Raw genomic sequence first — 57,325 nt, 5'->3', positions numbered from 1 at the left:
TTCTAATGCAATTGGATAAGAAAAACCTCTGCCTAAAAACATTGAACCTTTTGCATCTGTAAAAGTGCTCGATACTGTTTGAATTCTACTTTCAGTTAACAATGTTTGTTCAACTAACTTAGGTAATGCTTTTAAATCTTTAACTTTATCGAAATACAAATTTTTATCTAAATTTTTTTTTAAAATTCCTAGTTTTAATACCAAGATATAAAGAACTAGCATTTGACCCATGAAAGCTTTTGTAGAGGCTACACCAATTTCAGGGCCACAATGAATTGGCAAAACAAATTTAGAGTCTCTTGCAATAGAACTTTCTACAACATTAACAACACTGCAAGTTTTCATGTTATTTTTATTGCATAAATCTAAAGCAGCATAAGTGTCTGCTGTTTCACCAGATTGAGAAACAAAAATATATAAATTATCATTCTTAAATCTATTTTTTCGATATCTGAACTCAGATGCAATATCAGTAGTTACATCAAGTGTGGTATTCTCTTCAAACCAATACTTTGCCATTAAACAAGAATGGTAAGCTGTTCCACAGCCAATTAATGTTACTGAAGAAATTTCTTTTATATCCCACGGAAAATTATAAATATTGATGTCGTTATTAATTTTATCAATATATTCATTTATGCAGTTTTTTAGTGTTGTTGGCTGTTCTTCAATTTCTTTAGCCATAAAATGTTTAAAGTCACCTTTGTCATAATCCTGTTCTTTAGAAGATAATTCTAAAACTTTTTTATTAACTTTTAAGCCTTCTTCGTCAAAAAACTCAACCTGGTCTTTTTTTATGATGCAAAATTCTCCATCATCTAAATATGAAATTTTATTAGTCATAGATTTTAAAGCGTAAGAGTCTGACCCTAGATAATTTTCGTTAGGACCATAACCAACTGCAAGTGGTGAGCCTCTTCTTGCACCCACTATAAGATCAGGCTGATCTTTAAAAATTATACCTAGAGCAAAACTTCCATGAAGTTGCTTAAGAGTTTTAATAATTGCATCTTTTAAATTAAGTTCTTTTAAATATTCTGTTATTAAATGAACAATTACCTCCGTATCTGTCTGAGATTTAAATAAATGACCCTTGTTGATTAAATGCTTCTTTAAAATCGTAGAATTTTCAATAATACCATTATGAACTACAGATACACTTTCTGAAGAATGAGGATGTGCATTAATAGTGTTTGGAATTCCATGAGTTGCCCATCTAACGTGACCGATTCCAATTAGACCTGACATTTTTTTAACTGCAAGATTTTTTTCTAAAATATCAACTCTACCTTCTGATTTTGCTTCATTTAGAATTCCCTCTGATAAAGTTGCAATACCTGAAGAGTCATACCCCCTATACTCTAACTTTCTAAGAGAGTTGATGATTGCAGCTGAAACTGGTTTATTGCTAGCTATTCCTATTATCCCACACATATTATTTTAATCTTCTTTTATAGTTTTTAACTTCTATTTGTGAGCTTCTAGTTAAAGCTAAGGACTTTTTTTTAACTTTTTTTGTAATCACTGAGCCAGCTCCAACAGTGCTATCTTTTTCAACAGTAATGGGCGCAACCAATGATGAATTGGAGCCAATAAATACATTGTCTTTAATTTTTGTTTTACTTTTTTTAACACCATCATAATTACAGGTAATTGTACCCGCCCCTACATTTACACTTTTGCCTATTTCACTGTCACCAATATACGACAAATGATTAATTTTTGATTTTTTTCCAATTATACTTTTTTTAACTTCAACAAAATTTCCAATTCTTGATTCATCTTCTAGAATAGTCCCCGGCCTTAATCTTGCATAAGGTCCAACTTCAACTTTATTTTTTATTTTACAATCTTCTAGATGAGAAAATGAGTTTACAATTACATTATTTCCAATTTTAACTTTTGGTCCAATGACAACATAAGGATTAATAGTAACATTTTTTCCAATCTTTGTATCTTTTGAAAAAAAAACAGTTTCTGGTCCAATCATTTTTACACCAGACTTGATAAAAAATTTACGTAGTTTTTCTTGGTCAATATTAGAATTTATTTGTTTCATCTAGAAATATATTTATATTAAGTGTATAGTTAACTTAATTCACAATTTATTTCTTAAAAATACTTTATTAATGACTCAAAATTACACAATTTTATTTGATCTTGATGGAACACTTGTTGATACAGCGCCTGATTTAATGGGGGCACACAACTATGTAATGAAAAAATATGGTTTTCCAACTAAATCAACAGAAGAAATCAGAAAACTAGTAGGTCAAGGTGCTGGTGCATTAATTGGTAGATCTATTTGGGGTCAAGCAAAAAAAGAATATCACAGTGTGACTGATCAAAAAATTAAAGATAAAATGTCTAAAGATTTTGTTGAATATTATGGGAGAAATATTATTAATCAAAGCACTCTCATAAATGGAGTTAAAGAATTTTTAAAATGGTGCAAAGTAAAAAATATTTCTATGGCTGTTTGTACTAACAAACAAGAGCGCCTAGCAATAGATCTTTTAAAAAAAATTGGTATTTATGATTACTTTGAATACGTTGCCGGATCAGATACTTTTGATTATTGCAAACCTGACCCAAGACACATTACAAATATAATTGAAATCTTAGGTGGAGATATTAAAAATTCTTTAATGATTGGAGATAGTGAAACTGATGCAAATGCAGCAAAAGCAGCTTCAATTCCTGTAATCTTGTTGGAAAATGGTTACACAGAAAAAAATACTAATGAAATTTACCATAATCATTTAATAAAAGACTTTATTGGTGTTGAAAAAATAGTTTCTACTTACTTAAAAGATTGATTTAATTTTTTTTCTTATTATTAATAAGTTCATAAAAATTAAGGAGATTTGTGATTTCACATAAAATTAAAGTTTATTCATCTAAAATACATTTACCTAAAAAAAATCAGTTAGCTTGGAAGATTGCTGAGATTGCGTCTGATAATGCAAAATTAAATAAAGATTCAATTGAAATGGTTATCAATAGAATAATTGATAACGCTTCTGTTGCTATTGCCTCTTTAAATAGAAAAGCTGTAACCTCTTCTAGAGAAATGGCATTAAAACACCCAAGAAAAAATGGTGCAACTTTATTTGGAATAGATTCAAAACAAAAATTTGATTGTGAGTGGGCTGCTTGGTCCAATGGAACAGCAGTTAGAGAGCTTGATTTTCATGATACTTTTTTAGCTGCAGATTACAGTCATCCAGGTGACAATATTCCTCCACTGTTAAGTGTTGCACAACAAAATAAAAAAAGTGGTTTAGATCTTTTGAGGGGAATTATTACAGCTTATGAAGTTCAGGTTAACTTGGTAAAAGGTATTTGTCTTCATAAACATAGAATTGATCATATTGCTCATCTAGGACCTAGCGTTGCTGCAGGCTTAGGCACCATGTTAAAATTAAACACTGAAACAATTTATCAGGCTATTCAACAAGCATTACATACAACAATATCAACAAGACAATCTAGAAAAGGTGAAATTTCAAGTTGGAAAGCGTTTGCACCAGCGCATGCAGGTAAGCTTGCCATTGAAGCTGTTGATAGATCTATGAGAGGTGAAGGAGCTCCGAGTCCTATCTATGAAGGTGAGGATAGCGTGATTGCTAGAATTTTAGATGGAAAAAAAGCTTTATACAATGTCCCCCTACCAAAAAAAAAGGAGTCAAAAAAAGCTATCCTTGAGACTTATACTAAAGAGTATTCTGCAGAGTATCAGGCTCAAGCTTTAATCGATATTGCAAAAAAACTAAATACGAAGATAGATAATCTTAATCAGATAAAAAAAATTGACTTATATACAAGTCATCACACTCATTATGTAATTGGTACTGGTGCAAATGATCCTCAAAAAATGGATCCAAATGCAAGTAGAGAAACTTTAGATCATTCAATAATGTATATTTTTGCTGTAGCGCTTGAGGATGCTGATTGGCATCATGTAAAATCTTATACTAAGCAAAGAGCCAATAGAAAAAGTACAATCAAAATATGGAAATCAATTACAACGTATGAAGATAAAAAATGGACTAAAAAATATCACAATCCTAATCCAAAGAATAAATCATTTGGTGCAAAAGTTGTAGTTACTTTAAATAATGGTAAGAAAATTATAGAACAATTAGATAGAGCAGATGCACACCCTTATGGAGCACGTCCATTTAAAAGACAGAATTATATAAATAAGTTCTTAACGTTAACAGATGGTATCTTAGATAAAAAAGAGAGTGCTCGTTTCTTAAAAGTTGTTCAAAATCTTAAAAACTTAAAAGCTGGAGAGTTAAATAAGTTAAATATTCAAGTTAAAAGAAGTCAGATAAAGAAAAATACAAAACAAGGAATTTTTTAGTGCATTTTGTAGATAAAGAGCCCAGTCAAAAAAGAGCTGACTTTGTCAGTAAATTAAAATCAAATAAAATTTTAAGAGTTCCGGGGGCATATAACCCACTAACTGCAAAACTAATTGAAGAAATTGGTTATGACGCTGTTTACGTATCAGGTGGGGTTATGGCTAATGATTTAGGGTTTCCAGATATAGGTTTAACTACCCTTCAAGATGTTAGTACTAGATCTTATTTAATATCTAGAGTTACAAGTTTACCTACAATTGTTGATATTGACACTGGCTTTAAGTCTTGTGCAGAAACTATTAAAACTTTTGAAGAGTTTGGGGTTTCAGCAGTTCACTTAGAAGATCAAGTGGAGAGAAAAAGATGTGGGCACTTAGATAATAAAGAATTAATTTCAACTGAAGCAATGGTTAAAAAAATTAAAGAATGTGTTACAGCTAAGCAAGATAAAAATTTTAAAATTATAGCAAGATCTGATGCTAAAGGTGTTGAAGGAATAGATAAGATGATTGATAGATGTAAGGCATATATTGATGCTGGAGCTGAAATTATCTTTCCAGAAGCTTTACATGATGAGAAAGATTTCGAAAAAGTTAGAAAAGAACTATCATGCTACTTGCTTGCTAATATGACTGAATTTGGAAAATCTAAGTTATTCAATTACAAAGAATTAGAAAATTTTGGATATAATATTGTGATTTATCCAGTAACCACCCAAAGATTAGCCATGAAAAATGTAGAAGATGGTCTTAGAGACATTTTTGTGAGTGGACATCAAAACAACATAATTGATAAAATGCAAACTAGAAAAAGACTTTACGAGTTAGTGGAATATGAAAAATACAATTCGTTAGATGAAAAAATTTATAACTTTAGTACGGAAGGACATGAATAATGAGTGATGATATTAAAAAAGGTTTACTAGGGATAATTGTTGATGAAACTGAAATTTCAAAAGTTATGCCTGAAATTAACTCTCTAACTTATAGGGGTTATGCAGCTCAAGATTTATGTGCAAGATGTGACTTTGAAGAAGTTGCTTACTTGATTTTAAATAAAGAATTACCAAATAAAAAACAGCTAAAAGAATTTAAGAAAGAGTTATCTAAAGAAATAACTTTATCAAAAAACTTAATAGATATTTTAAAAAAAATTCCTAAAAATTCACATCCAATGGATGTTGCAAGAACAGCTGTCAGCGTTATGGGTCTCGAAGACAAAGAAACTAAAGATAACTCACCTAAAGCAAATTTAAGAAAGGCGATTAGAATTCTTGCAAAAACACCTACTGCATTGTCTGCTTTTTATAGACTTAGAAAAGGAAAAAAAACTATATCTCCAAAGAAAAATCTTAGTTTTTCTGAAAACTTTTTCCATATGTGCTTTGGAAAAGTTCCAAATAAAGAAATTGTTAAAGCCTTTGATGTCTCATTAATTTTATACGCTGAACATAGTTTTAACGTGTCCACATTTACAGCAAGAACTATTACGAGTAGCTTGTCTGATATTCATGGGGCAATCACAGGTGCAATAGCAAGTTTAAAAGGTCCTCTTCATGGTGGTGCTAATGAAGAAGTAATGCACATGATGAAGAAAATTAAAAAACCTGAGAATGCTTTAAAATGGATTACTAAAGCTCTTAAAAATAAAGATGTGGTAATGGGATTTGGTCACAGAGTTTACAAAAGTGGTGACTCAAGAGTTCCTACCATGAGAGAATATTTTAAAAGAGTAGCAATCATTAAAAAAGATAAAACATTTGAAAAAATATATGACATTGTTGAAAAAGTAATGATTAAAGAAAAAAATATCTATCCTAATGTAGATTATCCTACTGGTCCTACTTACCATTTGATGGGTTTTGACACTGATTTCTTTACACCAATATTTGTAATTTCAAGAATTACAGGCTGGTCTGCTCATATTATGGAGCAACATGCTGCTAATAAATTAATTAGACCTCTTGCAAGTTATAAAGGCAATAAGCACAGAAAAGTAATACAATTAAATCAAAGATAGTTTAATCTAAATCTAAATCACCACATTGAGTTTTAGTAAAAACACAAGTTGTGTAATGGTGAGTTGTTTTAACATCTTTATAAATACCTCTAACAGTGCCCTCTACAGTTCCTGTTACAGTGTTACAATTTGTTAGAAAAATGAATATAATTAAGATTAAATAATTCGTTTTCACTTTTTAACTAAAGGCTTCGGTCCAAGTTCCTTGAGTTGATGCTTTAGAATATTCAGTAGAACGGCCTTCAAAGAAGTTCATGTGTTCAACTGCATTCAACATAGAATCTAACCAAGTAAGTGGGTTTTTGTCCACATCGTAAATTGGTTCTAAACCAAGTTGAGATAATCTTCTATTAGCAATAAATCTTATGTAAAGTTTCACATCTTGCGCTGTAAGACCTTCCATAGGACCCATTTCAAAAGCTAAATCAATGAAAGCATCTTCATGCTCTATGATTGTTCTACATGCTTTATAAAGTTCTGCTTTTAATTCAGGAGTCCAAATTTCTGGGTTCTCATGAATGAACTCTTTAAACAATCTAATCATAGAATTACAGTGCAACGTTTCATCTCTTACTGACCAAGTAACAATTTGGCCCATCCCTTTCATTTTATTGTGTCTCGGGAAGTTAAGTAAGATTGCAAAACTTGCAAATAATTGTAAACCTTCAGTGAATGCGCTAAATACAGCTACTGTTAATGCAATATCTTTTTTTGAACTCATGTCAAAATTTTGCATGTAGTCATACTTATCTTTCATCTCTTTATATTTCATGAATGCAGAATATTCTGACTCAGGCATTCCAATCGTATCAAGTAAATGAGAGTAAGCAGCTATGTGAACTGTTTCCATTGAAGCAAAAGCAGTCATCATCATTAATACTTCTGTAGGTTTGAATACAGTTGTATAATGTCTTAAATAACAATTTTGCACTTCAACATCAGCTTGAGTAAAAAATCTAAAAATTTGTGTTAATAAATTTTTTTCAGACTGAGTTAAATTTTTCTGCCAATCTCTAACATCATCACCAAGTGGCACTTCTTCTGGTAGCCAATGAATTCTTTGTTGAGTTAACCAAGCATCATAACACCATGGATATCTAAATGGTTTGTAAACTGGGTTTTCAACTAATAGTCCCATTTTTTGTGGTTGAACTATTTTTTCTTTTGGTGGTTGGATAATTTTAGTATTCATTTTCTCTACTGACATGATAGGCACTCCTCGTATTCTGGTTGTTCAGTTGTTTGTGGTTTTGATTTGTAAACGTTCGCAGTAACGTCTGTTGCTTTAGTGTCATTAACATTTTCTGCACGTTGAATTGATTTTGATCTACAGTAGTAAAGACTCTTTAAGCCTTTTTTCCAAGCATCAAAATGAATTTTATGTAGTTCTCTTTTGTGAATATCTGCTGGTACAAAAAGGTTAATTGATTGAGCTTGAGATATATAAGGCGTTCTATCTCCACTTAATTCAATAATCCATTTTTGATCAAGTTCAAATGCTGTTTTAAAAACATCTTTTTCTAAATCAGTCAAAAAATCTAAATGTGAAACAGAGCCCTGGTTTGTAGTGATTTCAGACCAAACTTCATCTGTATTTTTTCTATGTTTTTCTAATAATTCAACCAAATATCTATTTCTAACATTAAAAGATCCTGAAAGAGTTTTATGAGTATAGCTGTTAGCTGCAACTGGCTCTACTCCTGGTGAAGCTCCACCACAGATAATAGAAATAGAAGCTGTTGGTGCAATCGCAGTTTTGTTTGAAAACCTTTCATTATAGCCATAATCAGCAGCATCTGGACAAGCTCCTCTTTCGTCTGCTAAATCTTTTGAGGCTTGATCAACATGTTCTTGAATGTGTTTGAATATCTTTTTATTCCAAGCTTTACTCATAACAGATTCAAGGGGAATACTATGTTTCTGTAAGTAAGAATGGAAACCCATAACACCTAAACCAACACTTCTTTCTTTTTCTGCAGAATATTTTGCATCATCAAATTGTTCTGGAGCTCTTGCAATAAAATCAGTTAATACATTATCTAAAAATCTCATAACATCATTAATCATAACGTTGTCATCTTTCCATTCATCATACTTTTCTAAGTTTAAAGATGATAAACAACAAACAGCAGTTCTATCTCTTCCATTTTTATCTATTCCAGTAGGTAGAGTTATTTCACTACAAAGGTTAGAAGTTTTAACAGTTAAATTAGCAAGTTTGTGATGTTGTGGAATTTGTCTGTTAACTGTATCGATATAAATAATATAAGGTTCACCTGTTTCAATTCTTGCAGTTAACAATCTAATCCATAAATTTCTTGCAGAGATAGTTTGTTGCACAGTTCCATCAGCAGGACTTTTTAGTGCCCATTGTCCATCTGTTTCAACAGCTCTCATAAATGCATCAGATACTAAAACACCATGATGAAGGTTTAGGGCTTTTCTATTTGGATCTCCACCAGTAGGTCTTCTCATTTCAATAAACTCTTCAATTTCAGGATGCTCAATTGGAAGATAACAAGCAGCAGATCCTCTTCTTAATGAACCTTGGCTAATTGCCATTGTTAACGAGTCCATAACTTTAATAAATGGAATTATTCCTGAAGTCTTTCCAACTTTACCAATTTTTTCTCCTATAGATCTAAGGTTTCCCCAGTAACTTCCTATTCCACCACCCTTAGCAGCTAACCAAACGTTCTCACTCCATAGATCAAGTATTCCATTTAAGCTGTCTGATGCTTCATTTAAAAAACATGAAATTGGTAAGCCTCTTTTGGTTCCACCATTTGATAAAACTGGAGTTGCTGGCATAAACCATAAGTTGCTAATGTAGTTATAAATTCTTTGTGCGTGTAAATTGTCATCTGCATATGAACTTGCAACTCGTGCAAATAAATCTTGAAAAGATTCGTTGTGACCTAAGTATCTATCTTTTAAAGTTGCCTTACCAAAGTCTGTTAATTTAGAATCTCTTGATCTATCAATTTTAATAATTATGCCTTTTTCATTTTGAAAAAGTTCTGTGTCATTGCTAAGTGAAAATAAATCTGGTCCTTTATTTTTTGAAAGCTCACTATTATTTGGGCTATATTCGGAGACAGCTTTCTTGAGTGCTTGTGATAGAATTTTGTTCATATTTTAAGTTTTATTATGTTTTTTTTGCAAAACAACTACATGTTGTATGCTAAAAGCATTGATACACCATATAAATCATTAATCAACAGAACATTTATAGAACATATAAAAAAAATATCAATAAAAAAATAAAATGAATGTAAGAAAGGTTAACAATGACAACAAATTTAAAAATAGATCCATATGGCTTCAGAGAGTATGACGCGAGGTGGTTGTATGAGAAGGATATAAATAGAATCGGAATAGAGAATCTGGGCAAAGGTTTGGGTACTCAAATTATAAAACACACAAAAAAAACTAATCCAAGAGTAATTGTCGGTCATGATTATAGATCTTACAGTGAAGAAATAAAAACAGCTCTTAAAAAAGGACTTCTTTCAACAGGATGTAATATTGAAGACATAGGTTTGTCACTATCCCCTACTGTATATTTTGCACAATTTAATTTAAATGCTGATGCTGTTGCAATGGTAACTGCTAGTCACAATGAAAATGGTTGGACTGGAGTTAAAATGGGTATCAAAAAAGGATTAACTCATGCACCAGAAGAGATGAAAGAATTAAAAGAAATTACTTTAAATGAAAATTTTATAAAAGGTAAAGGAAGTGAAAAACAAATAGAAGGTTTTCAACAAATTTATAAAGATGATTTAATAAATAAAAACAAAATCAAAAAGAAAATTAAAGCAGTTGTTGCATGTGGTAATGGTACAGCTGGAATATTTGCACCTGAAATTTTAAAAGGAATTGGTTGTGAGGTAATAGAGTTAGATTGTAATCTTGATTGGACTTTTCCAAAATATAATCCAAATCCAGAAGATTTAGAGATGTTACATGCAATAGCAAAAGCTGTAAAAGATAATAATGCTGATATTGGTTTTGGATTTGATGGAGATGGTGATCGAGTTGGTGTAATTGATAATATGGGGAACGAAATATTTTCAGATAAGATTGGATTATTGATTGCAAGAAATTTATCAGAAACCCATAAAGGTTCAAAGTTTGTTGTAGACGTTAAATCAACAGGTTTGTATGCAACAGATAAGGTTTTAAAAAGTAGTAATTGTAAAACTATTTACTGGAAGACAGGTCACTCACACATCAAAAGAAAAGTTAATACTGAAAAAGCATTAGCAGGATTTGAAAAAAGTGGTCACTTCTTCTTTAATCAACCTTTAGGGTATGGCTATGATGATGGGATTAATTCAGCAATTCATGTTTGTCATCTACTAGATAATAAAGATCAAACAATGAATGAAATTATCAATGAATTACCTAACACATTTCAAACACCTACCATGGCACCTTTTTGCAAAGATGAAGAAAAATATCAAGTTGTTGAAGATCTGGTAAAAAAAGTTTTGGAAATTAAAGATAGTAAAATTAAAATTGACAATCAAGAAATTAAAGAAATACTAACAGTTAATGGAATTAGATTTTCTTTTAAGGATGGTTCGTGGGGATTAATTAGAGCTTCATCTAATAAACCATCTTTAGTCATTGTAACTGAAAGTCCGACTTCAAATGAAAGAAAGAAAAAAATCTTTGATTTTATTGATGATCTACTCCACAAAACTGGGAAAGTAGGTGAGTATGATCAAAAAATATAAATATTTGCTAATAATTATCTTTTTTATAAGCTCTAAAGGTCAAGCTCTAAGCCCAGAATTTGAAAAAGAATTATATATTGGGTGTTACAGTAATTCAAAAGGATACATTGGACCTGATGGAGCAAAAGTCTATTGCAGTTGTACAGTTGACAAATTAAGTGAAAAATTTACGGACGATCAAATAAATGAAATCTTCAAAATGAAACCTGAAGAAATAATGAAGGCTACTGAATTCGCAACAATTGAGTGTGAAAACAATAAATAAAGCTTTAATTAAAACTAGAATTTTAATACAAATTTTATATGCAAGATAAAAAAAATTTTGGTTTTGGAACTCAAATAAGAAAATCTCCTTACTTTAATTCAACTGTTAAATGGGGTGTAACAGGTTTTTCTGTTTATAACCATATGTACATTCCACGGGATTTTGGATGCCCAGAACAAAACTTCTGGAATTTAGTTAATGAAGCAATTTTATGTGATGTTGCTGTTGAACGACAAGTTGAAATTACAGGACCAGATGCAGCAAAATTTGTGCAACTCTTGACACCACGAGATCTTTCAAAACTTTCAGTTGGTCAATGTAAATATGTATTAATTGTAAACAATGAAGGCGGAATTTTAAATGATCCTGTTTTATTAAGATTAAAAGAAAATCATTTTTGGTTATCACTTGCAGATAGTGATATTTTATTATGGGCACAAGGTGTTGCTGTAAATTCCAAATTAGATGTCAAAATTTGTGAACCTGATGTCTCTCCTCTTCAATTGCAAGGGCCTAACTCTGGTAAAATTATGGAAGCTTTATTTGGTAAGAGTATTATTGATCTTAAGTATTATTGGTTTCGTGAATTAGACCTTGATGGAATTCCATTAATTGTATCTCGTACAGGGTGGTCAAGTGAATTAGGTTATGAACTTTATCTTAGAGATGGTTCTATGGGTGATAAACTTTGGGAAAAAATAATGGTAGCTGGTAAAAAATTTGGAATTAAACCAGGACATACATCATCAATAAGACGTATTGAAGGTGGAATGTTATCCTATCATGCAGATGCAGATATCAACACAAATCCTTATGAGGTTGGTCTAGGTCGATTAGTTAATTTAGATATTGATGCAAACTTTGTTGGTAAAAAAGCTTTAAACTTAATTAATGTTAATGGTATCAAACGAAAACAAGTCGGTGTTGTTTTAAATTGTGAACCTTTAACAAGACCTAATACAACTTTTTGGGAAGTTACCAAAAATGAAAATGTTGTTGGTAAAATTACTTCAGCTGTTTATTCACCAAGATTAAAAAAAAATATAGCTCTAGCAATGATCTCAATTGAACAATCAGAGTTAAATAATGAACTTGATGTTAAAATTAATGATAAATTAGTTAAGGCAACCATTGTTGAAAAACCTTTTTATGACCCACAAAAAAAAATAGCTTCTGCTTAGTACAAAATGGATAATAATAATAACTTTAAAGAACTTAAAAGTTTTAATAAGTATTTTTTAATTTATTTGGCCATATTATCTTTTTGTTCTGTCATTCATCTATATATAAAACATGACGTTGGAAATGATTCTACAATATCTGAATGGATAATTAATTACCAAGGAGGCTTAACTCGTAGAGGCTTTCTGGGTGAAATTTGCTTTCAGATTGCCAGTTACTTTAAACTTGACCTAAGATTCGTGATATTTGTTTTTCAATCCACATTTTATATTTTTGTTTTAGCTTTAAACTATTATTTTTTTAAAGCCTTAAAGCATAACGTCTTAACCGTCTTTGCAGTTTTTACTCCAATTTTTATTCTTTATCCAGTTGCTGAAATTGAAGTATTGGCAAGAAAAGAAATCTTCTTATATGCTTACTTTTTAGGTGTAATTTATTTGTGCAATCCAAAAAAAAAATACAATAATTACTTAAATCTTTACATTTTTTTTGTTACACCAATCGTATGCTTAATCTATGAGCAAGTTGTACTTTTTTTTCCATTTGTTCTGACTTGCTTAATTTTTTATAAAAATATTAAAACCTTACAATCTTTTTTAAAAAATTCTTTATTATTTGTTCCTTCATTGCTAATTATTGCTTTCTTTTTTATTTATCCTCCATCAATGGAAGATCATGAAATTATGAAGCAAAGTCTTTTAATAAATTTTAACGAAAAATGCTATATGTCTTGTGAGCTTTTGAGGCATTTCGATCTTAATAAAATAGATTTTATAATTCAATCTACTTTTAATAAATCATCTTTGTTTGAAATAACTTCATGGATATTTAGATATTTCATAATATTTTTAATTGGTTTTTTTCCATTATTTTTCTTATCAATTCACTCGAAAATAAAAATTAATAACCTTTTTTCAACTCTTGGGTTTAGTAATATTTTTATATTATTATCTTTATTATACATACCTATTTTAATACTTTTTATAGTTGGTAGTGATTGGGGAAGGTGGATTGGTATGTTGATATCATTTTCTACTTATTTATATTTTTATCTTTATAAAAATGATCACATCGAAATTGATTTTTCTAAAATGTCCAAAAGACTTCAATTTTTTAAAAATAAAAAAAAAATTGTAATTATTATTTTTATTATTTTTGCTTTTGGCTGGAATCAAAAAACATCTAGAAAAGCTGATATTGCCACAAATCCATTATGGAAAGTACCTTACAATACGAGTAAAAAAATATTTGGGTGGGATAGTTTTAGATTGTTTGAAGACTCTAAATTTTTAATTTGGCATCGCAAATATATAGAATAATATCCTGAAATCTATTAAACGTTATTAAAGCTTTAAAAATTATGCTTAAACCTAGGGATTATGTTTCATTGTATTTATTAGTTATAGTTTTAACAGTTGTTGCAGTTAATTTTATGTATCGTCTATACTTTTAATTTAAATCATTACTAATTATTAGCTATGCATAATTTTTTTTTATTTTTAATTACACTTTTTTGTTGGTCTCCAACTTGGTACGTAATTAAATTTCAGTTAGGTTACGTTGATCCTCTTGTTTCTGTATTTTATAGATTTTTAATTGCTTCAATAGTTATTTTCATTTATCTATTGATAAAAAAGAAAAGTTTAAATTTTTCTTTCAATCATCACATTTGGTTTTTATTTTTTGGAACAAGTATTTATTCCATAAATTATGTTTTCTTTTATATATCAAATACTTATTTAATTAGTGCATTTCCAGCAATTGTTTTTTCAACGGTTGTAATTATGAATATTTTAGGAGAAGGGTTTTATTTTAAAAAAAAACCTTCTTTAAAAACTTTAATTGGTGCATTCATTGGTATGATTGGAATTTTAATAATTTTCAATGATGAGATTTTTAATTTTAACTTTACTAATAGTACTCATGTTGGTTTGTTTTTAGCTTTAATCGGAACACTTAGTGCATCTACAGGAAATATGATTCATCAAAGAAATTTAAATAATAATTTCCCATTAATACAAACAATTGCTTATGCCATGCTATATGGATCCATTGTTACTTTATTAATTACACAAGTAAGAGGCAGTGAATTATTATTTGAATATAGTTTTGAATATATTGCTTCACTAGTATATCTTTCTATTCCAGGTTCGATATTTGCATTTATTTTTTACTTAAAATTACTTGAAAAAGTTGGAGCTGGTCGTGCAGGATATGTTGGTGTTGTTATGCCCGTACTTGCTTTATTAATATCTACAGTATTTGAAAATTTAGAATGGCAAATAGATTTAATTATAGGTTTTCCAATATTAATAGTTGGGGCTGTTCTTGTAATAAATCAAAAAATAAAATCTGTTAAATAAATTAATCAAAACTCTAAATAATTAAATCTTCCAAGACCATTAAAATTAGAATCTTATTTTTTATTTTTTTTATTACAACTTACATGTGCTTGTAATTCTATAGAATATTTAACATTATAACAGCTACTACAAAGTAGTTTTATTTCGGGTGCTGAACTTACTTGTGTTAAAATTTCTGTATCATCTCCACAATCTATACAACTCAATAATTTTTTTTTCATTTTGATTTAATTAGGTTTTGTCCAATAACCATAAACACAGCGTGTGCCACTTCTGGAGCAATCATATGTATCATGTAATACACCATCTTTCACAACTGTTATGTGCTTTGAACAAGATACTATTAAAGTTCCACTTGGCAACTCTTCTTTTTTTAAGTGAACTTTGCAGCCTTGACCAATAAACATTGTAGGCGTCCAATACCACCCTAATTTTTTAAGATACTTTTTTAAAACTACTCTGTGAGTTCCTGATCTTGGACTATCATTTTTTTGCTTCAAACTTCTTGCAAGTTTAGTTTTCGATGATGTTCTGAATTCTTCGTTTGCTCTATAAAGATCATCATAAATTTTTTGATAAGGAAGACCTGAAACAATTGCAATAGATCTAACCACACAATCTCCAGCCTTTCCCTTATAACCAGCAGCTGCCCTACCACCATCATTTATTCTTAATTCTAAATTACTACTTGAAAATAATTTTCTAAAAAAATTCATGATTTTCTTTTATGTTCTAATATTTCGATCATACACTGGGTTGCGTATTCACGCCATTCTTCTGCTGACTTATCTTTCAAATTGTGAAGATGTTTTAAATTGTTATTAATATTTTCCTGATGTTTTATTTTATCAGCCTCATCTAAATTTTTTTTCATATTAGCAAGATTTGTCTCCATGGCTTTTATCCAACTATTTCCTAATTCAACACATTTTTCATCGCTTTTTTCATCGCAGATTTGCTTAAAAAAGTTAAAAATAACATCATCAGATTTAATTTGGTTAGACATCCATTATTAAATAAACGATGAAATGTATAAAGTCTACATTCAATTATTAAGTGTAAAAATTTTAATAAAGAATCATTTATAAGTTAATTGTGGGTGGCGTAGGGAGACTGAAACCACCCCGACCCCATTCTAAAAAACCTTTTTTAATCTTTTTAAAATTTTTAATCTTTCATTTTTTTTGTAACTCTTAGATTTTACCACCCAAACAGACAATGGCCAGGAACTATCATTTTTAGTTCTAGCAATAATATGTAAGTGTAATTGAGGAACTATATTGCCAATTTTTTCAACATTAAGTTTTGATGTTTTAAATAATTTTTTCATTTTATTACTACAGAAAACAATTTCTTTCATAAAAAGGATTTGATCCTTTAAATTAAGTTCAGTAATATCAGTTACTTTTTTTCTATTCGGGATTAATATAATCCATGGAAATTTGCAATTATCAATTAATCTAATACTACATAATTTTAATTCAGTAATAAAATGAGAGCTATTTATAAAGTCTTTATTAACTTTATTCATTAAATAACTATAGATATTTTTTTAATTTATCTGAAAAAATAACTTTTTTGTTATTAATATAATCTTCATGATTTTTTTCTATATTTTTAAGTTCGTAAAGGTAGTTTATCATAACACCGTAAGATCGTTTAAAACCTGTTTCAGAAATATTTGCATTAATAATTATATCATCAACTATAGCTCCGTTTCCTAAGTGGAATCTGCTTACATCATTAATTGGAAGGCCTTTGTTATTTTTTTCGTTAACAATATAGTGACTAACCAATTTTGTAATAGCTTCTTTTTTTTCAATAATTCTACTATCACCTATCTTAAGGTCTTGAGATTTTAAAAATGATAAGTCTTGATCTGATAAATTTCCAAGAATATTTTTTATTTTACTATTCTCTAAATATGAGAACCAATCAACAAAACCAGGTATAGGTGATAAAGTTCCAAATTTCTTAATATTAGGTAATTCTTCTTGTATTTCATACACAACTCTTTTTATTAAAAAATTACCCAGTGTTACTCTGGACAAGCCTTCTTGACAGTTGCTAATTGAGTAAAATGTTGCTGTGTCACATTTTTCTTTATCTCCAGCAGATGGTTTCATTAATTCTTGAATTGATTTACCCAAATCTTTTGTTAAAGCTACTTGAACAAAAATTATTGGCTCATCTTCAAGGGCTGGATGGAAATAAGAAAAAAACCTTCTATCTTCTCCTAATCTTCTCTTAAGTTCATTCATATCTTTTATTTGATGAACTCTTTCATATTGAATTATTTTTTCTAATACTGCAGCTTTTGTATCCCAAGTAATTTGTTCAAGTTTTAGAAAACCTGGATTAAACCATGCCCTAAATAAATGTCTTAGATCGTCGTCTAATGGTCTTAGTTCTCTATTATCATTTAATGTTTTTAATAAATCTTCTCTTAAAGAAACTATACTTGAGGTTCCACTGGGCGCCATATTCATTCTTCTAAAGAGCTCTCTTCTCTTACCCTCTGAAATCTTAAATAGATCAGATAAATTTTTTTCATTTTGTGAATTTTTATAAACATCTATTGCTTCATTAACTTTTGTAAAGCTTGGTTTATATTTTTCATTTATCTTTTTAAAAAATGATAATTTGTTTTCTTGGGAAAGTGTTTGATATAATTCTGTTATATCTCTTGCTACTGTAATACCAAAAGCAGCACCTTTATTTGATAATAAATCATCACATAAATTAATTATTGTCTCTAAATCATTCTTTTTATATTCTTTTTTAGTAAAGAGTTTTTTTCCCGCATCAGCAATAGATGAAATAATTTCTTTTAAATTAAACATAATAAATTTTATCTTTTTTTTATTAAATAAATATTAAGTTATACTTAAATATTCAATAAAAGATCTGATTGAAACCATGAGTAAAAATGCCCCAAAAATCTTACTTAGTAGCTTTTTATCTATTTTATAAACTGCTTTTGCTCCTAATCTTGCCATGACCATTGTCACTGGCACAAAAACTATGAAGCCTAATAAATTTATATATCCAATGCTGTAGGGAGTATTAACATTGTCAATTATTTTTCCCCCAGTAATCATTGTTATAGTTCCACTTACAGCAATTAAAAACCCAACAGCAGCTGCTGTCCCTATTGATTTTCTTATGTCATAACCAAAGGTTCTCATAAATGGTACCATTAAAGAACCTCCACCTATACCTAGTGGCACAGATATAAATCCTATGAGAGTTCCAGAAATATTTTTAATAAAATTTGAAATTTTTTTTGGGTTTTCAACAAGTTTTTCTCTAAGAAAAATGAAGAATAAACCTACCATAAATGCAAATATAGAAAAAAATAAAACTAATGCAGGTGTTTTTAAATTCACAGCTAAGAAGGTACCGGCAATTACGCCTAACAATATAAATATACCAAATGATTTAACCATTTTAAAATCTACAGCATCATATTCCATATGAGTTTTGGTAGAAATTATTGATGTTGGAATAATTATAGCTAAAGAAGTTCCAACTGATAAGTGCATTCTAGTAACTAATTCAAAATCTAATACTGTAAAAGCATAATACAAAGCTGGTACCATTATAATTCCACCTCCAACACCAAGTAAACCAGCCATAAATCCTGCAACTGCTGCCGAAATACCTAATACCACCAGTAGATTAAATAAATCGGCAAAATTTAAATTTTCCATTATGAATTTATTTGATTGGCTTTCTCATTATTTTGAACAATTGTCATTATATGTTTGGATTTTTGAAAATCTGAGTCTCTTGCCATCATGTTATCACTTAAATATCTTTTCCAATCTTTGGAACCAATTTGACCATGGTACAGCCCAACTGTATGTCTCATAATATGGTTTACCTTTGTTCCAAGTTTAACTTCCTTTTCTAAGTACTCTAGGAGTTTTTCGGCCACTTCTTCTCTTGATGGTTGCTCTTTTGTATCAAAAATTTCTTTTTCAATCTCAACTAAAGAATAAGGATTTTGATATATGGATCGACCAATCATAACTCCATCGCATAAAGTTAAGTGATTTTTAATCTCTTCAACTTTTGATATACCTCCGTTAATAATGATTTCTAAATCTGGATTTTCTTCTTTAATTTTATAGACCATTCCATAGTTTAGCTTTGGAATATTCAAATTTTGCTTAGGTGACATTCCTGTTAAAATAGCTTTTCGAGCATGCAATATAAAAGTGCTACAACCAACCCCTTTCATCTTTATTATAAAATTATTTAAGTAATCAAATTCTTCTGTATCATCAAAGCCAATTCTAGTTTTTGCAGTGACTGGAATTTTACAAGCATTAACCATGGAATTAATACACTCTGCAACTAAATCTGGCTCTCTCATCAAACAAGCGCCAAACATATTTTTTTGAACTTTTTTACTGGGGCAACCTAAATTAATATTAATTTCATCATAACCCATGTCTTCTGCAATTTTTGCAACTTCAGCTAATTCTGCTTTATCAGATCCTCCCACTTGTAATGCTAAAGGTTTTTCTTCAGGACTATAAGATAGAATTTTTTTTCGGTCTCCATGAATTGCAGATTTTGTTGCAACCATTTCTGAGTACAGCATAGCATTCTTGCTCATCAACCTTAAAAAGTAACGATCATGACGATCAGTACAATCCATCATTGGTGCTACTGAAATTTTCCTATTAATGTTTTTTTTAATATCCAAGAGGTTTACCCATTAGTTTATCAGGTAACCACGTTACTATCTCAGGGAAGATGCATAATATTATAATAGATAAAACCATCATCATCATAAATGGAAATGATCCCCTTAAGATTGTAGATAGACTAACATCTGGTGTAATACCTTTAATAATATAAAGATTTAATCCAACAGGTGGTGTTATTAAGCCTATTTCCATATTTATTGTAAATACTATTGCAAACCAATATGGGTCAAAACCTAATGTAGTAATGACAGGTAACAATATAGCTGAAGTCATTACAATAACTGCAACTGGTGGTAAAAAGAATCCAGCTACAAGCAAAAACACATTTACCATCAAAAAAATCATCCATTTATTACTACTTAACTCAATCATACTTTGTGCAAGCGATTGGGTTACGTAAAGTTGTGACAATGTAAATGCAAAAAGATAAGAAGCAGCAATAATAAACATTATCATTACACTTTCTTTCATTGAAACTTTAACAATATTCCAAATTTTTTTTGGATGATAAATTTTATAAACTACAGCAATCATAACGAAAACTAAAAATGCACCTACACCTGAGGCTTCTGATGGGGTTGCCACACCACCGTACAATACATATAAAACTCCAACAATAATTGCTAGGAATGGAAAAATTCTTGGAAGAACTTCAAATTTTTCTCTCAATGTTGGTGGTTTTCTGTTTCTTAATAATTTAGCTGCATTTTTATCAATGAAGTAACTATGTATTAATGCCCAAACAGCAAAAAGACTTGCCAACATAAAACCAGGAACAATGCCTGCTAAAAATAATCTTCCAATAGAAGTTCCTGTTGCCATTCCGTAGACAATTAAAACTATACTTGGTGGAATTAAAACCCCAAGCGTTCCTCCGGCTGCGATTGTACCAGTAGCAATTTGATCTGAGTATCCTCTTTTTCTCATTTCAGGAATTCCCATAGTTCCAATAGCAGCACACGTTGCAGGACTTGATCCACTTAAAGCTGCAAAAATTGAACATGCTCCAATATTTGAAATAACTAAACCACCTGGAACTCTCCATAGCCATCTATCCAGTCCAGTGTATAAATCCTTACCTGCAGGAGAGTTAGCCACAGCCATGCCCATAAGAATAAACATTGGAATCGACAATAAAACAAATGAATTTAATCCTGCATAAAAAGTTTCAGCAAAAACATCTAGCATTTGAAATCCTTCAAAAGCAATCAATAAGGCAATTGAAACAAAACTTAAACCAAAAGCTATTGGAATTCCTGAAAATAAAACTATTAAAGTAAAAACAGCAACTACTACAGCTATAATTAGAGGATCCATTATTTAAAATCTCCTTCATCAATTAGTTTAATTATTTCAGCAATATATTGAAGTATCATCAATAATGAACCTATTAACATTGAAGAATAAGGAATCCATAATGGAGGGTCCCAAACGGTTCCAGTAGTATAATTTTTAACAAAAGCTTCTTCGACCATTAAAAAGCCAAAGTAAAATAAAATTAGAAAAAAACCCAAGCTTATAAATGATGTAAAAATTTTAAGTTTAATAATGTTTTTTTTTGATAAAAAGTCATAAATCCACTCCATACTTACGTGTGCTTTTTCACTCAAAACGTAGGCACTACCAATAAAAGTAGATGCAACAAGAAGCATAGTTACAAGCTCTGTTTGCCATGTAATAGCTCGTTGAAAAAAATATCTTTCAAAGACAAGTTCAACAATTACTAAAATAGATAAAATTAATGCTCCTACTGCAAAAGCACCACAGGCTTGAGAGACATAATGGCAAAAATTAAGATATTTATTCTTCATAAAAAAAACCCCTAGATATTTTCATAAATAGGGGTTCTTTATATATTATTTTATTTAACTGCTAAAGCCATTTCCATAAGCTTAGCACCACCAGGTACTTGCTCTGCAAATGCTTTATGAGAAGTTTTCTTTGCAATCTCAATCCATGCTGCATGGTCTTTTTCTGACATATATACTAATTCAACACCAGCATCTCTATAAGCGTCTTCAAATTTCTTATCTAGATTAGCTACTTGTGCTGTCATATATTTTTCAGCTACTTTACCTGCTTTCATAAGAGCTTTTTGTTGCTTTTTACTTAAAGCATCAAAAGATTTCTTAGACATAAGAATTGGTTCATACATAAACCATAGACCAAATTTTCCTGGAGGTGTTGCACATTTAACTTGTTCGTAAATTTTGTAACTAACAAAACTTCCTGAACTAGTATTTGCACCTGTCAATACACCTGTTTGTAGACCAGTATAGATTTCTGAAGATGGCATACTTTGAATACCAGCTCCTGCACCTTCAAGCATTTGGTTAAACGCTTTTCCAGCTGCTCTCATTACTTGTCCCTTAACATCTGATGGGTTTCTAATACATTTAGTTTTTGAAGCAAAACCACCACCTAACCAAGCATCAGATAGAACAACCACACCTGCTCCAGTAATAATTTTTTTGATCTCAGTCATCATTGGAGATTTGTTAAATCTTAAGGCATGGTCATGATTTTTAACTGTTCCTGGCATTAAAGTAGCACTAAATTCTGGATGAAATTTTGATGCATATCCTAATGGGAAAGCAGATATATCCAATTGACCAGTGGTCATTGGTTTCCATTGCTCTTTGGGTTTGTATAAAGATTTTGCTGGGTAAATTCTAATATCAATATCGACATTAGCTTTTTTAACCTCATCAGCAATAATTTGAACCATCTCATGACGTGGGTCAAAAGATCCATCAGCTCTTGGCGTTCCTGGCCATTGGTGACTTGCTTTTAACGTTACCGCATAAGCAGAACCAACAGTTGATAAAACCAAAACTAATGCTGTGAAATATAAAGATATTTTTTTAAACATTATTGTTCTCTCCTCTATTGTTATTTAAGTGATGCATTAAATTGAAGATCTTGATAAGAGTCAATACTACAAAATTACAGTAAAAATATGGATGGACCTTTAAAAAACCTGTTAGTTCTTGACTTAACTAGAGTTTTAGTTGGTCCGTATTGCACAATGATGCTCTCAGATTTAGGAGCACGTGTAATAAAAGTAGAAGCACCTGATGTTGGAGATGACTCTAGAAAATTTGGTCCTTTTATTGAAGATTATTCAGCTTATTTTATGTCACTTAATAGAGGCAAAGAAAGTATTGCTCTGAATTTAAAAAATGAAGATGATAAAAAAGTATTTGATAAAATTTTAGCTAAAGCAGATATTTTAGTTGAAAATTTTAAACCAGGAACTTTAGAGAAATGGGGTTATGGATGGAAAGATGTTTGTAAAAAATATCCAAAATTAATTTATGCATCAGCTTCTGGTTTTGGACAAACAGGTCCTTTAAAAGAATTACCTGCTTATGATATGGTTGTACAAGGTATGGGAGGGTTAATGAGTGTTACCGGTCAACCAAACTCAGAACCTACAAGAGTTGGTACATCTATCGGAGATATTACTGCAGGATTATTTACTACAGTTGGAATTAATGCAGCACTTTATGATAGAGAAAAAACTGGCAAAGGAACTTTTATTGATGTTTCAATGCTAGACTGTCAAATTGCAATTTTAGAAAATGCTATCGCAAGATATCTTGCTAAAAATGAAATACCAAAACCCATGGGATCTCGTCACCCATCTATTGCTCCTTTTGAAGCATTTAAGACAAAAGATAGTCACATCATAATTGCAGCTGGTAATGAAAAACTTTTTGAAAAATTATGTAATGTTTTAAATATTCCTGAAATATCTAAGGATCCAAAATACAATACGAACTCATTACGATCAGAAAATATTGATGATCTCAAAAAAATCTTAGAAGACAAACTATTGATTAAAAATACTAATGACTGGGTAAATGAAATGGAAAAAGAAAAAATTCCATGTGGTCCAATTTTTAATATAAAAGAAGCTGTTGAAAACCCTCAAGTTGAAGCAAGAAACATGATTGTTAAAGCACATCACAAGGTTATTGGTGATTTTAAATTGGCAGGTAATCCAATTAAAATGTCTAATTATAAAGATGAAACAACACGTGGTGACATTCCTGATTTAGACGAACACAGAGAAAAAATCATAAAGGAATTTAATAATTAACTATTAGAGTCAGTTTCTTCTGATTTATCTTCAGTAGTTTCTGTTTCGGCGATTTCATCTAAAGAAACCTCTACCTCTTCATTATTAATATCTGTTTCTAAGCCAGCTTCAATTTCAGGTTCTGCTTTTGCATTTAATTCCTCTAAATCTTCTGGGGCTACTTGAATTTTTTCTGGAATCTTTCTAGCTCTTTTTGACGGCAGAATGGGCGTTCCACTTTTAGAGATTTCACCTTTATACATATTTTCAAAATCATCACCTACTACTTCATCATCATCTGAACCATCATCAACTTGCTCAACATGCTTTCTAAGTTTTAAAATTGCACTTTCAGTTAGGTCAGTTACTTTTATTTTTTCTGAAGCAATTTCTCTTAATGATATAACTGTATTTTTATCGTTATCTCTATCAAGTGTTGGCTCTAATCCCGAATTTAGTTGAACAGCTCTCTCTTTTGCTACCATTACTAACTCGTAAGGACTATCTACTTTATCTATACAATCTTCAACTGTTACTCTTGCCATGCGCAGTATCTATACAGTGGTTAAAAAAAAATCAAGGTTAATTTTATAAATATTGAGGGTTTAGCTTATTTTTTATTAAGAATAACAGTGATATTGCAATTAATATGTAAGAACCTGAAACTAGAGCAATTTGTTCAACAGAAAAGCTTTTATCTATAAGAAATCCAAATAAAGCTGTTCCAAAAGCAGTTGAAAACACCATAAGCGCAGTTGTTAAAGCTTTAATTGAACCAATATATTTAACTCCATAAATTTCTGCCCAGGTAGAAGATCCTAGAATATTAGCAAGACCATTTGAAATTCCAATTAAACCTAAAAATGCAAAAGAAGAAATAGGTGAATTAAAATAGTGAAGTACAAAAGTTGAAAGTAGTAAAGGAATATTCATATAAATTAATAATCTTCGGCTACTAAATTTATCAATCAAAAAACCAGATAAAAATAAAGTTAATACAGATAAAACTGAATACACCATAAAGGACTGTGCAATTACATATGGGCCCCAATTTTTTGATGACACTATAAAAGATTGATAGACAAACGTACCTGTTGCAATCCAGGGCATTGCTAGCATGCTTAAACATATAATATAAAAACGATAATCTTTTAAAACTTCAACTCTCGTCCATTGTTTTATATCTTTGGTTTTAATATTTAAAACACTAGACTTTTCTCTTGAATCTAATTTAACATTTTTAACTAATGTAATGATGACTATTGGTAAAATGATAATAACTGAAATCGAAATTGCTATCCAAATATTTCTCCAATCAATAAAGGTTAATAAAAAGATAATTAATAATGGCAAAATAAATTCAGCTAACGATAAACCAAGCCAAGTTGTACTTAGTGCTCTTCCCCTACTTTTTTCAAAAAACCTTGCAATAGTTGTGGTTGCTGTATGAGACATTAAACCCTGCCCTGATAGTCTCATTAGAAATATTGATATAAATAAAAAAACTATCGATGAAATTTTAGAAAATAAAAAACAAGAAATAGATAATAGAATAATTACATATGATGAAAATTTTAAAATATTAAAGTCATCAATTTTTTTACCAACCCAAACAAGTATAAAACTACTTAATAAAGTTGCAGACGCATATATTGATCCAAATTGACCATGCGTGATAGAAAGTGCGTCCCTTATGCTTGAATTGAACAGTCCTAAAAAAAAACTCTGTCCAAAACTTGAAAAAAATGTAAATATGAAACCAAATAAAATTACTTTAAAATTCAAACTTTTAAACATAGGAAATAAAATTTATGTCTTGTAATGTTGCTTTCATTGGTCTTGGTGTCATGGGTTATCCAATGGCTGGTTATATATCAAAAGCTGGTCACAATGTAACTGTTTATAATAGAACTTCTTCAAAAGCAGATAAGTGGGTCAAAGAATTCAAAGGATCTAAAGCCAATACTCCTGCTGAAGCAGCTGATGGTGCAGAATATATATTCACATGCGTTGGAAATGATAACGATCTTCGTGAGGTAACTTTTGGTGACAATGGTATTTTTAAAACAATTAAAAAAGGTGCTATCTATGTTGATAACACTACAGCTTCCGCAACAATCGCAAGAGAGATTTATGAATTTGCAAAAAAAAATGGATTTGGATCATTAGATGCACCAGTATCAGGTGGTCAAGCTGGTGCAGAAAATGGTGCACTAACTGTTATGATTGGTGGTGATCAAGCTGATTTTGATAAAGTTAAAGATAAAATTGATTGTTACAGCAAAAAAATGAAATTATTAGGTGGCGCAGGTAATGGTCAATTAGCAAAAATGGTTAACCAAATTTGTATTGCAGGTCTTGTTCAAGGTTTATCTGAAGCAATTAATTTTGGGAAAAAAGCTGGTTTAAATATGGAAGATGTAATTGAAGTTATATCTAAAGGTGCTGCTCAATCTTGGCAAATGGAAAATAGGTACAAAACTATGATTGATGATAAGTTTGAATTTGGTTTTGCAGTTGATTGGATGAGAAAAGATTTAAAAATTGCAATGGATGAAGCTAAAAATAATGGTTCTCTTTTACCAGTAACTGAAGTTATTGATAAATATTATGGTGAAGTTCAAGAGATGGGTGGAAACCGTTGGGACACTTCTAGTTTGATTAAAAGACTTAGTAAATAATCTATAATGCAACCAGCATACTACGAAGATTTTGAGGAGATCAAAAATAAAATTTGGTCAATGTTCGATAATGCTATCAAGGATAGAAACTCTCAATTTAGAATTCCTGTGTTTATCTGTGGAGATCAGAAAGACTTTGATGGAAGAATTGTAGTTCTTAGAAAGTCAGATCGAGAAAATGAACTTCTTCAATACCATAGTGATATCAGATCACATAAAATTGCTAAATTAAAAGCAAATAAAAATGCATCAATGTTATTTTACGATAAAGATGACAAGATCCAAGTTAGACTTAAAGTTGAGTGCATTGTTAATCATAAAAATGATATTACAAAACACTCTTGGTTAAAAACAGGTCATATGAGTAGAAAATGTTATCTAGTTGATAATGGACCAGGTACAGAATCCAATAACCCAACATCAGGATTAAAACCTGAGTTAGATAATTTTGAATTTACTATGGATGATAGTGAGATAGGATATAAAAATTTTACTGTTATTCAGTGTAAAGTAAAAAGTATTGAGTGGCTTTATCTTGCTGCTAAAGGTCATAGAAGAGCAAGATTTAATTTAGAAACAAATAAAAATACTTGGTTAGTTCCATAAAATAACATTTTAGATTTTATAATAAAGTATATTGGATTTTTTCAGTATTTTGTACTACTGCAGTTTTTTTACCTCAAGCAATTAGGTTTATAAATCAAAAAATACAAAAGATATTTCACTTAGCATGTTTTTAATTTTTTACTATTGGAGCTTTATCTAGGTTGATTTTTGGATTAATAATGCGTGATTTACCAGTAATATTAGCAAATGTTATTAGTTTGATACTTAGTTCAATAATACCTTTTTATAAAATTGGGTTTAAATAATTGAAATTGCAACAATAATTGTTGTGATAAAACAGACCATTCCAACTAAAATTAAGTTTTCTTTTTTTTTATTTTTTTTTTCTAATTTTACTCGATTTAGTAATTTATTAATATCAACAATTTTTTTTGGGCTTATTATGCTAGTATGAGGTGATACTTTTTTTTCTATTGTTTCTTTTGTTAATTTTCCATTATGAAAATAGCTTTTATACATAATACAATATAATCATAATAATTTTTCTGGGCAACTATAATTATAAAAGTCTAGTCTGCTTATCTTTTAAAGGAACAGCTTCTACCATAACTGGGTATTTTATTTTGGCCACCTCAACATATAGATCCATTTTTCCTAATTCTTCATTTGAATATTCTGACTTAACATATCCAAAAGAAAGATTTTTTTTATAATTAAAAGAATAATTTCCAGAAGTTGTTCTACCTATAATTTTATCTTTTAGATAAATAGGCTCTTCATGAAGCAATAGTGGAGCACCTGGTTTACTGTTTACTATTGATAACATAATAAATCTTCTTGTATGTATTTTTTCTTTAAGTTTTAATAGGCTCTCTTTTCCAATAAAATTTATTTCTTTTTTGAAACTAATTGCAAAATTTAATCCTGCTTCATATTGATTTTCTTCTGGTGAAATATCATGACCCCAGTGTAAGAAACCACTTTCCATTCTCATTGTATCCATTGCATGAGATCCACAGTGTGATAAATTATGATTTTTACCCTCCTTAACAATTAATTGATAAACTTCTTTTGCATCTTTATTATCTATATAGATTTCAAAACCTAATTCCCCTACATAAGATAATCTTTGCACCCAAACTTTTTTTGAGTCAATATTTACAAATTTACCATCACCGAACTTAAATTTTTCATTTTTAAAATCATCTTTTGAAATTTTTGAAATTAAATCTCTGCTTTTAGGTCCAAAAATTCCTAAACAAACAAGTTCATCAGTAATGTCCTCAAAATTTAAAGTTGGGGATAGATGTTTTAAAATATGAGCTTTGTCATGTGTTCTTGTTGCAGCTGAACTTATTATTCTAAAATGATCTTTTTTAATACAAATAACTGTTAAGTCCGTTTCAATACCTCCGGCTACATTTAGCATTTGAGTATAAGTTGATCTACCTATTTCATTTTTAATGTTTGCTGTACATAATCTTTGTAATTCAATATGCGCTAACTCTCCTTTTATTTCATATTTTGAAAATGGAGATAATTCATATAAACCAACATTGGTAATAGTATTATTGGTTTCATATTCAACTGATGGATACCAATTTTGATAATCAAAACTATATTCATATTTAGCTTTTTCATTATTTCTTGCATACCACATAGGTCTTTCATATTCACCCGATACACCAAAGCATGCTCCTTCCTTTTTTAATTCATCGTGATAGGGTAATATTCTTTGATTTCTTGAGGTGTGATGCTGTTTATAAGGCCAATGCATTCCATACAAATCTCCTAGCGTTTCTGTTACTCTCTCCATGATAAATTTTTTTGATGAATGAAATTTTTGAAATCTTTTTATATCAAGCGAATATAAATCTTCATTCATATATCCATTTATCATCCACTCAGCCGTAACACGCCCTGCACCACCAGAACTTGCAATTCCAATGCTATTAAAACCACAACAAGTGAATAAATTTTTTACTTCAGCGGTCTCTCCTAAAAGATATTGAGTATCTGGTGTAAATGACTCAGGGCCTGAAAAAAATTTTCTAATTCCTGCGGTTTCTAACATTGGCAATCTTTTAAAGGACTTTTCTAGATAAGGTTCAAAATGATCAAAGTCGTCTGGAAACTCACCAAAAGAAAAATCATTTGGTACTTTGCCTTTTTCCTTAAAAGCATTTTTGGCATTAGGTTCAAATATCCCAACAAGCATTTTGCCAGCATCTTCTTTTAAATAAAGACAATTATTATAATCCCTTAAAACAGGAAGGTTTTTTGGTAAATCTTTCATTGGTTCAGTTATGATATAAAAATGTTCATTGGGATATAATGGAATACTTACACCAATATCTTCACCAATTTGTCTTGACCACATTCCAGTTGCAAGAACTACATATTCACAATCAATTTTACCAAACTGTGTTTGAACTCCAGCAATTTTACCATCTTTTATTAAAATTTTTTCAACTGGTGTTTTTTCAATTATTTTTACACCTTCCATTTTTGCAGCTTTTGCTAAAACATTGGTTACTCCTACGGGATCTGCTTGACCATCTTCTGGCATGTAAACACCACCATAAATATCCTCATCATGAATTACAGGGTACAAATCTTTGACTTTTTTTTTATCTAAAACTTCAACATTTACGTCGAATAACTGTGCAGCAGTTGCTTGTCTTAATAATTCTTGTAATCTTTCTTTTGTGCTTGCAATTGTGATTGCACCGTTTTGCTTTAATCCAGTTGAAAGTTCAGTTTTTTTTTCTAAATCTTTATATAAATTTAAAGAGTATTTTCTAAGTTTTGTAATAGAAGCTGTAGCTCCTAATTGACCAACTAGACCAGCAGCATGCCAAGTAGTACCCGAGGTTAACTGGTCTCTTTCTAAAAGAATTGTATCTTTCCAGCCAAATTTTGCTAAATGATAAGCAACTGAGCAACCTGCAACACCACCTCCAATCACAACAACTTTTGCGTTGGTTGGAAGTTTTCTATCCATAAATAATTTTAACTTGTTATTGCTTTCTCTGGTGCAATAAATTCATGTCCAAATATATCTGCAACTGCCTTATAAGTTACCATGCTCTTGTGAACATTTAATCCAGCTAGAAAATTTTTATCTTCTCTTAATGCTTTTTCATAACCTTTATTTGCAAGTTTAACTAAGTAAGGTAGTGTAGCATTATTTAATGCAATTGTTGAAGTTCTTGGAACTCCACCTGGCATATTTGCTACACAGTAATGAACTACACCATCAATAATATATGTCGGATCGCCATGAGTTGTGGGTCTACTTGTTTCAACACAACCACCTTGATCAATTGCAACATCGACAATTACAGATCCTCTTTTCATTAATTTTAACATTGGTTTAGTAACAAGTTTTGGAGCTTCAGCACCAGGAATTAAAACACCTCCAACTAAAAGATCAGCTTGTGCTACTAATTTATTTAAATCAATTTTATTACTTTGTTCAGGAATTATTTTGTCACCAAATATTTCAACTAATTGTTTTAGCCTTGCTTCAGATTTATCAACAATATGAACTTTAGCTCTCATACCTGTTGCAATCACTGCAGCATTTTCACCAACTACGCCACCACCTAAAATAACAACTGTTCCACCTTCAACACCTGGTGCCCCACCTAGTAAAAGTCCTCTACCATTTTGATTTTTTTCTAAACAATGTGCTCCTGCTTGAACTGACATACGTCCAGCAACTGCACTCATTGGTGCAAGAAGTGGTAATCTACCATTATCATCTGTTACTGTTTCGTAAGCTATGCAAACACCTTTAGACTTAATTAAACCCTCAGTTAATTCTTTTGCTGCAGCTAAGTGTAAATATGTATAGACGACCTGGTTTTCTCTAATCATCTTAACTTCAGCTGATTGGGGCTCTTTAACTTTAACTATTATGTCAGCGTCGTTAAAAATATCCTCAGCTTTATCAACTATTTTTGCACCAATGCTGGTGTACTGTTCATTGTCAAAACCAGCTTCAAAACCACCATTGTTTTCAACTAAAACCTCGTGTCCTTCTGATATTAAAGTTTTAACACTTTCGGGGGTTAAGCCAATACGATGTTCTTGTGGTTTGATTTCTTTAGGAACGCCTATTTTCATAACTTATTTTCTTTTTTACAAACACTTTAATTTAATAAAGATTTTAGTTTTTTTGATTTTTTTGGTAGTTCGTAATACCAGTTCTTAACTTTTCAATAATTTCATCTATATGTTTTTCTTCACAGATAAACTGAGGAGCTATAATTAAACAATCCCCTGTAGCTTTAAAGTTAACTCCAGCTTCATAACAAGCTTTAAAACACTCATACCCAGCTTTACCTGGTTTAGTATTTAATTTCATATCTATACCACCCATCATTCCGTATCCTCTAATATTATCCACTGACTCCAAATCCTGAAGAGAAAATAATCCTTTTTGAAAGTATGGTGCTAAGTTTTTGGCTCTATTAAAAATATCATCTTTTTCAAAAATATCTTGTACAGCTAATGCTGCAGCTACTGCAACTGGAATTCCCGAATAAGTGTAACCATGAAATAATTCAACAGCACCTTTTGGTGAAGCATCCATTACAGCGTCATAAATAAAATCATTACAAGCAACCACACCCATTGGAACAACTCCATTAGTTGTAGCTTTTGCCATTGTCATAATATCAGGAGTTACTCCAAATTCTTGTGCTGCAAATTTAGATCCTGTTCTACCCCAACCTGTAATAACTTCATCAAAAATTAAAAGTATTCCATGTTTATCACAAATTTCTCTTAACTTTTGTAAATATCCTTTTGGCGGAACGAGTGTTCCTGTTGATCCTGCAATTGGTTCAACAATACATGCAGCAATATTTTCTCCACCGAAGTTTGCACAAATTGTTTCTAAATCATTTGCCAAGTAATCTCCTGTTTCTGGTTGACCACTAACAAACTTATGCTCTGGTAAATGTGTATGACTTATGTGTTGAACTCCTGGCATTAAAACACTTGCAAATGTTTTTATATTATTTACCATTCCTCCAACTGAAATACATCCAATATTCATTCCATGATAACCACGTTCACGTCCTACAAATCTAAATCTCTCCGCATGACCTTTTGCTCTGTGGTAAGCGATAGCAATCTTAAGAGCTGTTTCTACTGCTGTTGATCCACAAATAGTATAAAACATTTTGTTTAAATCACCTGGAGTATGTTTTGAAATTTTTGTTGCAAGTTCAAATGAACCACCAAAACCTTGTTGAAAAGGTTGAGCATAGTCTAATGTTTCTAATTGTTTTGTTACAGCTTCAGTAATTTCTTTTCTACCGTGGCCTAATGGATTACAAAATAATCCTGAGCTTGCATCAATTTGTGTTTTTCCATGATGAGTTTTTAAATAAACTCCTTTAGCTTCAGTAATCAATCTAGGGTTAGCTTTAAAATCTTTGTTAGATGTAAATGGCATCCAATGTTCATTTAAGGAATTTGGTACTGAAGTTCTATTTTCTGAGCTCATAATAATTTATTTAAGTTAATAATTTAAAATTTTTAGACTAAATTTAATTGTTTGCTAGAACTATTTTGTCCTTAGAATCTATCTAAAACAACAATATGAAATGATTTAAATACTAACACAACCTTTGATTGTATTGTTTATTTTGTTTTACATCTACTTCAAATTGAATTTAAATATCGATAATTTAATTAAATTAACAGAGGAATAAAAATGAAAAAAATAATTAGTTTTATTCTAGGAACTCTTGTAGCTCTAAATTTATCTATATCAGTCGCAAACGCTGCTGCTAAAGAAGTTAGAATTGCTTACTTTCTAGAGTGGCCAAGTCCTAATTTAGAAGACATGCAGAAAAAAGCTTTTTCAAAAGCTTTAGGTGTGCCAGTTAAATGGACAAACTTTACAAATGGTGGAGCTATGACTGATGCTATGTTAGCAGGAGATATTGATATTTCTTACTCACAAGGATTAGTACCCTTTATCAATGCTGTAAAATCAAAAGCACCTATCAAACTTGTTGATATTGCTATGGAATACGGAATGGGAGGAACAACATGTGTTACTTCTAAAGCTTCTGGAATTACAAAAGCAAACGCTACTGAATTAGAAGGTAAAAAAGTTGCTGTACCACTTGGAACAATGGCTGAGTATGTTTTTGATGAAAGTATGAAACTTGTTGGAGCTGACAGAGGCAAAATGGATATTATTCAAATGGATCCTGAAGAAGGAGCTGCTGCTTTAGTAAGTGGTGATGTTGTAATGGCATGTTTATTTGGTGGTAACTCTATTAAAGCTGCAACTGCTGTAGGATCAAGATTACTTACTGTAGATGAAGCTAGAGCTGCAGGTATCTTAGGAATAGATATCACTTCAGTAACTACAAAGTTCATGAAGGAAAATCCAGGAATGCTTAGAACTTTTATAGAAGTAACTCATGAAGCTAATGCTAGATACAAAGCTGGTAAAGCAGATATGAATGTTATGGCTAAAGCTTCTGAAATGAAAGTTGGAGATATGAAGGACACTTTAAGTGGCTTTAAATTTTTAACTCCTGCAGAAACTGAAAAATCTATGAAAAGTGGAAACCTTGATGCGTTCTTAAAAGGAATGGGAACACCAAGAGGAAACGTAGATACTAGTTTCTTACCTCTATAATTTTTATAGAATAAAAAAAATTTAATAGGCGCCAATTTAATAAATTGGTGCCTATTTTTTTAACAAGAATTTAAATATTAAAATATCTTATGAGTGATTTGATTTCTCAAAATTTAAACATGATTTTCAAAACTCCTAAAGGAGAAACAGTTCATGCATTAAAAGATGTTAATTTTACTCTTAAAAGAGGAGAGCTCTTAACAGTGCTTGGTCCATCAGGTTGTGGAAAAACAACATTATTAAATATTACCGCAGGATTCATTAGACCAACATCTGGAAATATCACTTTAAATAATAACGAGATTGATGGCCCAGGTGTTGAGAGAGGCATGGTTTTTCAACAAGGAGCTTTGTTTGAATGGTTAACAGTTGCAGAAAATGTAAACTTTGGATTAAGAATGAAAAAAGAAGATCCAATTAAGACAGCAAAAAAAGTTGATGAATGGTTAGATATTGTTGGATTACAAGGTTTTGGAAATACTCCAACTTATCAATTATCAGGTGGAATGCAGCAAAGAGTTGCTCTAGCAAGATGTCTTATCAATGATCCAGATTTAATTTTAATGGATGAGCCATTAGGAGCTCTTGATGCTTTAACCCGAGAAAAAATGCAGTCTCTTGTTCTAAAAATTTGGAAAGAAACTGGAAAAACAATTATTTTAATAACTCACTCTGTTGAAGAAGCTTTGTTGCTTGGTGAAAGATTATACGTAATGGCTCCTCGGCCAGGTCGTATACATAAAGAATACAATCTTCCATTTGCATCAATGGGTTTGAAACAAGATTTAAGAGAAATAAAAAAGAATAAGGATTTTTCTTCAAAACGAGAAGAGATATTAGAAATGATTTGGAATATGGAAGAAGAAATTATGGGAAAAGATATTTAAATGTTAACTCAAATAGTAACTTTCTTAATATTTTTTGCTGTTATTGGCTGTATTCTTTATGGAAGACGTTTAATTAAAACAGAAAAAGTTGATGCAGTATTTGGAAATCCAGAAAGAGCATTGGGTGGTACGCATTGGGTTATTGTTGGAAGTAGTTTTCTTCTTTTGGTTTGGCTCTATTATTCTTGGGATATTGCAAAAGGATTTTATCCAAAATCTGCTAACGAACTTTGTCAGGTTGCAAAAGTAAACGACTCATTGCTAGGATTAAAATATCAATTCCCTATAAATGAGAGAGAATTAAAGAGTACCTCTCAAATTAAACAAGAAAATAGGAATCTTGCTTTAATTTCAAATGAAATACAAAATTCTGGTGATCTCAATGATCAACAAAAAACTATTCTTGTTGATTTTGTAAATAGAACTAATCAATTAATCCCATTATTGACTAACGAGGATTTACTTGAAAATGAAACCAAGCAAGAAATCAATAACATCACCGGTAAAATCAATCTTTTGACTGAAAACTTTCAAAAACCTGATTATCCATTTGAAACTAAACAAGAATTAAATGAAAGACTAAAAGCAGCAAACGAAGAAGGTGGCTGGGGGATTACAAAAGTAAATGCAGGATCGGGCTCTATCGAAAATACAATAGAAGTACCTCTAATCCCAGCAACAAATAGAGGTTTAAAATTTCATACTGCAGCACAAGAGTTAAATTTAATAAGCGATGAATTTTTTAAATTAAGAAACCATAACCCAGAATTTAAAAATAGAATAAAAGAGATCAAAGATGAAATTAAGGTTTATAGAAAAGACCTAAATGACAGTGAAGAAGTAGCTTCTACTTACGCTAAAAATATTGTTAAAATAGCAAGAAGAATAGAGTTTGCAAGTATCTACCCACCAAATGCATTAGATGCAATGCAAAATGCTATTGTTAAATTTGATAATGCACAAATAAAAATTCAAGGTGGATTAAGGTTCATTGATATTTTTTTATTTCCTGCCGGGACAATTGTTGCAAGTGGGCCAAGTTGTTCAGAGCAAGGTTCTGGTAGATGGCTTCCAAAACCGTCAGATACTTTTAATAAATTCATCCTAATGTCAAAACCAAGTGTTGGTTATAAAGATATTCCACTTCTATGGATAAAAATGGTCGATATAAGTTACATGGTTGGTTTTATTTTACCTGATTGGATTGCAGATATTCTACCAGGTGAATATCCTGTTCATAATAAAGATGGAACAGTTAAACAAAACTTTAAAGGTGCAGTTCTTAAATTTGTAACTGGTGAATTTAAATTATTAAAGTTACCTGTTCCTTATGGACATATCTGGGACTCTTTTATGAGAGTTTTTTTAGGACTAATTTTAGGAATAATTATTGGAGTTCCATTGGGATTATTTATGGGGCTAAATAGATTTGCTAAAGGGTTTTTTGACCCTTTAATTGAACTCTATAGACCAGTTCCTCCTTTAGCTTGGGCACCATTAATCATTTCAGTGTTAGGGATTGATAACACTGGAAAAATATTTTTGTTATTTATGGTTTCACTTTCAATTATGATAATTTCAGCTAGAGCTGGGGCTTCTGGGACTCAACTTTCTAAAATTCATGCTGCTCACTCATTAGGTGCATCAAAAAAACAAATACTTAGACACGTAATTTTCCCTAATTCATTACCAGAAATTCTTACTGGTATAAGAGTTGCAGTAGGTATGTGCTGGGGAACACTGGTTGCTGCTGAATTTTTAGCAGGAACTACTGGTATTGGGTTTGTTGAAAACGTTGCAAAAAAATATTTTCAGTACGAAGTAATTTGGATCACAATTTTTATAATGGGAATGCTTGGTTTGTTATTTGATGTTACCTTGAGAAAGCTTATAGATAAATACATTCCTTGGCGTGGAAAAGGTTAAATTGAAAACAAACACTCTTAAAAAAGAAATTATTAATATTTTCAAAAAGTTTGGTTTAAATAATAATCATGCTTCAATCTCTGCTAATGCTTTAATAAATGCTGAATTGGTTGGTGCATATGGCCATGGATTATCTAGATTAAAAATGTACTGTGATCGTATTTCTAAAAAAGTGATTAATGCAAAAGCTAAAATAAAGATTAGAAATATTTCTCAATCAATTACTCATGTGGATGGTAATAACGCTATAGGTTTTGTTGCAGCAGATACTGCAATCAAGATAGCTATAAAAAATGCAAAGAAAACTGGTATTGCCTTGGTTGCTGTTAAAAATAGTGGTCATTACGGTTTGTCAGGTTATTATGCAGAACAAGCTGTTAAAAAGGGTTTAATGGTCATGGTATTTACCAATGCTCCTCCTGCAGTAGCACCTTACGGTGCTCTAAAAAGTTTATTTGGTACAAATCCAATTTGTTTTGGAACTCCAACTGGATCTAAAATCCCTTTTATTTTAGATACATCGATTTCAATGATTAATAGAGGAAAAATAAGAGTAGCAGCAAGAGAAGGAAAGAGAATTCCAGAAGGTGTTGCTCTTGATAAATCTGGTAAACCAACCACAGATCCAAAAAAAGCATTAGAGGGAGTTCAGCTTCCAATTGCAGGTTTTAGAGGTTCTGGTCTTGCTTGGATGGTAGACATTTTAAGTGGTGTGATAACTGGTGGAAATCATGCGGGTCGTGTAAAAGATCCATTTGCTGATTTTAGTGGTCCTCAAAATATTGGTCACTTATTTTTTGTACTAAAGCCTAATTTATTTGTAGGAAATTCTTTTAACAAAAGAATAAAAGATAATATCAAAACTATAAAAAAACTACCTAAGATTAAAGGTGTAAAAGAAATTCTTTACCCAGGACAAAATAAATTTAATAGATTCAAAAATAACCTTAAGAAAGAAATCAATATTTCGAAAGCTGTTTTAAAAGATTTGGAATATTTAAGAAGTATCTAATTAACGTACTGTTCTAGAAAATTTAACAAGATCATTAACTAGAAGATCTGGTTTTTCTAATGCTGCAAAATGTCCACCACTATGCATTTCTGTCCAATGAGTAATATTAAATATTCTTTCTACATAAGATCTTGGGGGCCATTCGGACATTTCAGCAGGAAAAACTGCAGCTGCTGTTGGGACTTCTATTCTTTTAAAGTCTTTAGGGAAGAAGCGTCCTCCCTCTTCTCTTCTTCCATAGTAAATCCAAGAGGCGGTGTTAAAAGTTTTTGTAACCACATAAACCATAATGTTTGCTAGTAATGTGTCTTTTGAATAAACACTTTCAATATTATTGTTCTTTAAATCAGACCAAGAATACATCTTTTCAATAATCCATGCAGCAATACCAACTGGACTATCCATCATTGCATAACTTAATGTTTGTGGTTTAGTTGCTTGTTGAGTTCTGTATCCATCTTGCATAACTTGATCATTATTAAATCTTTCTTGCCACTCTTCTTCTTCCTTTGATTGAGGGCCATCTGGATGACGCATTGTTAAACAATTAATATGAATTGCTTTACATGATTTTGAGTGATCATAACTAATCCAATTAGCTATAGTTGCACCCCAGTCACCACCTTGAGCTAAATAACTTTTATATCCAAGTTTTTCTGTCATTAATTTATTTAAAATATCAGCCATCTTTCTTGGACCCATCGGTTTAGATGGTCTACCTGAAAATCCAAAGCCAGGTAAAGAGGGAGCAATAACATCAAACGCATCTTCAATGTTTCCACCAAACTTTTCAGGGTGAGCAAGTTTTTCAATTATATTTAAAAACTCTACAACCGATCCAGGCCATCCATGCATAAGAAGTAATGGAGTTGGGTTAGAGCCACTACCTTTTTCATGAATAAAATGCATTTCAATATCGTCTACAACAGTTGTAAAATTTGAAAATTTATTTATTTCTGCCTCATGTTTTCTCCAATCAAAATCTCTGACCCAATAACTTGATATCTCTTTCATATAATCAAGGTCACTCCCATATTTCCAGCCACCATCATCAGGCATTTCATGCCATGGGTAATTTTTTACCTTTGTATAAATTTCTTGAAGTGTTTTATCCGGAATATTTAGCTTAAAAGGCTTAATCATTATCAATTTACAGTATATACTTTTTATAAATTCATACTAAATATACCTCATGCTTTCAGATAAAGAAATTGTTTGTCCTAATAACCTACTAGACCATGCACATAAGAAAAAAGGTGTTAATGCTGCTATTGTTAATGCGGGTTTACCCTTACCTATGCTTTCAGTTCAAGATGCTGTTAATGAAAACTTAATTACACCTATTTTTATAGGGGATAAAAAAGAAATTCTTAAGTGTGCTGAGGATTTAAAATGGGACATCTCTTCGTATGAGATAATTCATGAACCTATCGAAAATAATACAGCAGCAATAGCTGCAAAACTTGCTAGCAAAGATAAAGTAAAGATTATTGTTAAAGGTCATATTCATACTGATGTTTTAATGAAAGAAGTTTTAAAAAGAGATTATAATTTACTTGGAAAAACTAGACTTAGCCATATATGGCATATGACAAATACGAAAGAAGATAAACCTCTTATAATTACCGATGGTGCTTTAAATGTTTTACCTAATATAAAAACAAAAATGCATATCTTAAGAAATGTAATTGATTTTTCAAATCGTATAGGAATTGAAAGACCAAAAGTTGCGGTTCTATCAGCGACAGAAGAAATTTTAGATAGTGTACCAAGCTCTATTGATGCAGATGAGATTACAAAGCTTGCAAAACAAGATGATTTAAATGCTGATGTTTTTGGCCCCTTAGCATTTGATAATAGTATTTCAAAAAAATCTGCTGCTATTAAAGGCGTTAAAAATATTGTAGCTGGTGAAGCTGATGTATTATTAGTTCCAAGTGTTGAAACTGGAAATAGTTTAGTTAAAATGATGATATATTTTATGGGAGCTTGTGCAGCTGGTGTTGTAGTAGGTGGTAAAGTTCCAATAGTTATTACTAGTAGATCTGATGAAGCCCAAGCTAGATTAGCTTCTATTGCTGCTGCCGTTGTTGCATTAGACTAATTCATCATTGAAATTAATTCATTAAAGTTTATAAGTGAATTTCAAAAAAACTAGAGAGAGTAATTATGGCTATAACTTATTTAAAAAAATCACCTAAAACTTCATCAACAGATGACACAAAAACAACTGGAATTGTTCAAGATTTACTAAAAGATATCGAAACTACAAAAGAACAAGGTTGTGTCGAACTTACAAAAAAATTTGATAAATATGATGGTGATATTATTGTATCCAAAGAAAGAATTGAAGAAATTAAAAAAACATTAGACCAAAAAACAAAAGATGATGTTCAGTTTTCATACGAAAGAGTTAAAAAGTTTGCTGAAGCACAATTAAAAAACTATGGTCAGGACTTTGAGGTTGAACTTTCAGATGGATTGTTTGCTGGTCAAAAGTTAATACCAGTTAATACTGCTGGATGTTATGTACCAGGAGGTCGATATGCACATATTGCATCAGCTGTTATGAGTGTAACTACTGCAAAAGTTGCAGGTGTAAAGAATGTTATTGCCTGTAGCCCTCCAAAAGAAGGTGTGGGTGCTCATCCAACAATTATTTATACAGCTGACCTATGTGGTGCTGATGTCATTTTAAATTTAGGTGGTGTTCCAGCGATTGCTGCGATGACTAATGGTTTGTTTAATAACCCTGCAGCAGACATTATTGTTGGTCCTGGAAACCAATTTGTAGCAGAAGCTAAAAGAATTTTATTTGGAAAAGTAGGTATTGATTTATTTGCAGGTCCTACAGAAATTGGAATTATTGCAGATGCAAAAGCTGATCCTGAGATAGTAGCAGTAGATTTAGTTGGTCAAGCTGAACATGGTTATAACTCACCTTGTTGGTTGTACACAACCAGTAAAGAGCTAGCTGAAAAAGTAATGAAAAGAGTTCCAGAGTTAATTGCTGAACTACCTGAAGTTCCAAGAACAAATGCTGATGCTGCTTGGAGAGATTATGGTGAAGTTATTCTTTGTGATACAGATGAAGAAATGGCAACTATTAGTGATGATTATGCTCCAGAACACTTAGAAGTACAGACAGAAAATTTAGAGTGGTTTCATAAAAGACTTACGAACTATGGTTCTTTATTTATTGGTGAAGAAACTACCGTTGCTTATGGAGATAAATGCTCAGGAACAAATCACATTCTTCCAACCAAAGGTGCAGGAAGATACACGGGTGGATTATTTGTTGGTAAGTTTGTTAAAACTTTAAGTTTCCAAAGAATGACCAAAGAATCTACTGAGTTAGTTGGTGCTGCAGCTGCAAGAATTTCTAGATACGAGGGAATGGAAGCTCATGCTAGAACAGGTGATGTAAGATTAAAGAAATACGGTTATACTCAGTAATTAATTAAAGGAGAATAATATGGCAACTTATGAATGTCCAAAATGTGGAATGTCTGTTAATGCAAATTGTGGAAAGTGTAATGAACCACTAGTTAATGATATACTAAAACTTGAAGATGGAAATGAAGTGCAAATATCTAAATGTCCTAATGAACATGGAAAAATAAAGTCACCATTGTGCTGTGGACAAGATATGTCTTGTGAAATTTAAATAATTTCTAAAAGAATATAAAAAATTAACACACTCATAAAAGTAATAATAAATATATTTATTACTTTCCAAACTTTTTGGTTTTCAGCATATTGAGATAAAAATTTTGATAAATATCCAAGTGAAAAGAAAAATAAAAAAGAAGCTATGGAAGCACCTATTCCAAATAAAATTTTTTCATTGTTTAAAAAATTTTTTGAAAAATTACCCAGAAAAAAAACAGTGTCAGAGTAAACGTGTGGATTAAGATAGGTAAAACCAATAGTTTTAAATAAAATACTGATTTTTGAAATATTCTTTTTTTCACTATTAAAAATGACACTAGAATTATAGTTCTTTATTTTTGAATAAATAAAATGAAGTAAAAAAAGTATTAAAAGAATATTAAATATTAATTCAATAGTTGAGTTAAAATACTGAATAAAGTAATGAAATAGGAATATTCCTAAAAATATTAAAATAAAATCAGATATAGAGCAGATTAAACAAACTAAAAAAATATGTTGTTTTTTTAAGCCCTGTTCAATAACAAATATGTTCTGAGCCCCAATTGCTAGAATTAAACTTATACTAGTTAAAAAACCTAAAAACAGATACTCCATGAAGATTGATTAAACTCTTTTCTTGCCTTGCACAACTCTATCCAGAATTAATGCAACAAATAAAATAGCTATACCCGCAAGAATTCCTTGACCAACATTAGCGTATTGTAATGCTTCAAGAACATCTTGGCCTAAACCTTTTGCGCCAATTAGTGATGCTACAACCACCATTGCTAAACTTAACATTACTGTTTGATTAACGCCTGCTAAAATTGATGGTGTTGCTAAAGGTAAGTCGACTTTTCTAAGTAAATACCATTTAGATGCCCCATAAGCTATTGCAGCCTCTCTGATTGTTTCTGGTACACCTCTTAAACCAAGAACTGTTAACCTTACAACCGGTGTGCCACCAAAAATCATTGTAATTATTACTGCTGCAACTTTTCCTGTTCCAAAAAAGGCTATCACTGGTATCATAAATACGAACGCTGGCATTGTTTGCATAAAATCCATTATAGGCCTAATTAATGAATAAAATCTTTGTCGTCTTGCACAATAAATTCCAAGTGGTATGCCAATTGCTATACTTAAAACTGCTGCCGTTCCTAATAAAGCAAGTGTCGTCATTGCTTTTACCCAGAAACCTAAAAAACCCATGTAACACAAAAAACCTGTTGAATAAATTGCAGCTCTTGGTCCCGCAGACAGCCCAGTAAGAGTTACAATTGCAGTTATTATTACAATCCATGGAGTTTTAACAAACAATAATTCTAAGAAATCTAATACAGACCTAATACCAATTGTTATTGCAGTAAAAATTAAATCCCCTTTAACAACGGCATAATCAAAAATAACCTCTATCCATTTAATTGAAAACAATCTTATTTCCGGATGAGTTGGAAAAGTATCCATTATTTGTAAAAGACCTGGAAAACTATAATGGATAACAGAAAAAAACATTATAATAGAAGTAAAAATACTACTTAAAATATAATTCTTTAATTGCATACCTGGGTTAATTGATTTGTCAGATAGCCACTCAGAATATTTCTTTTCTAAAATTGAATTTGCCAAAACACCTTGGGTAATCTTAACAGCTATCAATAAAATAAAACCAAAAAAAGCGATCCATATTGCAGATGCTTCTACTCTAGTGATTTCATCAAGATAACCTTGCATAGCATCCTCTAAAGATTTTATGTTTCTTTTAAACACATCAATTTTGTCTGGATTATTTTCTATCGCAGCTTCTAATTGTTTATTTCTAAAAGCTATTGTACCTTTAACTTGCTCTACTTTAGCAATGGCGTCTGCGGTAATATTGCCAAATAAACCTCTGATGATTTGTACTACTGAAAAAGTTTCAATAATTAAAAAAGCTAAAGTCCAATTCCAAACATTACGCATTCCAAACCAAATTGGTCCAAGAATAAATGCAAATAAATTAAATGAAAATGAATAAGTAGGTTTACTACCAATTTTTTTAAACTCTTTTATATAATAATCTGGATTACTTTTTACAAAATTAGTAATCAATTCATCTCTAGAAGGGTTTCTAAGTGCTTTATTCTCCATCACTACCCTCTACGACAGCCTTAAGTAAATCTGCTTGTGTTATTATACCAATATTTTTGTTTTCTTTGTTAATTACTAATATTGGTTCATCTTTAATTGAAGATTTTTCTATTAGTTTATTTAGTAAATCATTTTCGTTAACACTTTCTAAATTTTTACCTATTGATCCAAATTCCTTTTCAAATTTTTCAACAGACTGCATAATGGATTTTGCTTGAACAATTTTTAGTCTAGAAATTCCTTTAACAAAGTCTGCTACATAACCATCTACTGGCTTCATAACTATTTCTTCTGGTGTCCCTATTTGGATAACTTTTCCATCCCTCATGATTGCAATTCTATGACCTACCCTTACTGCTTCATCTAAGTCATGAGTTATAAATACTGTTGTCTTTTTCATTTGTTTTGAAAGTTTGATAAACTCCGCTTGAAGCTGTCTTCTAATTAATGGGTCTAGTGCACTAAATGGTTCATCCATTAATAAAACATCAGGATCCGCTGCTAAAGCTCTTGCTAATCCTACTCTTTGTTGCATTCCACCTGATAGTTCATGAGCAAATTTATTTCCCCACCCTTGAAGCTCTACGATATCTAAAATTTTATTTGCAGCATCCAATCTATCATTTTTACTGATACCTCTTATTTCAAGTGGCATTGCTATATTATCTAATACTGATCTATGGGGCATCAGAGCAAAGTTCTGAAAAACCATACCTATCTTTTTATTCCGTAGATCTTGTAAACTTTTTGAGTCAAACTTCATTACATCTTCATTATCAATTAAAATTTGACCTGAGGTTGGTTCTAATAATCTATTGATATGTCTAACTAAAGTAGATTTACCACTGCCAGAAAGACCCATTACACAAAAAATCTCTCCTTTTTTAACGTCAAAAGAGACATCAGATACACCAATTACTGAATTATATTTTTCTAAAGCTTCCTGTTTTGAAATACGTTGATTTTGAATTGCATTTAATGCTTCTTTAGAATTATTACCGAATATCTTCCAAACATTTTTTATTTCAATAGCTGAGTCCATCAGATCCATTCGAAAATTTAATAATTTTTTTAAGAGAAATACCCGGCAACAAGTAAAGTTGCCGAGTAAAAATTTTATTTAACTTAAAGTCCTAACCAACCATCAACTTTAGATTTATTATTTTTCATCCAAGTTCTAGCAACATCTGCTGGTTGTTTTTTTTCAACAGAAATTGCATATGCCATTGCTGACACATCATCTCCTGTTAACTGAAAGTTCTTAAAAAACTCAACTATAGCTGGAGATTTACTCTCTAAAGAGGTACCCCAACCAATTTGGATTTTTTTAAGTGCATCTTTTGATGCAACATAAGATTTTTTGTACCAGTCAGCGTCTTCTTTAGGCTGAACCATTTTGTATTTAGCTGGATCATGTTTTGGTTCTGTCAACATAACTACGTCAGCCATTCCCCAAATTGCATGCGGCTTGTAACAATAAAATGCATAACCTTCACCTTTTTTTATAGAGTCAAGTACTCTTGCATTTTTTACAGCTTCAGCGGCTCTGATTGGTTCAATACCTGCATCATATAAACCATAATCTCTAAGTTTAACTTGGTTTACATTTGCAGAAGCCCATCCATCAGCACCAATCCAAAACTCACCTTTACCATTACCATCACTATCCATTGCTTTAACAACTTCTGGTCTAGCTAAGTCTTCAATTGCTGTAATATTCATTTTTTTAGCAAATTGTTGAGATACACAATATCCTTGGTTTCCTTCATAAGGTTTTGAACTTAACTTAAGAGTTCCTTTAGGAACTAGATCGTTAGTATAAGCCTGTTGATTAGGTAACCAGATATCAGGGTGAACTTCTATTTCACCTTTGCTTCTATCAATTGCACCATAGATTGCAGTATTATTTCCTGGAACCAATTCTGCTTCTCCACCCATTTTGTCATTAACAACTGCTGCTAATAAATTTGCAATAGCTGTTGCACCTGTCCAACCTGGATCTCCTATTTTAACTTTTTCAGCAAATGTTGAAAAAGTAGCAAATAAAGAAATTAAACCAGCTACAAATGTAGTTTTTATTATTTTCATTATATCCCTCTCGATTAATTTAAAAATGAAGATTAACTTAAAACTTTTAAGTGAGTCAAAGACTAAAATAGGTCTTTTGTCCCTTTATTATGTATTGTTATTGGTGGCTAATCCAAAAGAATTAGACCTTTTTCACAAAACTAATAGCAGCACCAATGGTCGTCAAAAATCCAGCTAACGGCAAGATTGCTACTGCGTATTTCTTTGGCATATAATTCTCTTTGAACTCAATACCTTGGAAACTAATATCAAAATACCACATTTCCCAATACTTCCCACGCATACCCTCTACAAGTTCAAATCCATAAATTATCAGGACTATACCAATTGCCATAATCATAAGTTTCCAGAACTGGCGTATATATAGTGACAGACTATTTGGTAATTTTTCATAAATTAAATTTAAAGCTATGTGTTCATTATCTCTGGCTGTTAAAGAAAGTGCTATAAACATCAACCAAATATTACTTAATACTGTTAGCAGATCACCCCAAACAGGAGGGTTGTTAAAAACATATCGCATGGTAACATTATAAAGTGTAAAACCAACCATCGCAGCTAAAAGGAGTGAGCACATAGCTTCCAATGTACGATGAATAAAACGGTCTATGTTGTTAAAAAATTTTAACATATCTTTAATTACTCAATAGGTTTGGAAGAAACATGGTTAACTCTGGAATAACGAGGATAAAGAATAAAAGTAAAAACAGCCCAACTAGATAAGGAATTAACGCAACAGCAACCTTTTCTAAACGCACTTGTGCTATTGTTGCAGCGGTAAAGAACGCAACACCAACAGGTGGTGTTACTGATCCTATTAAGAAGCCAACTATAACAACGATAGCCGCTTGTATCTCAGGAAAGCCAGCTTGAGCCATAACATTAACTAATACTGGGCCAACTATGATAATGTTTACCGCAGAGTCCATTACTGTTCCAAGAAGAAAAATGAATAGAATCACGGCTAAAATAAAAATAATTGGGGATCCCGTAAGGCTTAGAAGCCAGTTTTCAAGTTCACCAATTGCACCTAGAGAGGTAAGTAACCAACTGAAGGGTCCCGACGCAGCTATGATAATAAAAACCATTGCCGAATTACGGAATGCTCGACGAAAAGCACCAGTGCAATCTTTCCATTTAATAGTTCGATACACGAATACACCTGTAAATAACGCAACCATTGCTGTGATAGCACCAGCCTCTACAACCGATGCAACACCACCCATTACTGAACCCACTAAAACCACGGGTATTAGAAGGGCGAACGAGGATCGATATAATTCTTTACCAGCTCGACGTATCGAAAATTTTTCATCACTGCGCTCGAAGTTATGTTTGATTGCGAAGTAATGATTGATTATCATGATCACAACGCCTATCAACACGCCTGGAATAATTCCGGCTGCAAATAGTGATGCAATTGAAAGCTCTGTCGAATTAGCAAGTACAATCATCATGATACTAGGTGGAATTATGCCTCCTATGGTGGAGCTTACGCCTGTGACTGCAGCCGAAAACGCAGGAGGATAGCCAGCTTTTTTCATAGCTGGTAACACTAATGCTCCAACTGTAGCTGTATCTGCAACCACAGAACCATTCATCCCTGCAAAAAACATGCTCACAAGAACATTGACTTGGGCCAACCCCCCTCGTACACGTCCAATTAATGATTTGCTCAAGGCTACTAACCTGTCAGTAATCGTGGCACTTGTCATTAACTCACCTGTCAACATAAAGAACGCAATTGCAGTTAATGGAACTGAATCAATAGCATTAAACATTTGACTAGGAATTAAAATAAGGGGTACAACGTCGGTAAATAGAATATAAACAAATGGTATCAGTATTAATATGAAGCCAATGGGAGCTCCTAATAGGATTAGAAAAAGGAGTATTCCGAGTAGAATGATACTTTCCATAGTTACTTATTTGTTATGAATTGTTTTAGGTAAAGATCATCTAGTTCTAAAAATTGAGCAAAATGATCTTTACACAGTTTTTTGTTGAACGATTTAAAGAGCCCCAGCTTTCTCTAACTGAGCTACAAATCCATCCATTCCTTGTTCTAGAAGTACTCTTTTAGCTACCTCTGGTTCAAAAGTACCCTTGGCTTTTACCCAAGCACCAATTGCACCTGCTCTCCATTTAGTCATTTCCGCATCAGATGGAACATACCATTCTTTCACAGACGCTTTAATTGCATCTTCTCCATTCTTAATCCAAGCGTTATCTAACTGGTTTACTTTTTCTCCATACGCATCAGCAGCTTTGTGTAACCATTTCTTCTCTTGAGAAGATAGAGCATTATACTGCTTTGCATCCATTGCTAGAATATTTCCAGACCACATGCCTCCAATCTCAGTGAAGTATTTTGCAACTTCATGAAGTTTTGCTACATGTTGCCAAGGACTAGCAACATACTGACCTTCGACTACACCCGACTGTAGGCCTGAGTATAACTGGCTCCAATCATAAGGTGTTGGAGTTGCACCCCAATTTTTAACTAGCATGAACTCAATCGGACTCTTAGTAGTACGCCACTTTAGACCTTTCATATCATTAGGAACGTGAACTGGTTTAGTTGCATTTCCAAGCTGTCTGAATCCACCGCTTGAATACACAGAAAGGCAAATGTGGCCTGAATTTTCAAGCGCTAGTTTGCACTGTCTTTCTGCAAGCCATTCGTTTGATATTCTTTTTGCATCTTCAAGTGATTTGAAAATGAAAGGTAAATCAAAAATTGCTAACTCTGATCCGAAATTACCATAGTTTGCAGTAGAGCTAGTCCAAAGGGATATAAGTCCTTGATTGGCTTGTTCACCACATTTCTGTTCAGCACATAAGCTTTTTTGGTAGAAAGGTTCAATTTTCATCTTGCCACCTGAGGCTTTTGCTAAGGCCGGCATCAATGCTTGATCAATAGCGTCACCGATTGGCATACCCAATCTTCCAGTAGTTCCTAGCTTAAGAGTTGTCTCTGCAACAGCGGCTAAGGCAAACAAAGCCATAGCAAATCCTGCTAGTAGTGTCTTTATAGTTTTAATTGTACTCATTTTATCTCTTTCTATTTGTTTAAAAATGAAGCTTAACTTAAAACTTTTGAGTGAGTCAAAGACTAAATGGGCCTTTTTTTTATGTATTCTTATTGGTGGCTAATCCAAATAGTTTTAGTCTGAAGAAAGGAATTAAGTGCTTCAGTACCTTGATCTCTACTTAAAGAGCCAGATTGCTTATACCCTCCAAATGGAGTTTTAATGTCTCCTTCTGAAAAAGTATTCACTGAAACTGTGCCACAAGGAAGGCTTTTAGCCATATGAAATGCTCTATCAATATCTTGAGTAAATACACTCGCATGTAACCCATACTTTGAATTACTTGCAATCTTTAAAGCTTCTTCAGTATCATTTACTGTAATAACACCTAATACAGGCCCAAAAATTTCTTCTTGAGCAATTACCATATTTTCTTTTAAATTATCAAATAACGTTGGCTTAGCAAAAAAACCTTTTTCTGATTTTTCAGATATACCGCCAAATAAAAGTTTAGCCCCTTCATCAATTCCTTTTTGAATAAATCCATCAACTGTTGCTAAATGTTTTTTAGAAATCATTGATCCCATATTTGAACTTGGGTCTAATGGATCACCTACTTTAAGAGCTTTAACTTTTTTTGAAACTTTATCTAAAAATTCATCCTTAACTTTACTATGAATTATTTGTCTCATGTTTGCAGAACAATTTTGTCCACCATTCCAAAAAGCAGAATTAATTGCATCATCAATTAAATTATCAGAAATTTTTGCATCCTCTAAAACTATAAATGGGCTTTTTCCACCCATCTCTAGACCAATAGTTTTTAAATTACTTTCACCAGAATATTTCATAAACAATGCACCAACCTCTGTTGAACCTGTAAATGAAACTGCATCAACATCATTGTGTCTACCGAGTGCTTCACCCACATCTCCAAAACCTGGAATAACATTTAATACTCCATCTGGAATTCCAGCTTCTTTGGCAATTTGAGCAACTCTTATTGCTGTAAGTGGAGTATCTTCTGCTGGTTTAATTATAACTGAACATCCAGCAGCTAATGATGGTGCCATTTTCCAAACTGCCATCATTAATGGAAAGTTCCAAGGAACAACTCCTGCAACAACACCAATTGGCTCTTTAACAATTAAACTCGTTAATGATGGTTCTGTTGGTCCAACTTTACCGAATACTTTATCTATTAATTCACCATACCACTGAAAATGCATTGGAGCATCATTTGCTACTTCATTAATACAGTCTCCAATTAATTTTCCTGTATCCACACATTCAAGAACTGAATTTTCCTCACCAGTTTTTCTCAGTAATTCTGCAAACTTAAGCAAAACATCTTTTCTAAACTCTGGAGATTTTCTAGACCAAACTCCGCTATTAAAAGCTTTTCTTGAAACTTTTACTGCTAAATCAACATCTTTATGATTACATTTTGAAACTGAACAAAGAGTTTCACCTGTTGCAGGATTTATATTTTCAAACTTTTCACCATCAATAGCTTCAACATACTTGCCATCAATAAAAGCTCTACCTTCAAATTTTATTTTGCCTGCTATAGATTTATAATCAGAAGCCATTAATCTGCATTCGCAGTTAATGTTTTAATCTCTAAAACATTTTCATTTGGATCTTTTACAAAGAAAGTTTCTTGTTCGTACTTAGTGCCTTTAAATCTTAAATAAGGTTCATCATAATATTTAGTACCATTATCTTTTAATCTTTGTTTAAGAGTATCAAAATCTTTTCTCGACAAATGAACACCAAAGTGTGGAACTGATACATTTCCCATATCGACATCATGTCTTTCATTTTCCATCTTATGTTCACTTGCGTGAAGAGTTAATTCATTTCCCCAAAAGTCAACATCAGCCCATTCCTGAGCAGAATTATCTAATCTGCAGCCTAATGCTTCATTGTAAAATTTTTTTGCTACTTCTAGATCTCCACATGGTACAGCTAGATGAAAGCAATTTGTGTTTTTGTACATAAGTTTCTCCTCTTTAAATTCGTTGTATAATGACTATATAGTTCAATATAAAATTTTAATCAATAAATGCTAAATTCATGAATGATTTTTTACAATCTATAATTGATAGAGATCCTGCGGCAAAATCTAAGTTAAGTTTAATTTTAACTTATCCTGGTGTTAAAGCTGTTTTTTTTCATAGAATTGCTAACTTTTTTTACTTAGCAAAGTTTGATCTTATTGCGAGATTTATTTCTCAACTATCAAGATTTTTAACAGGTATAGAAATTCATCCAGGTGCAAAAATTGGAAAAAATTTATTTATTGATCATGGTATGGGTGTTGTAATCGGTGAAACTTCTGAAATAGGAAATAACGTAACTATTTATCATATGGCAACACTAGGTGGGATTGCGCCAAGTATTAATTCAAATCAACAAAGAATGGTTAAAAGACATCCAACACTAAATGATTGTGTAGTTGTTGGTTCGGGTGCTCAAATATTAGGACCAGTAATAATTGGAGCTAATGCTAAAGTTGGAGCTAATGCTGTAGTTACTAAAGACGTTCCAGAAAATGCTGTAATGGTTGGGATACCTGCTAAAAATGTTGGAACAGCTACAAAAGAATTTAAACCTTACGCTGTTGAAGAAACAGATAAAGATACTTCTGATTAATGAAAAATTTTCATGACAATTTTATTTCAGGCATTGGCAATACGCCACTCATTAAACTAAGAGCTGCTTCAGAAATTACTGGTTGCAATATTTATGGTAAAGCTGAGTTTATGAATCCAGGTGGTTCTGTAAAAGATAGAGCAGCACTTGCTTTAATTAAAGATGCTGAAAGCAAAAAACTAATTTCAAAAGGTGGAACTATTGTTGAAGGTACAGCTGGTAATACCGGTATAGGTTTATGTCTTCTTGGTAATTCACTTGGTTATAAAACAATAATTGTAATGAACGACAATCAAACTCAAGAAAAAAAAGACCTACTTAGAAATATTGGTGCTGACTTACGTCTAGTTCCAGCTAAACCTTATAAAGATGATGCAAACTTTGTAAAAGTTGCAGCAAAACTTGCTAATGAACTAAGACCATCAAATAACAGTGGTGTTGTTTGGGCTAATCAGTTTGACAACGTTGCAAATGCTAAAGGTCATTACGATGGAACTGGAAAAGAAATTTGGGATCAAACTGAAGGTAAAGTTGATGGTTTTGTGTGTTCATCTGGAACTGGTGGAACAATTTCAGGAGTAAGTAATGCACTTAAAGAAAAGAATAAAGATATCAAGATTTATTTATCTGATCCAAAAGGATCTGCTCTTTATAACTATATAAAGAATGGTGAACTAAAATCTGAAGGAGGATCAATTACTGAAGGGATTGGATCAAGTAGAGTAACTAAAAACTTTGCGGATGCCAAAATAGATGACGCTTACTCTATTGATGATCATGAGGCTCTTCCTATTCTTTATGATTTAATTCAAAATGAAGGATTAAGCCTTGGCACTAGTTGTGGAATTAATATTGCTGGTGCGATTAGAATGGGTAAAGAATTAGGTCCTGGAAAAACCATTGTTACCATTCTTTGTGATAAAAGTGAAAAGTACGCAACTAAAATGTTTAATAAAAAATTTCTAGAAGAAAAAGGATTGCCTTTTCCTGACTGGCTTTAATAAATATAAATTTTATCAGCTAATCCGTAACAAAGAGCTGCACTAATGATTGTAAAAATTAGTGGCGCGACTACAGCCTCGTTTGATGGTAATCTTACGCCGATTTTATTAATCTTAATTGAGTAAGTATTAACAATTAATACACAAAGGTTTTGAACAAAAACTAAATTGAAAAATGCCCATGTATCCTCAACACCATTGGGTCTTACAAACATAATATAAATTGCCATCAGGAAAGTACCTAAAAATATAGCGCCAATCATTCTCATTGTTGCTGTAGCAGTTTCATCTATATTAAATTTATTTCTAAATCTTTGGTTTCCAATAATCATTTGATAAGCATAAGCTCCAACACCTAAAAAATGTATTACAAATAAAATTAAATAAAAAACTCCGTTAAATTTTTCAATCATACATAAATAATAACAAAATTAACCTTAAATAGCTAACTACCTTGTTGAGGCATTTTGCACATGCCAAGTGACAATAATGGTTTTGTCTTTAGTGTTTAATATTCTTATTATCTTATTAAGTTTAATCAATAACAACAGGAAAAATATGAAAAAAATAGTAATGACTTTATTCTTAGTACTTTTTACAAGTTCAGTTTATGCTGGTTCATGCCCAATGATGTCAAAAAGCATAGATGATAAAATTGCAGAAGCACAAATGCTAAGAGATCAAGGAATGGAAGCTCATAATGCTGGTGATCACGCAAAATCAGAAGAATTATTAGGTAAAGCTATGGAGCTTTTTAAAAGCTAATAAATAATTATATATATTTAGCGAGATTTCATTTAATGTTAATGAATGAGTCTCGCTACTTCATATGGATTTCTAATTCTAGCAGTTGTTCTAGGAGTAACATCAAATAGTTTCGCAAAAAGTGCAGAAGGTTTTACCCTTCTCCTTCCAAGTATTATTACAGGAATTACAATAGTTTTATGCATGTATGCATTGTCTATGGTAATGAAAAATATCCCAATGGGAATTACTTATGCATCGTTTGCTGGATTAACAATTATTTCAACTGTAGTTGTGGGTATTATTAGATTTAACCAAATACCAAATATTTATTCTATAATAGGTTTAATTTTAATTATCACTGGTGTTTTAATGGTAAACTTACTTGAAAATAAATAAAATTATGTTACCTAAAAATTTTTCTCAACCTATGTTTCTAATCATAATGTCTTTTGGTATGAGTATAATTATGAGTTGTATTGTTACTTTGGTTAATACAGGTTTTAATGATGGATTTTTTGATAGGTATTTTAATGCATTTACTTTTGCTTTTCCTGTGGCAATAGTTGCAGCATTTATTATGGGGCCAGTTGCTAAGGCAATTGTTAATAGAATTGCAACTAAGGATTAATTATGAAACCTTTATTTGGATATTTGTTTTTAGCAGTTGGTATTTTTGCTGGAATAGCTGCTAATAGTTTTGCAAAAATATCTGAAGGTTTCACAAAGACTCTACCAATAATTTACATGTATCTACTGATGATGGTTTGCTTATTTTGCATTGCAAAAGCTATGCATGCACTTCCAGTGGGGTTTGCCTATTCTACTTACAGCGGATTAACAGTTGTGGGTGTTGTGGCATTTGCTATGATTAAATATAATCAAATTCCAAATTTATACGGATTAATTGGAATTATCTTAATAATAACTGGAGTTGTTATGGTTAACTATTTAGGAAAATTGAATTAAAGCTTTTTGATAAAGGTTTGATAAATTATCGAGATATTACTACTTAGCTAGGTTGTATTCAACAAGCTTATTTAAATAAACATTTTGAATGAAGTTTTCAAAAATGTTATATTTATTTTATCAACAAAGGAGGCGCGATTATGAATTTATCACCGCCTGACACATAACTGGTGTGATTTAGTAATCAAAGTTAAGAAAAACAAAAACATAACAATCCATTATTATGGATTTTGCGTATATCGCTAAATTATAGGGGAACTCTTTTGGAGTTTTCTGAAAGGGTGTCCCCCTTAAAAGTTACTTGGTAATACGTGTGAACCATCATCTCTTAAAGTAATTTCAATTTCATTAACTACGTTAGTCATATCTAGTGGAGAGTATAAGTGAGGAAACATATTTCCATCTGATGCTTGTTCCCAAAGTAAATGATCAAGCTTTAAAGTATCTACTTTTAATAGAATTAAACCTTTTTGATTTAAATAAAATTTTTTAAGTGTACTTTTAACCTGATCTTCTCCTGAGAAATGAATAAAGCCATCTTCCAAATCTTTTTTGGAACCTAAAAATTGATTTTTATTTTTTGCATCATCTAATTCTGATTTTAAGCAAATTTTATAAATAAATTTTAAATTCATTAAATCTTACCAAGATGAATTTGGTTCTTTAAGAAACTCAATTTCTTCTAGGGTAGATTTTCTATTTAACACTTGATTTCGATGGGGGTATCTATGAAATTTTTTTATAGCTTTGGTATGATCTTGCCAAAACTTCTTAATCTCAATAATTCCAGAATGATCTTTCAAATATTTATCCATCAAGTAATAAGCCATTTCATGATCGGTTATCTCTTCACTATGGATTAAGGGTAAAAGCATAAATAATCTTTGACTTTCATCCATCTCTTCCAAAAAACCTGCATACACTGCATCATTTACAATCAGTCTTGTTTTATGATCTTGCTCATAAGCTTTTTTATTATCTCTAAAAATGTTTCTTGAAAATTGATCAAAAAGAATAACTAATGCTAAGCATCCTAGAGCACTATCTTGCCAGTCATCATATTCATTCTTGCTAGCTGATTCATAGTCTTTTAAAAATTTTTCTTTAATTAACAAATCAAAATCTTTATGTTTTTGAAATCTTTTTTTAGGTGGTGTCTCTTTAAACCAAAAATCTAAAACATTTTGAGCTTTATCAGGTAATTTTTGCATCTATTTTGAAATAGGTTTTAAAAGTTTAAGCATTTTGTTGTGAAGAGACTGATTTGCTGAAACTAAAATACTTCCAGCATTAACCGCATCTTTATTCTCCCAAGTAGTAACCACACCTCCTGCAGCTCTTATAATTGGTATTAATGGATGTATATCCCAAATTTTATTTGTTGCTTGAAATACAACATCAATTTTTCCTTCACATAAATGGGAATAACTTAATGCATCTGCTGTAGGAAATTGCATTAATTTTAGAACCTTAGGAATTTTCATTTGTTGTTTAAGAGAGATTGCACCATGAAATGCCCCTGATACTTTAATTTGATTAAATGATATATTTTTTGAAACAGAAATTTTTCTTTTTTTACTATTTTCAAAAACAAATGAGCTTTTACTATTAAAATTTAAATAATATTTATTTAAAATTGGAAAGTTTGCCAATCCTACAACAGGATTACCTTTAAAATTTAAAGATATTAAATTACTCCACGTTGGATTACCTATTACAAATGATCTTGTACCATCAATCGGATCTATGATCCATGTATAGTCACTAGTTGATTTTTTATATCCAAATTCTTCACCTATCACTTGATGATTTGGAAATTTTTTTTTTATCTTCAATCTAATGAATTTTTCAAATGCAATATCAGATGTAGTAACAGGATCATATCCTTTGCTTTTTAGTTTATTAGATACCTTGAAAGCTTTGTTAAGTTTTGAATAATAAAATTTATTTAGATCCTTAGCTAAAGTATTTAAAAAACTAGAGTATATCTTATATTCTTTTGTATTTAATAAGTTCATCAGAAAAATACTTACTATCTAATTTAAATTGATTAAAGCTTAATTTTAAACAATCTCAAATTTATATTACAATTAATACTAAATTTTTTTATAAAGCTTTATATAGACCATGAAACAAGAAAAAAACTTGAATATATAAAAATAAAATTTAAGCTGGAAAATGCAGCCAGCCAGTAATTATGTATTTAGAACCACTTTTTAAAACTGAGCCAGTATGTGCATGCGTCCATTCTGCTGGCCAAATTAAAGTTTTACCTTTTTCTGGCTTTATCTTTAATTTATAAAACTCGAAATCAGTTGTTCCTCCATCGCTAACATCGTTTAAGTATGTCATAAATGCAAAAACTCTGTGTAAAGCTGAAATATGTGTTCTTTCTGAGTGTAATTTTGAAAAGTGATCTCCAGGTAAATATTTTTGTACGTTAAATGATCCGATGTTCACTTTACTGATAAATTTATCTACAAAAGGCCATTGATCTTTGTAATCTTCGTAACACTCATGAAGTTTTTCAAAATAGACTTTGAAGATTTCATAATTCGGTTCAGCTAATTTATTTGGATTAATTGTAATATCTGTTGTTTTTTTATACTTAGTATTAACACCGGTGCCTGTAGCTCCTTGATGTTGGAGATCTTTATTGTTTTCAAAAAATTCAATTATTTTATCAGAAATAATATCTTCATTTAAAGACCAACACCCTATAAAATTAGGAGCTTCGCTACTTGATATTTTTAACCTTTTCATGAAAGATAATCTATGCGTTCGTTATTAAATTCTATCATACCTGTACTTTTTTGAAGATATTTTATTCCTTCTTTATGTAAATTTAAATGCAAAAGTGTTTTACCTAAAAGACCATTTAAGATATTATTATTTGGAAATTTAATTATAGCCATTTCAATAAAGTTTTTTGTATCTTTTTTGTTTTTTTCATTAAATAAGCAAGTAGCAAATTTTTCATAGTTTGCCTCTTTTTGATAATCTGAATTAATAATGATTTTTAATAAAGGTATTGCATCCTTAAACCTTTCTAACCTACAATACATCGTTGCAAGATTGTGCATAAGAATGGTTTGATTTGGAAGTATTTCATTGCATTTTTCATAATAATTAATGGCTTCATCATATTGTCTTAACTTTTCATAATTTAATCCAATATTATTTAATACAGATATATGTTTTGGATTTAAAGTAAGCAATTCTTTGTATTTTTTTAAAGATTGTAAGAATTTTTTTTCTTTATATAATTTTTCTGCCTTATAAAAATTATCAGTGAAAATTTGATTACTATCTTTATTCATCGATATTAATATCTAATATTTTTTTTTCAGCTTTGCTAATTGATTTTTCATAATCAATAGCCATTTGATCAGCAGCTATAATATCTATGTTTTTTATACCAAAAAAATTTAAAACATGAACTAACCATGGTGTTAAAAAATCTTCGCTACTATTAACTTTTGTACCTCCAGAAGTAATTATAAGATAAACCTTTTTGTCCTGAAGCAATCCCACTCTACTTCCATCTTCAT

At 31.0% G+C, this 57,325-nt stretch carries 63 protein-coding genes (2 of these 63 only partly in view); 25 read left to right on the top strand and 38 right to left on the bottom strand.

Going from position 1 to position 57,325, the window contains the following annotated elements; all coding sequences use genetic code 11:
• Positions 1 to 1,434 carry the 5' portion of a glutamine--fructose-6-phosphate transaminase (isomerizing) gene (glmS, locus tag VP91_RS04925; protein WP_169036345.1) on the bottom strand. 387 nt of this gene lie to the left of the window's left edge, so 1,434 of the gene's 1,821 nt are visible here — the first part of the coding sequence; it begins with the start codon at positions 1,432 to 1,434; the stop codon falls past the left edge of the window.
• A 1-nt stretch (position 1,435) separates the two neighbouring features.
• Entirely contained in the window at positions 1,436 to 2,059 is a 624-nt protein-coding gene (locus tag VP91_RS04920; protein WP_169036344.1) for a DapH/DapD/GlmU-related protein, read from the bottom strand.
• A 70-nt stretch (positions 2,060 to 2,129) separates the two neighbouring features.
• Here VP91_RS04920 and VP91_RS04915 point away from each other — a divergent pair, with 70 nt between their 5' ends.
• The 4 genes from VP91_RS04915 to VP91_RS04900 are packed head-to-tail and all read left to right on the top strand — an operon-like array spanning position 2,130 to position 6,392.
• Entirely contained in the window at positions 2,130 to 2,819 is a 690-nt protein-coding gene (locus VP91_RS04915) for an HAD-IA family hydrolase (RefSeq protein WP_169036343.1), read from the top strand.
• A gap of 50 nt (positions 2,820 to 2,869) precedes the next feature.
• On the top strand, positions 2,870 to 4,372 hold the full coding sequence (locus tag VP91_RS06965) for an MmgE/PrpD family protein (protein ID WP_169036342.1): 1,503 nt from the start codon (positions 2,870 to 2,872) through the stop codon (positions 4,370 to 4,372).
• Complete coding sequence (gene prpB / locus VP91_RS04905; protein ID WP_169036341.1) at positions 4,372 to 5,268, top strand: methylisocitrate lyase; 897 nt, start codon at positions 4,372 to 4,374, stop codon at positions 5,266 to 5,268. Before VP91_RS06965 ends, prpB begins: the two co-directional genes overlap by 1 nt.
• Positions 5,268 to 6,392: a bifunctional 2-methylcitrate synthase/citrate synthase gene (locus VP91_RS04900; protein WP_169036340.1), complete on the top strand. Its 1,125-nt coding sequence runs from the start codon at positions 5,268 to 5,270 to the stop codon at positions 6,390 to 6,392. The genes prpB and VP91_RS04900 overlap by 1 nt, the downstream gene beginning before the upstream one ends.
• Before the next feature lies 1 nt (position 6,393).
• Here VP91_RS04900 and VP91_RS04895 read toward each other — a convergent pair whose 3' ends face one another.
• From VP91_RS04895 to VP91_RS04885, 3 genes are read right to left on the bottom strand one after another with little or no spacing between them, the layout of a single operon-like run.
• On the bottom strand, positions 6,394 to 6,567 hold the full coding sequence (locus VP91_RS04895) for a hypothetical protein (protein WP_169036339.1): 174 nt from the start codon (positions 6,565 to 6,567) through the stop codon (positions 6,394 to 6,396).
• Positions 6,568 to 6,570: 3 nt separating this feature from the next.
• Complete coding sequence (locus VP91_RS04890) at positions 6,571 to 7,584, bottom strand: ribonucleotide-diphosphate reductase subunit beta (protein WP_425305184.1); 1,014 nt, start codon at positions 7,582 to 7,584, stop codon at positions 6,571 to 6,573.
• A 5-nt stretch (positions 7,585 to 7,589) separates the two neighbouring features.
• Positions 7,590 to 9,527 carry a ribonucleoside-diphosphate reductase subunit alpha gene (locus VP91_RS04885; RefSeq protein WP_169036337.1) on the bottom strand — a complete coding sequence of 646 codons (1,938 nt, stop codon included), beginning with the start codon at positions 9,525 to 9,527 and terminating at the stop codon, positions 7,590 to 7,592.
• A 155-nt stretch (positions 9,528 to 9,682) separates the two neighbouring features.
• Between VP91_RS04885 and VP91_RS04880 the strand changes: the two genes are divergently transcribed.
• The 5 genes from VP91_RS04880 (at position 9,683) to VP91_RS04860 (ending at position 14,947) form a co-directional block, all read left to right on the top strand.
• The gene (locus tag VP91_RS04880; protein ID WP_169036336.1) at positions 9,683 to 11,137 is read left to right on the top strand and encodes a phosphomannomutase/phosphoglucomutase; all 1,455 of its coding nucleotides are present in this window, start codon (positions 9,683 to 9,685) and stop codon (positions 11,135 to 11,137) included.
• Positions 11,121 to 11,402: a hypothetical protein gene (locus VP91_RS04875; RefSeq protein ID WP_169036335.1), complete on the top strand. Its 282-nt coding sequence runs from the start codon at positions 11,121 to 11,123 to the stop codon at positions 11,400 to 11,402. Before VP91_RS04880 ends, VP91_RS04875 begins: the two co-directional genes overlap by 17 nt.
• Before the next feature lie 38 nt (positions 11,403 to 11,440).
• Positions 11,441 to 12,583, top strand: a complete 1,143-nt coding sequence (locus VP91_RS04870; protein WP_169036334.1) for a glycine cleavage T C-terminal barrel domain-containing protein — start codon at positions 11,441 to 11,443, stop codon at positions 12,581 to 12,583.
• 6 nt (positions 12,584 to 12,589) lie between these two features.
• Entirely contained in the window at positions 12,590 to 13,903 is a 1,314-nt protein-coding gene (locus VP91_RS04865; protein ID WP_169036333.1) for a hypothetical protein, read from the top strand.
• A 159-nt stretch (positions 13,904 to 14,062) separates the two neighbouring features.
• Complete coding sequence (locus tag VP91_RS04860; protein WP_169036332.1) at positions 14,063 to 14,947, top strand: DMT family transporter; 885 nt, start codon at positions 14,063 to 14,065, stop codon at positions 14,945 to 14,947.
• Positions 14,948 to 15,000: 53 nt separating this feature from the next.
• Here the strand turns inward: VP91_RS04860 and VP91_RS04855 are convergent, their stop codons facing one another.
• The 10 genes from VP91_RS04855 to dctP all read right to left on the bottom strand — a co-directional run bounded on the left by VP91_RS04855 (position 15,001) and on the right by dctP (position 22,540).
• Positions 15,001 to 15,168 carry a hypothetical protein gene (locus tag VP91_RS04855; RefSeq protein ID WP_169036331.1) on the bottom strand — a complete coding sequence of 56 codons (168 nt, stop codon included), beginning with the start codon at positions 15,166 to 15,168 and terminating at the stop codon, positions 15,001 to 15,003.
• 6 nt (positions 15,169 to 15,174) lie between these two features.
• Positions 15,175 to 15,663 (bottom strand): hypothetical protein, encoded by a 489-nt coding sequence (locus VP91_RS04850; RefSeq protein ID WP_169036330.1) that lies wholly within the window; start codon positions 15,661 to 15,663, stop codon positions 15,175 to 15,177.
• Positions 15,660 to 15,953, bottom strand: coding sequence for a hypothetical protein (locus tag VP91_RS04845; RefSeq protein WP_169036329.1), 294 nt, complete (start codon positions 15,951 to 15,953; stop codon positions 15,660 to 15,662). The genes VP91_RS04850 and VP91_RS04845 overlap by 4 nt, the downstream gene beginning before the upstream one ends.
• A gap of 129 nt (positions 15,954 to 16,082) precedes the next feature.
• Positions 16,083 to 16,478 carry an HIT family protein gene (locus tag VP91_RS04840; protein ID WP_169036328.1) on the bottom strand — a complete coding sequence of 132 codons (396 nt, stop codon included), beginning with the start codon at positions 16,476 to 16,478 and terminating at the stop codon, positions 16,083 to 16,085.
• Between the two features lie 7 nt (positions 16,479 to 16,485).
• A complete protein-coding gene (locus VP91_RS04835; RefSeq protein ID WP_169036327.1) occupies positions 16,486 to 17,790 on the bottom strand; it encodes a malonyl-CoA decarboxylase domain-containing protein in 1,305 nt (434 codons plus the stop codon).
• 33 nt (positions 17,791 to 17,823) lie between these two features.
• The gene (locus VP91_RS04830; RefSeq protein ID WP_169036326.1) at positions 17,824 to 18,660 is read right to left on the bottom strand and encodes a sulfite exporter TauE/SafE family protein; all 837 of its coding nucleotides are present in this window, start codon (positions 18,658 to 18,660) and stop codon (positions 17,824 to 17,826) included.
• Positions 18,660 to 19,664 (bottom strand): tRNA dihydrouridine(20/20a) synthase DusA, encoded by a 1,005-nt coding sequence (dusA, locus tag VP91_RS04825; protein ID WP_282434681.1) that lies wholly within the window; start codon positions 19,662 to 19,664, stop codon positions 18,660 to 18,662. Before dusA ends, VP91_RS04830 begins: the two co-directional genes overlap by 1 nt.
• On the bottom strand, positions 19,654 to 20,985 hold the full coding sequence (locus VP91_RS04820) for a TRAP transporter large permease (RefSeq protein ID WP_169036325.1): 1,332 nt from the start codon (positions 20,983 to 20,985) through the stop codon (positions 19,654 to 19,656). The genes dusA and VP91_RS04820 overlap by 11 nt, the downstream gene beginning before the upstream one ends.
• Positions 20,985 to 21,479, bottom strand: a complete 495-nt coding sequence (locus VP91_RS04815; RefSeq protein ID WP_169036324.1) for a TRAP transporter small permease subunit — start codon at positions 21,477 to 21,479, stop codon at positions 20,985 to 20,987. The genes VP91_RS04820 and VP91_RS04815 overlap by 1 nt, the downstream gene beginning before the upstream one ends.
• A gap of 50 nt (positions 21,480 to 21,529) precedes the next feature.
• The gene (dctP, locus tag VP91_RS04810) at positions 21,530 to 22,540 is read right to left on the bottom strand and encodes a TRAP transporter substrate-binding protein DctP (RefSeq protein ID WP_169036323.1); all 1,011 of its coding nucleotides are present in this window, start codon (positions 22,538 to 22,540) and stop codon (positions 21,530 to 21,532) included.
• 87 nt (positions 22,541 to 22,627) lie between these two features.
• Between dctP and VP91_RS04805 the strand changes: the two genes are divergently transcribed.
• Positions 22,628 to 23,773, top strand: coding sequence for a CaiB/BaiF CoA transferase family protein (locus VP91_RS04805; RefSeq protein WP_169036322.1), 1,146 nt, complete (start codon positions 22,628 to 22,630; stop codon positions 23,771 to 23,773).
• On the opposite strand, the gene rpoZ is transcribed toward VP91_RS04805, so the two are convergent.
• Together rpoZ and VP91_RS04795 are read right to left on the bottom strand one after the other, a co-directional pair.
• Positions 23,770 to 24,297 (bottom strand): DNA-directed RNA polymerase subunit omega, encoded by a 528-nt coding sequence (gene rpoZ / locus VP91_RS07010; RefSeq protein WP_169036321.1) that lies wholly within the window; start codon positions 24,295 to 24,297, stop codon positions 23,770 to 23,772. The two genes, VP91_RS04805 and rpoZ, sit on opposite strands and share 4 nt — an antisense overlap.
• A gap of 43 nt (positions 24,298 to 24,340) precedes the next feature.
• On the bottom strand, positions 24,341 to 25,549 hold the full coding sequence (locus VP91_RS04795; protein ID WP_169036320.1) for an MFS transporter: 1,209 nt from the start codon (positions 25,547 to 25,549) through the stop codon (positions 24,341 to 24,343).
• Between the two features lie 14 nt (positions 25,550 to 25,563).
• Between VP91_RS04795 and VP91_RS04790 the strand changes: the two genes are divergently transcribed.
• Entirely contained in the window at positions 25,564 to 26,433 is an 870-nt protein-coding gene (locus VP91_RS04790) for an NAD(P)-dependent oxidoreductase (RefSeq protein WP_169036319.1), read from the top strand.
• A gap of 6 nt (positions 26,434 to 26,439) precedes the next feature.
• The gene (locus VP91_RS04785; RefSeq protein WP_169036318.1) at positions 26,440 to 27,039 is read left to right on the top strand and encodes a pyridoxamine 5'-phosphate oxidase family protein; all 600 of its coding nucleotides are present in this window, start codon (positions 26,440 to 26,442) and stop codon (positions 27,037 to 27,039) included.
• 258 nt (positions 27,040 to 27,297) lie between these two features.
• On the opposite strand, the gene VP91_RS04780 is transcribed toward VP91_RS04785, so the two are convergent.
• The 4 genes from VP91_RS04780 to VP91_RS04765 are packed head-to-tail and all read right to left on the bottom strand — an operon-like array spanning position 27,298 to position 32,521.
• A complete protein-coding gene (locus VP91_RS04780) occupies positions 27,298 to 27,519 on the bottom strand; it encodes a hypothetical protein (protein WP_169036317.1) in 222 nt (73 codons plus the stop codon).
• 40 nt (positions 27,520 to 27,559) lie between these two features.
• Positions 27,560 to 30,004, bottom strand: a complete 2,445-nt coding sequence (locus VP91_RS04775; protein ID WP_169036316.1) for a GcvT family protein — start codon at positions 30,002 to 30,004, stop codon at positions 27,560 to 27,562.
• 8 nt (positions 30,005 to 30,012) lie between these two features.
• On the bottom strand, positions 30,013 to 31,131 hold the full coding sequence (gene ald, locus VP91_RS04770; protein ID WP_169036315.1) for an alanine dehydrogenase: 1,119 nt from the start codon (positions 31,129 to 31,131) through the stop codon (positions 30,013 to 30,015).
• Positions 31,132 to 31,174: 43 nt separating this feature from the next.
• Positions 31,175 to 32,521, bottom strand: a complete 1,347-nt coding sequence (locus VP91_RS04765) for an aspartate aminotransferase family protein (protein WP_169036314.1) — start codon at positions 32,519 to 32,521, stop codon at positions 31,175 to 31,177.
• A 210-nt stretch (positions 32,522 to 32,731) separates the two neighbouring features.
• Between VP91_RS04765 and VP91_RS04760 the strand changes: the two genes are divergently transcribed.
• The 4 genes from VP91_RS04760 (at position 32,732) to VP91_RS04745 (ending at position 37,498) form a co-directional block, all read left to right on the top strand.
• Positions 32,732 to 33,673, top strand: a complete 942-nt coding sequence (locus VP91_RS04760; RefSeq protein WP_169036313.1) for an ABC transporter substrate-binding protein — start codon at positions 32,732 to 32,734, stop codon at positions 33,671 to 33,673.
• 89 nt (positions 33,674 to 33,762) lie between these two features.
• Entirely contained in the window at positions 33,763 to 34,560 is a 798-nt protein-coding gene (locus VP91_RS04755; RefSeq protein ID WP_169036312.1) for an ABC transporter ATP-binding protein, read from the top strand.
• Positions 34,561 to 36,486 (top strand): ABC transporter permease subunit, encoded by a 1,926-nt coding sequence (locus VP91_RS04750; protein WP_169036311.1) that lies wholly within the window; start codon positions 34,561 to 34,563, stop codon positions 36,484 to 36,486.
• A 1-nt stretch (position 36,487) separates the two neighbouring features.
• Complete coding sequence (locus VP91_RS04745; RefSeq protein WP_169036310.1) at positions 36,488 to 37,498, top strand: Ldh family oxidoreductase; 1,011 nt, start codon at positions 36,488 to 36,490, stop codon at positions 37,496 to 37,498.
• On the opposite strand, the gene VP91_RS04740 is transcribed toward VP91_RS04745, so the two are convergent.
• Entirely contained in the window at positions 37,499 to 38,641 is a 1,143-nt protein-coding gene (locus tag VP91_RS04740; RefSeq protein ID WP_169036309.1) for an epoxide hydrolase family protein, read from the bottom strand. It lies immediately after the preceding gene.
• A gap of 49 nt (positions 38,642 to 38,690) precedes the next feature.
• On the opposite strand from VP91_RS04740, the gene VP91_RS04735 reads away from it, so the two are divergent.
• The 3 genes from VP91_RS04735 to VP91_RS04725 all read left to right on the top strand — a co-directional run bounded on the left by VP91_RS04735 (position 38,691) and on the right by VP91_RS04725 (position 41,165).
• Positions 38,691 to 39,602, top strand: coding sequence for a bifunctional enoyl-CoA hydratase/phosphate acetyltransferase (locus VP91_RS04735; RefSeq protein ID WP_169036308.1), 912 nt, complete (start codon positions 38,691 to 38,693; stop codon positions 39,600 to 39,602).
• Between the two features lie 65 nt (positions 39,603 to 39,667).
• Positions 39,668 to 40,954 carry a histidinol dehydrogenase gene (gene hisD, locus VP91_RS04730; protein ID WP_169036307.1) on the top strand — a complete coding sequence of 429 codons (1,287 nt, stop codon included), beginning with the start codon at positions 39,668 to 39,670 and terminating at the stop codon, positions 40,952 to 40,954.
• Between the two features lie 19 nt (positions 40,955 to 40,973).
• Positions 40,974 to 41,165, top strand: coding sequence for a hypothetical protein (locus VP91_RS04725; protein ID WP_169036306.1), 192 nt, complete (start codon positions 40,974 to 40,976; stop codon positions 41,163 to 41,165).
• Here VP91_RS04725 and VP91_RS04720 read toward each other — a convergent pair.
• The 9 genes from VP91_RS04720 to VP91_RS04680 all read right to left on the bottom strand — a co-directional run bounded on the left by VP91_RS04720 (position 41,162) and on the right by VP91_RS04680 (position 50,404).
• The gene (locus VP91_RS04720) at positions 41,162 to 41,767 is read right to left on the bottom strand and encodes a LysE/ArgO family amino acid transporter (protein WP_169036305.1); all 606 of its coding nucleotides are present in this window, start codon (positions 41,765 to 41,767) and stop codon (positions 41,162 to 41,164) included. The genes VP91_RS04725 and VP91_RS04720 overlap by 4 nt on opposite strands.
• Positions 41,768 to 41,776: 9 nt before the next feature.
• A complete protein-coding gene (locus VP91_RS04715; RefSeq protein ID WP_169036304.1) occupies positions 41,777 to 43,282 on the bottom strand; it encodes an ABC transporter permease in 1,506 nt (501 codons plus the stop codon).
• A complete protein-coding gene (locus tag VP91_RS04710) occupies positions 43,272 to 44,324 on the bottom strand; it encodes a quaternary amine ABC transporter ATP-binding protein (RefSeq protein WP_169036303.1) in 1,053 nt (350 codons plus the stop codon). Before VP91_RS04710 ends, VP91_RS04715 begins: the two co-directional genes overlap by 11 nt.
• Before the next feature lie 83 nt (positions 44,325 to 44,407).
• Positions 44,408 to 45,370, bottom strand: coding sequence for a glycine betaine ABC transporter substrate-binding protein (locus tag VP91_RS04705; protein WP_169036302.1), 963 nt, complete (start codon positions 45,368 to 45,370; stop codon positions 44,408 to 44,410).
• A 121-nt stretch (positions 45,371 to 45,491) separates the two neighbouring features.
• On the bottom strand, positions 45,492 to 46,001 hold the full coding sequence (locus VP91_RS04700) for a TRAP transporter small permease (protein WP_169036301.1): 510 nt from the start codon (positions 45,999 to 46,001) through the stop codon (positions 45,492 to 45,494).
• A 4-nt stretch (positions 46,002 to 46,005) separates the two neighbouring features.
• Complete coding sequence (locus tag VP91_RS04695; RefSeq protein WP_169036300.1) at positions 46,006 to 47,289, bottom strand: TRAP transporter large permease; 1,284 nt, start codon at positions 47,287 to 47,289, stop codon at positions 46,006 to 46,008.
• Positions 47,290 to 47,382: 93 nt separating this feature from the next.
• On the bottom strand, positions 47,383 to 48,378 hold the full coding sequence (locus VP91_RS04690) for a TRAP transporter substrate-binding protein (protein WP_169036704.1): 996 nt from the start codon (positions 48,376 to 48,378) through the stop codon (positions 47,383 to 47,385).
• 134 nt (positions 48,379 to 48,512) lie between these two features.
• On the bottom strand, positions 48,513 to 49,994 hold the full coding sequence (locus tag VP91_RS04685) for an aldehyde dehydrogenase (protein WP_169036299.1): 1,482 nt from the start codon (positions 49,992 to 49,994) through the stop codon (positions 48,513 to 48,515).
• Entirely contained in the window at positions 49,994 to 50,404 is a 411-nt protein-coding gene (locus VP91_RS04680) for a VOC family protein (RefSeq protein WP_169036298.1), read from the bottom strand. Before VP91_RS04680 ends, VP91_RS04685 begins: the two co-directional genes overlap by 1 nt.
• A 77-nt stretch (positions 50,405 to 50,481) precedes the next feature.
• Here VP91_RS04680 and epsC point away from each other — a divergent pair, with 77 nt between their 5' ends.
• Together epsC and VP91_RS04670 are read left to right on the top strand one after the other, a co-directional pair.
• Positions 50,482 to 51,060: a serine O-acetyltransferase EpsC gene (epsC, locus tag VP91_RS04675; RefSeq protein WP_168606456.1), complete on the top strand. Its 579-nt coding sequence runs from the start codon at positions 50,482 to 50,484 to the stop codon at positions 51,058 to 51,060.
• Complete coding sequence (locus tag VP91_RS04670; RefSeq protein WP_169036297.1) at positions 51,060 to 52,061, top strand: cysteine synthase A; 1,002 nt, start codon at positions 51,060 to 51,062, stop codon at positions 52,059 to 52,061. The genes epsC and VP91_RS04670 overlap by 1 nt, the downstream gene beginning before the upstream one ends.
• Here VP91_RS04670 and VP91_RS04665 read toward each other — a convergent pair.
• Positions 52,058 to 52,474 (bottom strand): hypothetical protein, encoded by a 417-nt coding sequence (locus VP91_RS04665; RefSeq protein ID WP_169036296.1) that lies wholly within the window; start codon positions 52,472 to 52,474, stop codon positions 52,058 to 52,060. The genes VP91_RS04670 and VP91_RS04665 overlap by 4 nt on opposite strands.
• 145 nt (positions 52,475 to 52,619) lie before the next feature.
• Here VP91_RS04665 and VP91_RS04660 point away from each other — a divergent pair, with 145 nt between their 5' ends.
• From VP91_RS04660 to VP91_RS04645, 4 genes are read left to right on the top strand one after another with little or no spacing between them, the layout of a single operon-like run.
• Positions 52,620 to 52,826: a hypothetical protein gene (locus tag VP91_RS04660; RefSeq protein WP_169036295.1), complete on the top strand. Its 207-nt coding sequence runs from the start codon at positions 52,620 to 52,622 to the stop codon at positions 52,824 to 52,826.
• Between the two features lie 45 nt (positions 52,827 to 52,871).
• Positions 52,872 to 53,204, top strand: a complete 333-nt coding sequence (locus tag VP91_RS04655; protein ID WP_169036294.1) for a DMT family transporter — start codon at positions 52,872 to 52,874, stop codon at positions 53,202 to 53,204.
• A gap of 4 nt (positions 53,205 to 53,208) precedes the next feature.
• On the top strand, positions 53,209 to 53,436 hold the full coding sequence (locus VP91_RS04650; protein ID WP_211181514.1) for a DUF2798 domain-containing protein: 228 nt from the start codon (positions 53,209 to 53,211) through the stop codon (positions 53,434 to 53,436).
• Between the two features lie 2 nt (positions 53,437 to 53,438).
• Positions 53,439 to 53,774, top strand: a complete 336-nt coding sequence (locus VP91_RS04645; protein ID WP_169036293.1) for a DMT family transporter — start codon at positions 53,439 to 53,441, stop codon at positions 53,772 to 53,774.
• A 290-nt stretch (positions 53,775 to 54,064) separates the two neighbouring features.
• On the opposite strand, the gene VP91_RS04640 is transcribed toward VP91_RS04645, so the two are convergent.
• The 6 genes from VP91_RS04640 to VP91_RS04615 all read right to left on the bottom strand — a co-directional run.
• A complete protein-coding gene (locus VP91_RS04640) occupies positions 54,065 to 54,409 on the bottom strand; it encodes a DUF952 domain-containing protein (RefSeq protein WP_169036292.1) in 345 nt (114 codons plus the stop codon).
• A gap of 6 nt (positions 54,410 to 54,415) precedes the next feature.
• On the bottom strand, positions 54,416 to 54,985 hold the full coding sequence (locus VP91_RS04635; protein ID WP_169036291.1) for a DUF924 family protein: 570 nt from the start codon (positions 54,983 to 54,985) through the stop codon (positions 54,416 to 54,418).
• The gene (locus tag VP91_RS04630; protein ID WP_169036290.1) at positions 54,986 to 55,792 is read right to left on the bottom strand and encodes an inositol monophosphatase family protein; all 807 of its coding nucleotides are present in this window, start codon (positions 55,790 to 55,792) and stop codon (positions 54,986 to 54,988) included. It abuts the gene before it with no gap.
• A 148-nt stretch (positions 55,793 to 55,940) separates the two neighbouring features.
• On the bottom strand, positions 55,941 to 56,537 hold the full coding sequence (locus VP91_RS04625) for a 2OG-Fe(II) oxygenase (RefSeq protein WP_169036289.1): 597 nt from the start codon (positions 56,535 to 56,537) through the stop codon (positions 55,941 to 55,943).
• Positions 56,534 to 57,094, bottom strand: a complete 561-nt coding sequence (locus VP91_RS04620; RefSeq protein ID WP_169036288.1) for a tetratricopeptide repeat protein — start codon at positions 57,092 to 57,094, stop codon at positions 56,534 to 56,536. Before VP91_RS04620 ends, VP91_RS04625 begins: the two co-directional genes overlap by 4 nt.
• On the bottom strand, positions 57,087 to 57,325 hold the final stretch of the coding sequence (locus tag VP91_RS04615) for an FMN-dependent NADH-azoreductase (RefSeq protein ID WP_169036287.1). The gene runs 352 nt beyond the window's last position; only the last 239 of its 591 coding nucleotides appear in the window; the start codon falls outside the window, past its right edge; it ends in the stop codon at positions 57,087 to 57,089. Before VP91_RS04615 ends, VP91_RS04620 begins: the two co-directional genes overlap by 8 nt.

Source organism: Candidatus Pelagibacter communis (genome assembly GCF_012932795.1).
Lineage (GTDB): Bacteria > Pseudomonadota > Alphaproteobacteria > Pelagibacterales > Pelagibacteraceae > Pelagibacter > Pelagibacter ubique_S.
Note: the sequence above shows the minus strand (reverse complement) of the source record. Positions and strands in the feature narration are given on the sequence as shown.

Coding starts and splice junctions, on each gene's coding strand:
- VP91_RS04920 (WP_169036344.1), bottom strand. CDS start 2,059: ATGAAACAAATAAATTCTAATATTGACCAAGAAAAACTACGTAAATTT.
- VP91_RS04915 (WP_169036343.1), top strand. CDS start 2,130: ATGACTCAAAATTACACAATTTTATTTGATCTTGATGGAACACTTGTT.
- VP91_RS04900 (WP_169036340.1), top strand. CDS start 5,268: ATGAGTGATGATATTAAAAAAGGTTTACTAGGGATAATTGTTGATGAA.
- VP91_RS04890 (WP_425305184.1), bottom strand. CDS start 7,584: ATGAATACTAAAATTATCCAACCACCAAAAGAAAAAATAGTTCAACCA.
- VP91_RS04885 (WP_169036337.1), bottom strand. CDS start 9,527: ATGAACAAAATTCTATCACAAGCACTCAAGAAAGCTGTCTCCGAATAT.
- VP91_RS04880 (WP_169036336.1), top strand. CDS start 9,683: ATGACAACAAATTTAAAAATAGATCCATATGGCTTCAGAGAGTATGAC.
- VP91_RS04875 (WP_169036335.1), top strand. CDS start 11,121: ATGATCAAAAAATATAAATATTTGCTAATAATTATCTTTTTTATAAGC.
- VP91_RS04870 (WP_169036334.1), top strand. CDS start 11,441: ATGCAAGATAAAAAAAATTTTGGTTTTGGAACTCAAATAAGAAAATCT.
- VP91_RS04865 (WP_169036333.1), top strand. CDS start 12,590: ATGGATAATAATAATAACTTTAAAGAACTTAAAAGTTTTAATAAGTAT.
- VP91_RS04860 (WP_169036332.1), top strand. CDS start 14,063: ATGCATAATTTTTTTTTATTTTTAATTACACTTTTTTGTTGGTCTCCA.
- VP91_RS04855 (WP_169036331.1), bottom strand. CDS start 15,168: ATGAAAAAAAAATTATTGAGTTGTATAGATTGTGGAGATGATACAGAA.
- VP91_RS04850 (WP_169036330.1), bottom strand. CDS start 15,663: ATGAATTTTTTTAGAAAATTATTTTCAAGTAGTAATTTAGAATTAAGA.
- VP91_RS04845 (WP_169036329.1), bottom strand. CDS start 15,953: ATGTCTAACCAAATTAAATCTGATGATGTTATTTTTAACTTTTTTAAG.
- VP91_RS04840 (WP_169036328.1), bottom strand. CDS start 16,478: ATGAATAAAGTTAATAAAGACTTTATAAATAGCTCTCATTTTATTACT.
- VP91_RS04835 (WP_169036327.1), bottom strand. CDS start 17,790: ATGTTTAATTTAAAAGAAATTATTTCATCTATTGCTGATGCGGGAAAA.
- VP91_RS04830 (WP_169036326.1), bottom strand. CDS start 18,660: ATGGAAAATTTAAATTTTGCCGATTTATTTAATCTACTGGTGGTATTA.
- VP91_RS04820 (WP_169036325.1), bottom strand. CDS start 20,985: ATGGATCCTCTAATTATAGCTGTAGTAGTTGCTGTTTTTACTTTAATA.
- VP91_RS04815 (WP_169036324.1), bottom strand. CDS start 21,479: ATGAAGAATAAATATCTTAATTTTTGCCATTATGTCTCTCAAGCCTGT.
- dctP (WP_169036323.1), bottom strand. CDS start 22,540: ATGTTTAAAAAAATATCTTTATATTTCACAGCATTAGTTTTGGTTTTA.
- VP91_RS04805 (WP_169036322.1), top strand. CDS start 22,628: ATGGATGGACCTTTAAAAAACCTGTTAGTTCTTGACTTAACTAGAGTT.
- rpoZ (WP_169036321.1), bottom strand. CDS start 24,297: ATGGCAAGAGTAACAGTTGAAGATTGTATAGATAAAGTAGATAGTCCT.
- VP91_RS04795 (WP_169036320.1), bottom strand. CDS start 25,549: ATGTTTAAAAGTTTGAATTTTAAAGTAATTTTATTTGGTTTCATATTT.
- VP91_RS04790 (WP_169036319.1), top strand. CDS start 25,564: ATGTCTTGTAATGTTGCTTTCATTGGTCTTGGTGTCATGGGTTATCCA.
- VP91_RS04785 (WP_169036318.1), top strand. CDS start 26,440: ATGCAACCAGCATACTACGAAGATTTTGAGGAGATCAAAAATAAAATT.
- VP91_RS04780 (WP_169036317.1), bottom strand. CDS start 27,519: ATGTATAAAAGCTATTTTCATAATGGAAAATTAACAAAAGAAACAATA.
- VP91_RS04775 (WP_169036316.1), bottom strand. CDS start 30,004: ATGGATAGAAAACTTCCAACCAACGCAAAAGTTGTTGTGATTGGAGGT.
- ald (WP_169036315.1), bottom strand. CDS start 31,131: ATGAAAATAGGCGTTCCTAAAGAAATCAAACCACAAGAACATCGTATT.
- VP91_RS04765 (WP_169036314.1), bottom strand. CDS start 32,521: ATGAGCTCAGAAAATAGAACTTCAGTACCAAATTCCTTAAATGAACAT.
- VP91_RS04760 (WP_169036313.1), top strand. CDS start 32,732: ATGAAAAAAATAATTAGTTTTATTCTAGGAACTCTTGTAGCTCTAAAT.
- VP91_RS04755 (WP_169036312.1), top strand. CDS start 33,763: ATGAGTGATTTGATTTCTCAAAATTTAAACATGATTTTCAAAACTCCT.
- VP91_RS04750 (WP_169036311.1), top strand. CDS start 34,561: ATGTTAACTCAAATAGTAACTTTCTTAATATTTTTTGCTGTTATTGGC.
- VP91_RS04740 (WP_169036309.1), bottom strand. CDS start 38,641: ATGATTAAGCCTTTTAAGCTAAATATTCCGGATAAAACACTTCAAGAA.
- VP91_RS04735 (WP_169036308.1), top strand. CDS start 38,691: ATGCTTTCAGATAAAGAAATTGTTTGTCCTAATAACCTACTAGACCAT.
- hisD (WP_169036307.1), top strand. CDS start 39,668: ATGGCTATAACTTATTTAAAAAAATCACCTAAAACTTCATCAACAGAT.
- VP91_RS04725 (WP_169036306.1), top strand. CDS start 40,974: ATGGCAACTTATGAATGTCCAAAATGTGGAATGTCTGTTAATGCAAAT.
- VP91_RS04720 (WP_169036305.1), bottom strand. CDS start 41,767: ATGGAGTATCTGTTTTTAGGTTTTTTAACTAGTATAAGTTTAATTCTA.
- VP91_RS04715 (WP_169036304.1), bottom strand. CDS start 43,282: ATGGAGAATAAAGCACTTAGAAACCCTTCTAGAGATGAATTGATTACT.
- VP91_RS04710 (WP_169036303.1), bottom strand. CDS start 44,324: ATGGACTCAGCTATTGAAATAAAAAATGTTTGGAAGATATTCGGTAAT.
- VP91_RS04705 (WP_169036302.1), bottom strand. CDS start 45,370: ATGAAAATAATAAAAACTACATTTGTAGCTGGTTTAATTTCTTTATTT.
- VP91_RS04700 (WP_169036301.1), bottom strand. CDS start 46,001: ATGTTAAAATTTTTTAACAACATAGACCGTTTTATTCATCGTACATTG.
- VP91_RS04695 (WP_169036300.1), bottom strand. CDS start 47,289: ATGGAAAGTATCATTCTACTCGGAATACTCCTTTTTCTAATCCTATTA.
- VP91_RS04690 (WP_169036704.1), bottom strand. CDS start 48,378: ATGGCTTTGTTTGCCTTAGCCGCTGTTGCAGAGACAACTCTTAAGCTA.
- VP91_RS04685 (WP_169036299.1), bottom strand. CDS start 49,994: ATGGCTTCTGATTATAAATCTATAGCAGGCAAAATAAAATTTGAAGGT.
- VP91_RS04680 (WP_169036298.1), bottom strand. CDS start 50,404: ATGTACAAAAACACAAATTGCTTTCATCTAGCTGTACCATGTGGAGAT.
- epsC (WP_168606456.1), top strand. CDS start 50,482: ATGAATGATTTTTTACAATCTATAATTGATAGAGATCCTGCGGCAAAA.
- VP91_RS04670 (WP_169036297.1), top strand. CDS start 51,060: ATGAAAAATTTTCATGACAATTTTATTTCAGGCATTGGCAATACGCCA.
- VP91_RS04665 (WP_169036296.1), bottom strand. CDS start 52,474: ATGATTGAAAAATTTAACGGAGTTTTTTATTTAATTTTATTTGTAATA.
- VP91_RS04660 (WP_169036295.1), top strand. CDS start 52,620: ATGAAAAAAATAGTAATGACTTTATTCTTAGTACTTTTTACAAGTTCA.
- VP91_RS04655 (WP_169036294.1), top strand. CDS start 52,872: ATGAGTCTCGCTACTTCATATGGATTTCTAATTCTAGCAGTTGTTCTA.
- VP91_RS04650 (WP_211181514.1), top strand. CDS start 53,209: ATGTTACCTAAAAATTTTTCTCAACCTATGTTTCTAATCATAATGTCT.
- VP91_RS04645 (WP_169036293.1), top strand. CDS start 53,439: ATGAAACCTTTATTTGGATATTTGTTTTTAGCAGTTGGTATTTTTGCT.
- VP91_RS04640 (WP_169036292.1), bottom strand. CDS start 54,409: ATGAATTTAAAATTTATTTATAAAATTTGCTTAAAATCAGAATTAGAT.
- VP91_RS04635 (WP_169036291.1), bottom strand. CDS start 54,985: ATGCAAAAATTACCTGATAAAGCTCAAAATGTTTTAGATTTTTGGTTT.
- VP91_RS04630 (WP_169036290.1), bottom strand. CDS start 55,792: ATGAACTTATTAAATACAAAAGAATATAAGATATACTCTAGTTTTTTA.
- VP91_RS04625 (WP_169036289.1), bottom strand. CDS start 56,537: ATGAAAAGGTTAAAAATATCAAGTAGCGAAGCTCCTAATTTTATAGGG.
- VP91_RS04620 (WP_169036288.1), bottom strand. CDS start 57,094: ATGAATAAAGATAGTAATCAAATTTTCACTGATAATTTTTATAAGGCA.